This is a genomic window from Streptomyces sp. NPDC031554 (assembly GCF_055580685.1).
Map to the genome: position 1 here is coordinate 167,728 of NZ_JBVIKX010000014.1, position 45,735 is coordinate 213,462.

At 73.9% G+C, this 45,735-nt stretch carries 41 protein-coding genes, 1 other RNA gene and 2 pseudogenes (1 of these 44 only partly in view); 16 read left to right on the forward strand and 28 right to left on the reverse strand.

Going from position 1 to position 45,735, the window contains the following annotated elements; all coding sequences use genetic code 11:
• An RNA gene (gene rnpB, locus ACZ5FU_RS30190) (RNase P RNA component class A) lies at positions 1–350 on the forward strand; it begins 52 nt to the left of the window's first position.
• Positions 351–474: 124 nt separating this feature from the next.
• On the opposite strand, the gene ACZ5FU_RS30195 is transcribed toward rnpB, so the two are convergent.
• From ACZ5FU_RS30195 to ACZ5FU_RS30230, 8 genes are all read right to left on the reverse strand, one after another.
• Entirely contained in the window at positions 475–624 is a 150-nt protein-coding gene (locus ACZ5FU_RS30195) for a hypothetical protein (protein ID WP_451526526.1), read from the reverse strand.
• Positions 625–646: 22 nt separating this feature from the next.
• On the reverse strand, positions 647–2,923 hold the full coding sequence (locus ACZ5FU_RS30200) for a bifunctional serine/threonine-protein kinase/ABC transporter substrate-binding protein (protein ID WP_468837096.1): 2,277 nt from the start codon (positions 2,921–2,923) through the stop codon (positions 647–649).
• 13 nt (positions 2,924–2,936) lie between these two features.
• On the reverse strand, positions 2,937–5,153 hold the full coding sequence (locus tag ACZ5FU_RS30205; RefSeq protein ID WP_468837099.1) for a bifunctional serine/threonine-protein kinase/ABC transporter substrate-binding protein: 2,217 nt from the start codon (positions 5,151–5,153) through the stop codon (positions 2,937–2,939).
• The gene (locus ACZ5FU_RS30210) at positions 5,153–6,007 is read right to left on the reverse strand and encodes a hypothetical protein (RefSeq protein WP_469047460.1); all 855 of its coding nucleotides are present in this window, start codon (positions 6,005–6,007) and stop codon (positions 5,153–5,155) included. The genes ACZ5FU_RS30205 and ACZ5FU_RS30210 overlap by 1 nt, the downstream gene beginning before the upstream one ends.
• A gap of 105 nt (positions 6,008–6,112) precedes the next feature.
• A complete protein-coding gene (locus tag ACZ5FU_RS30215; RefSeq protein WP_469047461.1) occupies positions 6,113–6,496 on the reverse strand; it encodes a MazG-like family protein in 384 nt (127 codons plus the stop codon).
• A gap of 113 nt (positions 6,497–6,609) precedes the next feature.
• Positions 6,610–7,155 carry a DoxX family protein gene (locus tag ACZ5FU_RS30220; protein WP_468643553.1) on the reverse strand — a complete coding sequence of 182 codons (546 nt, stop codon included), beginning with the start codon at positions 7,153–7,155 and terminating at the stop codon, positions 6,610–6,612.
• A 196-nt stretch (positions 7,156–7,351) separates the two neighbouring features.
• Positions 7,352–8,044 carry an ABC transporter ATP-binding protein gene (locus ACZ5FU_RS30225; protein WP_468643555.1) on the reverse strand — a complete coding sequence of 231 codons (693 nt, stop codon included), beginning with the start codon at positions 8,042–8,044 and terminating at the stop codon, positions 7,352–7,354.
• 45 nt (positions 8,045–8,089) lie between these two features.
• Positions 8,090–9,550 carry an ABC transporter permease gene (locus ACZ5FU_RS30230; RefSeq protein ID WP_468643557.1) on the reverse strand — a complete coding sequence of 487 codons (1,461 nt, stop codon included), beginning with the start codon at positions 9,548–9,550 and terminating at the stop codon, positions 8,090–8,092.
• A 392-nt stretch (positions 9,551–9,942) separates the two neighbouring features.
• Between ACZ5FU_RS30230 and ACZ5FU_RS30235 the strand changes: the two are divergent.
• Positions 9,943–10,374 (forward strand): annotated as a pseudogene (locus ACZ5FU_RS30235) (alkaline phosphatase D family protein); the annotation flags it as partial.
• A gap of 16 nt (positions 10,375–10,390) precedes the next feature.
• Here the strand turns inward: ACZ5FU_RS30235 and ACZ5FU_RS30240 are convergent.
• The 3 genes from ACZ5FU_RS30240 to ACZ5FU_RS30250 form a co-directional block, all read right to left on the reverse strand.
• Entirely contained in the window at positions 10,391–11,362 is a 972-nt protein-coding gene (locus ACZ5FU_RS30240) for a small ribosomal subunit Rsm22 family protein (protein WP_468643559.1), read from the reverse strand.
• A 61-nt stretch (positions 11,363–11,423) separates the two neighbouring features.
• Positions 11,424–12,533 (reverse strand): serine hydrolase domain-containing protein, encoded by a 1,110-nt coding sequence (locus ACZ5FU_RS30245; protein WP_468643680.1) that lies wholly within the window; start codon positions 12,531–12,533, stop codon positions 11,424–11,426.
• An 11-nt stretch (positions 12,534–12,544) separates the two neighbouring features.
• Positions 12,545–13,882 (reverse strand): multidrug effflux MFS transporter, encoded by a 1,338-nt coding sequence (locus tag ACZ5FU_RS30250; RefSeq protein WP_468643561.1) that lies wholly within the window; start codon positions 13,880–13,882, stop codon positions 12,545–12,547.
• 80 nt (positions 13,883–13,962) lie between these two features.
• On the opposite strand from ACZ5FU_RS30250, the gene ACZ5FU_RS30255 reads away from it, so the two are divergent.
• From ACZ5FU_RS30255 to ACZ5FU_RS30265, 3 genes are all read left to right on the forward strand, one after another.
• Positions 13,963–14,958: a Gfo/Idh/MocA family protein gene (locus ACZ5FU_RS30255; protein WP_451526517.1), complete on the forward strand. Its 996-nt coding sequence runs from the start codon at positions 13,963–13,965 to the stop codon at positions 14,956–14,958.
• A gap of 61 nt (positions 14,959–15,019) precedes the next feature.
• Complete coding sequence (locus ACZ5FU_RS30260; protein ID WP_468643564.1) at positions 15,020–15,643, forward strand: TetR/AcrR family transcriptional regulator; 624 nt, start codon at positions 15,020–15,022, stop codon at positions 15,641–15,643.
• Positions 15,644–15,776: 133 nt separating this feature from the next.
• A complete protein-coding gene (locus tag ACZ5FU_RS30265; RefSeq protein ID WP_469047462.1) occupies positions 15,777–16,508 on the forward strand; it encodes a bifunctional DNA primase/polymerase in 732 nt (243 codons plus the stop codon).
• A 15-nt stretch (positions 16,509–16,523) separates the two neighbouring features.
• On the opposite strand, the gene ACZ5FU_RS30270 is transcribed toward ACZ5FU_RS30265, so the two are convergent.
• Genes ACZ5FU_RS30270 through efeO form a run of 4 tightly spaced genes read right to left on the reverse strand, consistent with a single transcriptional unit; the run spans position 16,524 to position 20,783 of the window.
• Positions 16,524–17,534, reverse strand: a complete 1,011-nt coding sequence (locus tag ACZ5FU_RS30270) for an SCO2278 family lipoprotein (protein WP_451526514.1) — start codon at positions 17,532–17,534, stop codon at positions 16,524–16,526.
• Complete coding sequence (efeU, locus tag ACZ5FU_RS30275; RefSeq protein WP_451526513.1) at positions 17,482–18,366, reverse strand: iron uptake transporter permease EfeU; 885 nt, start codon at positions 18,364–18,366, stop codon at positions 17,482–17,484. The genes ACZ5FU_RS30270 and efeU overlap by 53 nt, the downstream gene beginning before the upstream one ends.
• 3 nt (positions 18,367–18,369) lie before the next feature.
• On the reverse strand, positions 18,370–19,623 hold the full coding sequence (efeB, locus tag ACZ5FU_RS30280; RefSeq protein ID WP_469047464.1) for an iron uptake transporter deferrochelatase/peroxidase subunit: 1,254 nt from the start codon (positions 19,621–19,623) through the stop codon (positions 18,370–18,372).
• Between the two features lie 17 nt (positions 19,624–19,640).
• Positions 19,641–20,783, reverse strand: coding sequence for an iron uptake system protein EfeO (gene efeO, locus ACZ5FU_RS30285; protein WP_469047466.1), 1,143 nt, complete (start codon positions 20,781–20,783; stop codon positions 19,641–19,643).
• 351 nt (positions 20,784–21,134) lie between these two features.
• Here efeO and ACZ5FU_RS30290 point away from each other — a divergent pair, with 351 nt between their 5' ends.
• A complete protein-coding gene (locus ACZ5FU_RS30290) occupies positions 21,135–21,779 on the forward strand; it encodes a PhzF family phenazine biosynthesis protein (RefSeq protein WP_451526510.1) in 645 nt (214 codons plus the stop codon).
• Between the two features lie 267 nt (positions 21,780–22,046).
• Here ACZ5FU_RS30290 and ACZ5FU_RS30295 read toward each other — a convergent pair whose 3' ends face one another.
• The gene (locus ACZ5FU_RS30295; RefSeq protein WP_451526509.1) at positions 22,047–22,694 is read right to left on the reverse strand and encodes a biliverdin-producing heme oxygenase; all 648 of its coding nucleotides are present in this window, start codon (positions 22,692–22,694) and stop codon (positions 22,047–22,049) included.
• Positions 22,695–22,846: 152 nt separating this feature from the next.
• Positions 22,847–23,704: a type I methionyl aminopeptidase gene (gene map / locus ACZ5FU_RS30300; RefSeq protein ID WP_451526508.1), complete on the reverse strand. Its 858-nt coding sequence runs from the start codon at positions 23,702–23,704 to the stop codon at positions 22,847–22,849.
• Positions 23,705–23,761: 57 nt separating this feature from the next.
• Here map and ACZ5FU_RS30305 point away from each other — a divergent pair, with 57 nt between their 5' ends.
• Complete coding sequence (locus ACZ5FU_RS30305) at positions 23,762–23,992, forward strand: hypothetical protein (RefSeq protein WP_451776443.1); 231 nt, start codon at positions 23,762–23,764, stop codon at positions 23,990–23,992.
• Positions 23,993–24,047: 55 nt separating this feature from the next.
• Here the strand turns inward: ACZ5FU_RS30305 and ACZ5FU_RS30310 are convergent, their stop codons facing one another.
• Complete coding sequence (locus tag ACZ5FU_RS30310) at positions 24,048–24,647, reverse strand: hypothetical protein (RefSeq protein ID WP_451776446.1); 600 nt, start codon at positions 24,645–24,647, stop codon at positions 24,048–24,050.
• Positions 24,648–24,785: 138 nt separating this feature from the next.
• On the opposite strand from ACZ5FU_RS30310, the gene npdG reads away from it, so the two are divergent.
• Both npdG and ACZ5FU_RS30320 read left to right on the forward strand, forming a co-directional pair.
• On the forward strand, positions 24,786–25,502 hold the full coding sequence (npdG, locus tag ACZ5FU_RS30315) for an NADPH-dependent F420 reductase (protein WP_451776448.1): 717 nt from the start codon (positions 24,786–24,788) through the stop codon (positions 25,500–25,502).
• 98 nt (positions 25,503–25,600) lie between these two features.
• On the forward strand, positions 25,601–25,780 hold the full coding sequence (locus ACZ5FU_RS30320) for a hypothetical protein (RefSeq protein WP_451526504.1): 180 nt from the start codon (positions 25,601–25,603) through the stop codon (positions 25,778–25,780).
• Here ACZ5FU_RS30320 and ACZ5FU_RS30325 read toward each other — a convergent pair.
• Positions 25,770–26,570, reverse strand: a complete 801-nt coding sequence (locus tag ACZ5FU_RS30325; RefSeq protein ID WP_451526503.1) for a site-2 protease family protein — start codon at positions 26,568–26,570, stop codon at positions 25,770–25,772. The two genes, ACZ5FU_RS30320 and ACZ5FU_RS30325, sit on opposite strands and share 11 nt — an antisense overlap.
• A 182-nt stretch (positions 26,571–26,752) precedes the next feature.
• Here ACZ5FU_RS30325 and ACZ5FU_RS30330 point away from each other — a divergent pair, with 182 nt between their 5' ends.
• Complete coding sequence (locus ACZ5FU_RS30330) at positions 26,753–30,493, forward strand: BTAD domain-containing putative transcriptional regulator (RefSeq protein ID WP_469047468.1); 3,741 nt, start codon at positions 26,753–26,755, stop codon at positions 30,491–30,493.
• A gap of 8 nt (positions 30,494–30,501) precedes the next feature.
• Here ACZ5FU_RS30330 and ACZ5FU_RS30335 read toward each other — a convergent pair whose 3' ends face one another.
• The 3 genes from ACZ5FU_RS30335 to panB all read right to left on the reverse strand — a co-directional run bounded on the left by ACZ5FU_RS30335 (position 30,502) and on the right by panB (position 33,490).
• On the reverse strand, positions 30,502–31,329 hold the full coding sequence (locus tag ACZ5FU_RS30335) for an ABC transporter permease (RefSeq protein ID WP_451526501.1): 828 nt from the start codon (positions 31,327–31,329) through the stop codon (positions 30,502–30,504).
• On the reverse strand, positions 31,326–32,354 hold the full coding sequence (locus tag ACZ5FU_RS30340) for an ATP-binding cassette domain-containing protein (protein WP_451526500.1): 1,029 nt from the start codon (positions 32,352–32,354) through the stop codon (positions 31,326–31,328). The genes ACZ5FU_RS30335 and ACZ5FU_RS30340 overlap by 4 nt, the downstream gene beginning before the upstream one ends.
• Positions 32,355–32,623: 269 nt before the next feature.
• Complete coding sequence (gene panB, locus ACZ5FU_RS30345) at positions 32,624–33,490, reverse strand: 3-methyl-2-oxobutanoate hydroxymethyltransferase (protein ID WP_451526499.1); 867 nt, start codon at positions 33,488–33,490, stop codon at positions 32,624–32,626.
• 169 nt (positions 33,491–33,659) lie between these two features.
• On the opposite strand from panB, the gene ACZ5FU_RS30350 reads away from it, so the two are divergent.
• From ACZ5FU_RS30350 to ACZ5FU_RS30365, 4 genes and pseudogenes are all read left to right on the forward strand, one after another.
• The gene (locus tag ACZ5FU_RS30350) at positions 33,660–35,252 is read left to right on the forward strand and encodes an MFS transporter (RefSeq protein WP_451526498.1); all 1,593 of its coding nucleotides are present in this window, start codon (positions 33,660–33,662) and stop codon (positions 35,250–35,252) included.
• A gap of 184 nt (positions 35,253–35,436) precedes the next feature.
• Positions 35,437–36,039, forward strand: a pseudogene (locus tag ACZ5FU_RS30355) (TetR/AcrR family transcriptional regulator); the annotation flags it as partial.
• Positions 36,040–36,408: 369 nt separating this feature from the next.
• On the forward strand, positions 36,409–37,470 hold the full coding sequence (locus ACZ5FU_RS30360; protein ID WP_451526497.1) for an endonuclease/exonuclease/phosphatase family protein: 1,062 nt from the start codon (positions 36,409–36,411) through the stop codon (positions 37,468–37,470).
• A gap of 88 nt (positions 37,471–37,558) precedes the next feature.
• Entirely contained in the window at positions 37,559–38,773 is a 1,215-nt protein-coding gene (locus ACZ5FU_RS30365; RefSeq protein WP_468837125.1) for an MFS transporter, read from the forward strand.
• A gap of 31 nt (positions 38,774–38,804) precedes the next feature.
• Here ACZ5FU_RS30365 and ACZ5FU_RS30370 read toward each other — a convergent pair whose 3' ends face one another.
• The 3 genes from ACZ5FU_RS30370 to ACZ5FU_RS30380 form a co-directional block, all read right to left on the reverse strand.
• Positions 38,805–39,896, reverse strand: coding sequence for a DUF6215 domain-containing protein (locus ACZ5FU_RS30370; RefSeq protein ID WP_468837128.1), 1,092 nt, complete (start codon positions 39,894–39,896; stop codon positions 38,805–38,807).
• A gap of 98 nt (positions 39,897–39,994) precedes the next feature.
• On the reverse strand, positions 39,995–40,375 hold the full coding sequence (locus ACZ5FU_RS30375) for an ATP-binding protein (RefSeq protein WP_451526494.1): 381 nt from the start codon (positions 40,373–40,375) through the stop codon (positions 39,995–39,997).
• The gene (locus tag ACZ5FU_RS30380) at positions 40,372–40,596 is read right to left on the reverse strand and encodes a hypothetical protein (RefSeq protein ID WP_451526493.1); all 225 of its coding nucleotides are present in this window, start codon (positions 40,594–40,596) and stop codon (positions 40,372–40,374) included. The genes ACZ5FU_RS30375 and ACZ5FU_RS30380 overlap by 4 nt, the downstream gene beginning before the upstream one ends.
• Positions 40,597–40,707: 111 nt before the next feature.
• On the opposite strand from ACZ5FU_RS30380, the gene ACZ5FU_RS30385 reads away from it, so the two are divergent.
• Together ACZ5FU_RS30385 and ACZ5FU_RS30390 are read left to right on the forward strand one after the other, a co-directional pair.
• Entirely contained in the window at positions 40,708–41,571 is an 864-nt protein-coding gene (locus ACZ5FU_RS30385) for a helix-turn-helix domain-containing protein (protein WP_468837133.1), read from the forward strand.
• Positions 41,543–41,821, forward strand: a complete 279-nt coding sequence (locus ACZ5FU_RS30390) for a DUF397 domain-containing protein (protein ID WP_468837136.1) — start codon at positions 41,543–41,545, stop codon at positions 41,819–41,821. The genes ACZ5FU_RS30385 and ACZ5FU_RS30390 overlap by 29 nt, the downstream gene beginning before the upstream one ends.
• Positions 41,822–41,874: 53 nt before the next feature.
• Here ACZ5FU_RS30390 and ACZ5FU_RS30395 read toward each other — a convergent pair whose 3' ends face one another.
• The 3 genes from ACZ5FU_RS30395 to ACZ5FU_RS30405 form a co-directional block, all read right to left on the reverse strand.
• Positions 41,875–43,920, reverse strand: coding sequence for an NAD(+) synthase (locus tag ACZ5FU_RS30395; RefSeq protein WP_451776477.1), 2,046 nt, complete (start codon positions 43,918–43,920; stop codon positions 41,875–41,877).
• A 313-nt stretch (positions 43,921–44,233) separates the two neighbouring features.
• Entirely contained in the window at positions 44,234–44,848 is a 615-nt protein-coding gene (locus ACZ5FU_RS30400; RefSeq protein ID WP_451526489.1) for a DUF305 domain-containing protein, read from the reverse strand.
• The gene (locus ACZ5FU_RS30405) at positions 44,845–45,504 is read right to left on the reverse strand and encodes a DUF3105 domain-containing protein (RefSeq protein WP_451526488.1); all 660 of its coding nucleotides are present in this window, start codon (positions 45,502–45,504) and stop codon (positions 44,845–44,847) included. Before ACZ5FU_RS30405 ends, ACZ5FU_RS30400 begins: the two co-directional genes overlap by 4 nt.
• Between the last annotated feature and the right edge of the window lie 231 nt (positions 45,505–45,735).

Consider the following 45,735-nt stretch of genomic DNA (forward strand, 5'->3'; position numbering starts at 1 on the left):
CGGGCTCCACAGGGCAGGGTGATGGCTAACGGCCACCCGGGGTGACCCGCGGGACAGTGCCACAGAAAACAGACCGCCCGGCGCTTCGGCGCCGGGTAAGGGTGAAACGGTGGTGTAAGAGACCACCAGTGCCCAGGGCGACCTGGGCAGCTAGGTAAACCCCACCCGGAGCAAGGTCAAAAGGAGCGCCGTGAAAAGCGCTCTGCGCGGACGTTCGAGGGCTGCCCGCCCGAGTCCGCGGGTAGACCGCACGAGGCCGGCGGCAACGCCGGTCCTAGATGGATGGCCGTCTCCCCGGCCGCCGCGAGGCGACCGGGCGACAGAACCCGGCGTACAGCCCGACTCGTCTGCCGCTCCGCCCCAGGACGCCTGAGCCTCCTTCGGAGCCGGGCGGCGGGTGATCTCACGAGTCCGGCCGCCGACGGGTCGGGCGATCGCCGCGCTCGTTTCGGCCCGATGCCTGTCGGACGCCGGTCACCGCGTCCGCGCCGGGCAGGGGCGTTCGGTGAGCAGGACGAGGCGTGCCCGGATGATGTCCGCCTCCGCTGCCGCGAGCAGTCGACGGTCGGTGATGCCGAGCTTGTCGCGCAGCACGCCGTCGGGCAGGGAGCACGGATCGTTCACCCTGCCCGCCGCGGCCGTTCCCTCAGGAGACCGCCGCCTCCTGATACTGCCCCAGGTACCGGAACGCCCCGTCGGCCGCCCGGAACAGGAACATCGCGTCGTGGTTGTAGCCGTAGCCCTCCTCGTACCGGACGGTCCTGGTGATGCCCTCGTACGTGATCTCGGGCATCCGGCGGGCGATCGCGCCCCGTTCCCTCAGGACCGTGCCGTCCTTGACGCAGGCCCGGGCCAGGAACATCACGGCATCGTGGGCCTCCGCCGCGTACCGGCCGGGGGCGGTGCCGTAGCGGGCGCGGTAGGCCTCGGTGAAGGCCCGGCCGGCCGGGCGGGCCGCCGGGTCGGTGAAGGCGGTCGTGAGGACCCAGCCGTCGGCGGCGGAGCCGGCCGAGGTGAGGAACCGCGGGTCGAAGGCGCGTTCCGTCGCCATCCGGGTGCCGGTGAACCCGGCGGAGCCCAGCGCCGACGCGAGTCCGGCGGCCCGGACCGCGTCGCCGGTGAAGACGACCGCGTCCGCCCCGCTGGACATCGCCCGGGCGGCGAGCGACACGTGGTCGATCTTCCCGGCGGCGACGTGGGCCACCGTGGTGTCCCGGCCGGACTGCCGCAGCGCCAGCTCGGCCTGCTCGCACAGGGTCCAGGCGAAGTCGCCCTGCGCCCGGTCGTCCACGAGGAACGCGTTGCGGGCGTCGACGTGGTTGCCGAGGTAGCTGACGACGGGGGTGGCGAAGAAGTCCTCCGTGACACTCAGCGCCGCGTGGCAGTGGAAGAGGTTCGTGTCGATCGTCGTGGTCCGGGTGTCGGTGCCCACCGAGACGGACACGACGGGCATCACCGCCTTGGTGTACGTGACCTCGGACGCGACGAAGCAGGCGTCGGTGGTGGGACCCAGCACGGCGAGGACCCCGGTGTCCTTCGCCAGCCGGGCGGCCAGCTCGCCGGCCCGCTTGGGGTCGCCGCCGTCGTCGTACTCCCGCAGTGTCAGCCGGAAGGGGTGGCCGCTGCCGGAGTTGATCCGTTCGACGGCCAGCCGGGCCGCTCTGAGCTGGGTGTTCCCGGTCTCCTTCCGGGAGCCGGTCAGATCGCCGTGGAACGCCACCACCAGCTCGGGGCGCGGCCGGCCGGTCCCGGAGGGGGTTGCCGCGCCCGGCTCCGGCCGGGTGCTCCACCACCAGGCCCCGCCACCGCCCGCCGCGAGGACCCCCGCCGTCGAGCCGAGGCGCAGGAAGCCGCGGCGGCCGAGGGAACGGGGGGCGGGCCGGGGGGCCGTGACGGACGTCAGCGTCGCGGCCTCCGGCGACACCGGGCCGGCCGCGCCCGCCGTGTCCGCTGCGCCCGCCGTGTCCGCCGCGCCGGCCGTGTCCGTCGCGCTCGACGGCGCGGACACCTGGGTCGGCTCGATCGCGCCGAGGGTGAGCACGGCCGCGGACCGGTCGTTGATCAGCCGGGTGACCCGGGCGGGCAGCCAGTCCGGCCGTTCGGCGAGGCCGGCCGCGGCCCCTTCCGCGAGCGCCCCGCGCAGTCGCGCGAGGTCCGGGCGGCCGGCCGGATCCTTGTGCAGACAGGATCGCAGCAGGGGCGCCAGGCCGTCCGGGAGCGACGCCGGGTCCGGCTCCTCGTAGACCGTGCGCAGCAGCATGCCCGCCGCCCCGCCGTCGCCGAACGGCCGCACCCCGGTCCCGGCGAACGCCAGCACGCACCCCAGCGAGAACACGTCGCTGGGCGGCCCGATCCCACCGCTGCGCGCCCGCGCCTGCTCGGGCGACAGGAAGCCGGGCGAGCCGACGATCACGCCGCTGGAGGTGAGCGCGGTGGCCTCCGGGGCGCGGGCGATGCCGAAGTCGATGAGCCGGGGCCCGTCCGGCGCCAGCAGGACGTTGCCCGGCTTCACGTCCCGGTGCACGAGACCGGCCGCGTGCACCGCCTCGAGCGCCTCGGCGAGCCGCACGCCCAGCACCCGCACGGAGGCCGGCGGCAGCGGCCCGAAGGACTCCACCGCCTCGGCGAGCGAGGGCCCCGGCACGTACGAGGTCGCCAGCCACGGCGTCTCCGCGTCGGCGTCCGCGTCCAGCAACGGCACCACCCAGCGGCTGTCCACCTGCCGGGCGGCCTCCACCTCACGGCGGAAACGGGCCCGGAAGCCCGTCCCGTCGGCGTACGAGGACCGCACCGTCTTCACCGCGGCGATCGCCCCGCCCGGCGCGCGGGCCAGGAAGACCACGCCCATGCCGCCGGCACCCAGCCGCCGCAGCAGGCGGTAGCGGCCGATCCGGGACGGGTCGCCGGTCCGCAGCGGCTCCATCAGACGGGCTCCCTCACACGGTGAGCGGCGCGGGGCCGCCGTACACGAAGTCGCCCTGCTCGACCCGCCAGAGGAAGCCGCCGGTGCCGTCGATGACCATCGCGCCGGTCTTCTCGAAGGCGAACTTCTTCGTGACGCCCTCGTACGTCCCCGCCCGCACGGCCGCGAGCAGGTCCTCCCGGGTGCGCTGCTTCGCCGGCAGCGCGGCCAGCGCCTTCAGCAGCATCCCGGTCACGTCGTAGGCCTCCGCCGCGTACCGGGGCGGCCCCTCCCCGAAGCGCTCGCGGTAGGCGGCGGCGAACCCCTTCGCCTCGGGTTCGACGGTGGCGTCGACGACCGGAGCCACCATCACCCAGCCCTCGGCCGCCTCCCGGGCGTCGGTCAGGAACCGCCCGTCGAGCAGCGCCGGGCCGGACACGCACGCGCCCCGGAAGGCGCGTTCCCGCAGCGTCGCGGCGAGCGCCGCGCCCCGGTCGGGCAGACCGGCGAAGAACACCGAGTCCGCGCCCGCGGAGAGCACCGCGTCCACCGGGACGCCGAAGTCGCGGCGCATCGCGCTGACCACTTCGGGCACCGACGGCTGCCCCACGTTGCGGAGCGCGTTGCTGAGGGAACTGCCGAGATCCGTCCCGTAGTTGCCGGCCGGCCGGTCGACGACGATGCCGACCTTGCGGGAGCGCGCGGTGCCGCGCAGGTAGTTGCCGACGTAGACGGGCAGCACCGCGTCGGGCAGCCGTGCGTGCAGGAACGAACGGAACCCCTGGATGGTCAGCAGGGTCGTCCCCGGTGACACGGCGACGACCGGCAGCAGCCCTGCGTCGTACTTCGCGAGCGCCGTCTGCGCCGTGGCGTCGGTGGTCGGGCCGACCACGGCGAGGACCGCCGGATCGGCCGTCAGCTCCGCGGCCAGCCGGGCCGAGGCCGCCGGATCGCCCGCGTCGTCGACGGACCTGACCTTCACGCTGAACGGGGCGTCGCCGCGCGCGTTGAACTCCGCTACGGCCAGCCGCAGTCCGCGCTCCTGCGCCCTGCCCGTCTCCCGCTGCGCGCCGCTGAGGTCACCGTGCAGCGCGACGGTGTGCACCGGGCGGCGCGAGGGCATGGTGCCGGTCCCGCCGCCTCCCGGACCGTCGTCCCGTGCGGCCGCCCACCAGGCCCCGCCCCCGCCCGCCGCCAGCGCCGCGGCCCCGCCGGCGAGCAGCAGGAAGCGGCGCCGGCCGGCCGGGCGGGCGTCCCGCGGCTCCGGCGCCCCGGACGTCTCGCGCGTGTCGGGCTCCGCCGGGCCGGGAGCGACCCGCGCGTCGGCCGGCGCCAGCGTGTGCGCGATGTCCGGCAGCGCGAGTGCGGCGGCGGAGCGCTCGGCGATCAGCCCGGCGACCGGACCCGGCAGCCAGTCGGCCGCCTCGCCGTCCCGGGGCGCGTCGTCGGCCGCCAGCTCCCGCACCAGTTCCGCGGCGTCCGGCCGCCGGGCCGGATCCTTCTCCAGACAGCGGCCCAGCACCCCGAGCAGGCCCGCGGGCACCCCGTCGAGATCCGCCGGATCGTGCACGGCCCGGTACAGCAGGGCGTCGACCGCCCCACCGCCGAACGGCGCCCGGCCGGTCGCCGCGAACGCCAGGACGCACCCGAGGGAGAAGACGTCGCTCGCCGGGCCGATGCCGTCCCCGCCGCGCCCCTCGGCCTGCTCCGGCGACAGGTAGCCGGGCGTGCCGACGACCATCCCGGTCGCCGTGAGCGTCCCGTCCTCCGGGGCCCGGGCGATGCCGAAGTCGATGAGCCGCGGACCGTCGTGCGCGATCAGCACGTTGCCCGGCTTCAGGTCGCGGTGGACCAGCCCGGCCCGGTGCACCTCGCCCAGCGCCTCGGCCAGCCGGGCGCCGAGCAGCCGCAGCCCGTGCTCCGGCAGGGGGCCGTACGCGGTCACCGCCTCGCCCAGCGACGGGCCGGGCACGAACGCCGTCGCCAGCCACGGCGCCCCGGCGTCCGGATCGGCGTCCACCAAGGGGACGGCCCAGGGGCTGTCGACCCGCCGGGCGACCTCGATCTCGCGGCGGAACCGCTCCTTGAAGCCCGGCTCCTCGGCGTACTCGGCGAGCAGGACCTTCAGCGCCACCAGCGCGCCGCCGGGGGTGCGCGCCAGGTACACCACCCCCATGCCCCCGGCGCCGAGCCGCCCGAGCAGGCGGTGGTCCGCGATGCGCGCGGGATCGGACGAACGCAGCGGTTCCATCAGCTCTTCCCTCCGAGCGCGAACTCCACGCGGTTGAGCATCGTGACGTTGGCGTGCGCCGCGTACTGGTTCAGCTCGGTGGTCGAGTAGCCCTGGCCGCCCTTCATCGACACCGCGAGGGTCACCGTGCCGAGCCGGGTGACGTACCAGCGGTACGCCTGCTCGCTGTTCCCGGTGAGGTACGAACCCATTTCCACGACCTGGTCGTCGGCGTAGGTGTTGTTGCCCTGGCCGTACGGGGTGGCGGCCGAGATGAGCCCGGAGATCCGCTCGTCGGCGCGGACCTGCTGCTCCCGGCAGCGCAGCGGCTCCTCCAGCGTGGTGGCCAGCTGTTCGTCGGCGTCGAGCACCGTGGCGTGCACGGTGATCGCCGCGGTCACCTTGATCTCGCCCCTGCCCCCGGCGGCCGGGAGCTCGCTGTAGCGGGACAGCGAGGCCAGGACGCTCGCCGGGAGCGGCCGCCGCTCCCACCGGCACCGCTCGTCGAGCACGGCCACGGTGTCCGGGGCGCTCGCGGCCGGCCGCTGGGCCCGGAAGTCCGCGCCCCACGCCTCGGGCTCCAGCGCGACCGTCTCCGCCAGCGCCCGGGCCCGCGGTTTCGTCCGGGGGACCCGGGCGGGGTCCGCCTCGAACGGCGTCAGCGGCGTCGCCTCGCCACCCGAGGGGGACGGGGAGGCGCCGGCCGGGGCGGCGCCGGAGGAGGCCGTGGACCGGGAGGACGCCGAGGGACTCGGCCCGGCTCCCTCGTCGTCGGCCCCCGAACCGCAGCCGCCGAGCACGAGGGCGGCCCCGGTCATCGCCGCCCCGATCCGCCACGGCCAAGTGGCCCTGCGCGCCACGCAGTCGTCGTCCATCCCGCCCCCTCCGCCGGCCCCCGCCTCGCGTGCGGTGATCGTACAGAGGGACGCGCGGCCGGGGCGGGTGGTTCTGCGAACAGCGCGGGACGGGGAGGCGGCGGGTCAGCGCGCGGCGGACCCGCCGGCGCTTCCCGACGACCGCTGCGCCACCCGCGCCAGATGCCCCGCGAACACGGACTCCGCCCTCGGGGTCAGGGTCCGCAGCGCCACCAGGGCCGTGATGGCCACGTCGCACAGCTCGCCCTGCACGTCCTCCCACGTGTGGCTGACGCCCTTGCGGGGGTTCTGGCCGGTCGCGCCGATGACCGCCTGCGCGGCCTCGCCGACCTCCTCCGACAGCTTCAGGACGCGCAGGAGGACGGCCTCCCGGCCGGCGATCGGCTGGTGGGCGTCGAGCCAGGCCCACAGGGCGTCGACGGTGCCCCACAGGTCCGTCCCGGCGGGGGCGGGCGGGGGCGGCGGGGCGTCGGGGCGGCTGTCGTCCATGCGGGCAGCCTGCCCAGAGCGGTCCTCCCCCGAACGACGGTGCCGGACCGGGACCGTTCCCCCGGCACGGCGGCACGGCGGCACGGGCGGCGCGGCGGTGCCGCCCCTGGTGCTCACTCCTCGAACAGGGCCTCCTGCTCGCCCTCCTCGTGCCGTCGCAGCCGCTTGGCGCGCAGGCCCACGACGACCGCGGTGGCCGCCGCCGTCACGCCCAGGGCCGCCGGGACCATCCAGCCCCGGTTGACCGTGTGGCCGAGGGCGTGGTCCAGGGAGAGGCGGCCGGGGCCGGTGACGGCGAGGCCGGCCGCGGTCAGGCCGAGGAAGGCCGCGTACTCGTAGCCGCCGCTCTGCGCGAAGAAGCCGTTGGGCACGTGGACCGCGGAGGCGCCGGTCATCGCGCCGGCCGCCGAGGCTCCCGCCGCCGGGGTGGCCAGGCCCAGCGCGAGGAGCGCGCCGCCGCCGGTCTCCGCCAGGCCCGCCGCCGTGGCGCTCGCCTTGCCCGGGGCGTACCCGACGGACTCCATGAACTGGCCGGTGCCCTCCAGGCCGTGGCCGCCGAACCAGCCGAACAGCTTCTGCGCGCCGTGCGCCATCAGCACCCCGCCGGTTCCCAGCCGGAGCAGCAGCAGGCCCAGATCACGTCGGTCGTAGCAGGTCACGATGGCTCCCGGAGAGATGAGACGGACGAGGGGCGGGCGGACAGGCGGTGGACGGACGACGGGGCCGGCCCCTTCCGCGTATCCACCGTGGCACTCCCCACGTCCGGCCGCCCCGCCCCGACGGCCGTTCGGGTGGCGGGGCGGGGCGGCCGGTGCGGTGTCGCTCACCGGCCGGCGGTCGCGGACGCGGTGCCGCTCACCGGCCGGCGGTCGCCGCCCGTTCCGTCAGCGTGATCCGTCCCGCGTCGATCGTCGCCAGCCGCGGGGCCCGCCGGGCGATCGACGAGTCGTGCGTGACCATGACGAAGGTCAGCCCGTACTCGTGCCACAGCCCCTCCAGCAGGCCCATGATGTCGTCGCGGGTGCCCTCGTCGAGGTTGCCGGTGGGCTCGTCGGCGAGCAGCACCTTCGGCTTCTTGACCAGCGCGCGGGCGATCGCCACGCGCTGCTGCTGGCCGCCGGAGAGTTCGGCGGGGGCGTGGCCGAGGCGCTCGCCGAGCCCGACCGAGCGCAGTGCCTCCGCCGCCCGCTCGCGCCGCTCCGCGGGCCTGACCCCGAGCGGCACCAGGGCCGTCTCCACGTTCTCCTGCGCGGTCAGCGTGGGGATGAGGTTGAACGACTGGAAGATGATGCCGATCTTCTCGGCGCGCATCCGGGTCAGCTTCGCCTCGCTGATGCGGGCGAGGTCCACGCCGTCCAGTTCGACGCTGCCCTCGGTGGGCCGGTCGAGCGCGCCGATCATCTGGAGCAGCGTCGACTTGCCGCCGCCGGTGGGGCCCTGGATGACGAGCTGGTCGCCGTCCTCGATGGTCAGGTCGACGCCGCGCAGTGCCTCGACCGTCTCCTTGCCGCGCGTGTAGCGCTTGGTGACGCCGGTGAGCTGGTACATGGGGGTTTCTCCGTAAAAGAAGTCCGTGAGGAAGGTGACGGCGGGTCAGGAGACGCTGCGCAGGGCGTCCGCCGGGCGCATCCGGGAGGCGCGCCAGCCGCCCATGGCGCCGGCGATCAGTCCGCCGGCGACCGCGAGGCCCACCGCGAGGGCGACCGTGGTGAGGGAGACGGGTGCGGACAGCGCGATCTCCATCGTGTTGCCCGCGGCCTGCCCGCCGGGGCCGCCGCCACCGGGGCCGCCGCCCATGCCGCCCCCGCCGCCGCCGAGCTGCGCCGTCAGCGTCGGGCTGATCGCGGTCACCGTGTACGCCGCCGCGAGGCCGAGCGCGATGCCGAGGACGCCGCCCAGCAGGCCGTTGACCACGGACTCGCCGACCACCTGCCGGGTGACCCGGCGGCTCGGCCAGCCCAGTGCCTTCAGCGTGCCGAACTCCCGCACGCGCCGGGACACCGCGGAGGAGGTGAGCAGCGCCGCCACCAGGAACGCCGCGGCCAGCACCGCGACCGACAGCCACCTGCCGACGCCGGTCGCCAGGTCCGAGGCGGTGGACAGGGAGCCGGAGACGGTGTCGGCCAGGTCGGCGGAGGTCGTCACGGTCGTACCGGAGATGTTCTTCTGGATGGCCGCCTTGACGGAGTCGATCTGCTGCGAGTCGGTGGCCTCGACGTAGATCGTGGTGACCTGGCCGGCCGCGTCGGCGAGCGTCTGGGCCTGCTTCAGCGGCAGGTAGACGTCGGTCGCGGACTCGCTGCTCTCGGGGGTGGCGAGGCCGATGACCTTGTACTTCGTTCCGGAGATGGTCAGCGTCGAGCCGACCTTGTACGAGTTCTCCTCGGCGTACGACGTGCTGACGACCGCGACCTTCGCGTTGCTCTGCGCCGAGGTGAAGGTCACGCCGGAGCTGATCGCGGAGCCGGCCAGCGGGCCGAGGTCCTGGTCGCCCACGTCGACGCCGGCGACGGAGTAGGAGTTGACGTCGAAGGAGGCGCCGCCGCCCTGCACCCGGGGTGCGGCGGTGCTGCCGCCGCCCCCGCCGGGGCCGCCCTGCCCCTGGCTCTGGCCGCCGGACGAACTCTCCGCCTTGCCCTGGGTGAAGGAACCGTCGACCTTGGTGACGTTCAGGGTGAGGGCGCCGACCGCGCTCGCCACCCCCTTCTGTCCGGCGACCTCGGCCACCAGCGAGGACTTCAGGGCCTGGCCTCCCTGCGTCATCACCCGGTCCGAACTCTGCTCGGAGTCCTCGTCGTCGTCGGACTTCGCGTCGAACTCGAATCCGGGGCCGCCGGAGCTGTCCCCGGTGGGCGCCGTGCGGGCCTTGGTGACGGTCATGTCGGTGCCCAGGCCGTACAGCGACCGCAGGACCTTGTCCTGTGCCTGCGTCATGCCGGCCGACACCGAGTTGACGGTGATGACCAGGGCGATACCGAGCGCCAGACCCAGGGCGACGACCAGGGCGGCCTTCTTGCGCCGGCCCAGCTCGCGCTTGAGATAGATGCCAAACATCCCGTTCCTCGGAGGTTCTTGGCGCCCGCTGTGGGCGCGGCCTCAAACTAGGGAGGAACCTTTGAGCAGCCCTGGGTGAGGGATGTGGGGAAGCTGGGAAAACGCTTCCGAGACCGAATCTTCATCCGGGAACTTCACCCGGGCGGACCGCGGTGACGGGCACCACCGTGACGGGGACCGTTGTGACGAGGCCTGTCGCGACGGGGACCGTCGTGGTGTGGCAGCCGTTCCGCGGTCCGGTGCGCACCCCGCGCGTGTCGCGCGAGGTCCACCCCCATTCCGGTGCCGCGGAACGGCTGCCGTCCCCCCTCGGTGTGGTCCACAGAAGTCAGGCTCTCCACCTGTGAAGCTCTTGTGGAGGAGATGCCGAGCATAGTTCTCCGACCGGCGCTTATGGTGCGGAACGTTCAAGTTCGTTTGTGCAGGTTGAGAGTTCACCCATACCCCGGGGGTCACGTCCGCCGGCGGACCGGGAGAACCGGCCGCTGCGCCGTCCCCAGCTCCCCGGCGGGTCCGGCACGTGGCTGTACCGCCGCCTGCACGGGGGCGACCTCGCGCGGTTCGACGTCCTCGACACCCGCCAGTACCGCTCCGACCAGGCCTACGGCGACGGCGCGCAGCTCCCCTGGGCCACCTGCACCACCGCCAACCCGCACATGAGGTTCTACGACGGCCGGCGCGGCTACGTGACCGTCGCCCTCGGCCGCGACCTCGCCCGCGCCGACTTCAGGACCGTCCCCCACGTCACCCGGCCCGGCGCCCCCGTCACCACCGCCGCCTCCTTCGTCACCGAGGTCGGCGACCAGGGGCTCAAGCCGGCCTGAGCCGGACCCGTCCGGGTCAGGCCGGCGGCCAGGCGTCGCCCCAGTCGGCGTCCCGCGCCGCCCTGTACAGGTCGCCGTGCCGCTTCGTCACCGTCGTCCGCGTCAGCCGCTCCTCGGCCTCGCACAGGTCGAGGAGCACCTGGCCCTTGCGGATCTGCGGCCGCCGCACCACACGGGACGGGGCCGGGGCGACGGGGAAGCGCGCGGTCGCCACATAGGCGAACTTCTCGTCCTCGTACGGCAGCGAGCCGCCCTTGACCTGCCGGTGCAGGGAGGAACGGCTCACCCGCGCCGAGAAGTGGCACCAGTCCTCGCCGGGCACGATCGGGCAGGCGGCGCTGTGCGGGCAGGGGGCGGCGACCGCGAAGCCGGCCGCGATCAGCCGGTCCCGGGCCTCGATGATCCTGGCGTAACCGTCCGGCGTGCCCGGCTCGACGATCACCACCGCCCGCGCGGCCGCGGCGGCGGCGTCCACCAGGGTGGCGCGGTCGGCGGCGGGCAGCTCGTTGAGCACGTACGAGACGGTGACCAGGTCGGTCGCCTCCAGAGCCGGTGCCGAGCCGATCCGGGCCCGCTCCCAGCGCACCTGCTCCAGGGCCGGGTTCGACGCCGCGAGTTCGCGGCCGACGGCCAGGGCGGGCTCCGCCCAGTCCAGCACCGTCACCGGACGCCGGCCCGGCCAGGTCGCGGCGGCCGCCCAGATCGCCGCGCCCGTCCCGCCGCCCACGTCGACGTGGCTGCCGGGCGTCCAGTCCGGCACGGCGTCCGCGAACGCCCCGAGCGCGGAGCGGACCGCCTCGAAGGTGGCCGGCATGCGGTACGCGGCGTACGCGGCGACGTCCGCGCGGTCGCGGAGGATGGGGGCGTCGGTCGGGGTCGCCCCGCGGTAGTTGGCGATCAGCCGCTCCACGGCCTGACCGGCCTGCCGGGCCGGAAGCCCGTCGAGCAGCTCACGGAGGGCTTCCGCCGGGGATACGGGGTCGTTCACCCGTAGATTGTAAGTGCGCCCCGCCGGCCCGGACGCCCGCCCGGAGCCCTCCGCGGCACCCTCACCGCACCGCCCGCCGCAGACGCGTGGCCGCCGCCGCGCGGGGTGCGCTGTCCGCCCCCCGGCGCCGCGGGTGCACCGTGTTGGCCAGCAGCACCAGGAACGTGTCCGTCGCCGGGTCGAGCACCAGCGACGTCCCGGTGAACCCCGTGTGCCCCGCCGCTCCCCGCCCCGCCAGCTCCCCCATGAACCACGGCCGGTCCACCGCGAAGCCCAGGCCGGGCGGCGTCAGCAGCAGCTCCACGAAGTCGGGCCCGAGGATCCGCGCGGGCCCGTACGCGCCGCCCGCCAGCAGCGCCCGGCAGAACACCGCGAGGTCGGGCCCGGTCGAGAACAGCCCCGCGTGACCCGCCACCCCGCCCAGCGCCCACGCGTTCTCGTCGTGCACCTCGCCCCGCAGCGGCCCCCGGTCGGCCTTTCCCCACGGCCGCCGCTGGTCCTCCGTGGCGGCCGCGCCGGGGCACGGCCCGAAGCCGGTGGACGCCATGCCCAGCGGACGGGTGATCCCGTCGCGGACCAGGACGTCGAGCGCGCGGCCGGTGAGCCGTTCGAGGAGCTGCTGGAGGAGCAGCATGTTCACGTCCGAGTAGACGTACGCGCCGGGCTCGCCCACCGGAGCCTCCTCCCGCAGCAGCTCCAGCCGCCCGGCGTCGTCGGCGCAGTCGTACAGGGGCAGCTCGGGCCGCAGCCCCGAGGTGTGGGTGAGGAGCCGACGCACGGTGATGTCGTGGGCGGCGGCCGCCCGGAAGTCGGGCAGGTACGCCCCCACGCGCGCGTCGATGCCCAGCGTGCCGCGCTCGATCTGCTGCACCGCCGCCACGGCCGTGAACAGCTTGGTGAGGGACGCGAGGTCGAAGGGCGTGTCGACGGTCATCGGCACGCGGGCGGCGGGCGGCAGTTCCACACCGGCGTCGGCCACGGGGTCGTAGCGGGCGTAGCGGACCGCCCAGCCCGCCGCCTCCTGCACGGCGATGACGGGCCCGCGCCCCGCGACCACGACGGCACCGGCCGCCCAGGGCCGCTCCCCGGTGGTCAGCGCCCGGACCTCGCGCACGAGGCGACGCAGCTCCTCGGGGTCGAGCCCGGCCCGCTCCGGGGTGTCGACCCGCAGTCTCGGTGCGCTCAGCTGTCCTCTCCCACTTCCGACCCCGCACGAGCGGAAAGCCCCTCGCCCGACGCTTTGTCCCCCACCCCCGTGCCCTTTCGGGGGCGGCACATTCCCACGAAGCAGGCCGACGCCGCCACCGCGGCCACCAGCTGCACCACGGCCATCGGGACCGCGGTGTCCTCGCCGGCGACACCGACGAGCGGGGAGGCGACCGCGCCGATCGCGAAGGAGGTGGTCCCCAGGAGCGCGGAGGCGGACCCGGCGGAGTGCCGGACCCGCAGCAGCGCGAGGGTCTGCGCGTTGGGCAGGACGACGCCCATCGCGGACATCAGCACGAACAGGGCGACCGCCACCGGCACCAGCCCCGCCTCGCCGAACACGCCCGTCGCCATCAGCAGCAGCGCGGCCGCGGCCAGCACGACGACCCCGAGCCCGGCCGCCAGCACCCGCTCCAGTCGGACCCGCCCGACCAGCAGCCTGCCGTTGACCTGCCCGACCACGACCAGCCCGACCGAGTTCACGCCGAACAGCAGGCTGAACGTCTGCGGCGAGGCGCCGTAGATCTCCTGGATCACGAACGGCGACGCCGAGATGTAGGCGAACAGCGCGGCGAACGCGAAGCCGCCGGTCAGCAGGGAGCCGACGAAGGGCGGATCGGCGAGCAGCCCGCGCATCGACCGCAGGGCCTCCCCGACACCGCCGGAGTGACGCGCGGCGCGCGGGAGCGTCTCGGGCAGCCTCGCCGCCACGACGGCGGCCAGCAGGATCCCGACGGCGGTGAGGACCACGAAGACCCCCCGCCAGTCCGTCACGCGCAGGATCTGCCCGCCGATCAGCGGCGCCACCACCGGGGCGACGCCCGAGATCAGCATCAGGGTGGAGAAGAAGCGGGCCATGGCCACGCCGTCGTACAGGTCGCGCACCATGGCCCGCGCGATCACGATCCCGGCCGCGCCCGCCAGCCCCTGCGCCAGCCGGAAGGCGACCAGCAGCTCCACGGTCGGCGCCAGCGCGCACAGCGCCGTCGCCACGACGTACACGGCGAGCCCCGCCAGCAGCGGGCGGCGGCGGCCCCAGCGGTCGCTCATCGGGCCGGCCACCAGCTGCCCCAGCGCCATCCCGGCCAGGCACGCGGTCAGCGTGAGCTGCACGGTCGCGGCGGGCGCGCGCAGCGCGTCGGTGACCTCCGGCAGCGACGGCAGGTACATGTCCATGGCCAGCGGGGGAGTGGCGGTCAGCCCGCCCAGCACCAGGGTGACCAGCAGCCCAGCCCGGCGCCGCGCCGGCGGCGGTGCCCCCCGCCCGGTCCCGGACGCCCTCGACACGTCCGGTATCGCCCCACCCTCGGGCATGTGGCCCCTCCCTCCGCGACGTCTGCGCCACCTATGCTCTCAGCTCGTACGGACTGCTGGGACGGCACGAGGGTGGGCGAATGACGACGGAAACGGTGCGGTGGGGGATTCTGGCGACCGGCGGGATAGCCGCCGCGTTCACCGCGGACCTGATCGATCTGCCGGACGCGGAGGTGGTCGCGGTCGCGTCCCGCACCGAGGACTCGGCGCGGGCGTTCGCCGAGCGCTTCGGGATACCCCGGGCGTACGGCGACTGGGAGACCCTGGCCAAGGACGCGGACATCGATGTCGTCTACGTGGCCACCCCGCACTCCGCGCACCGCGCCGCCGCCGGCCTGTGCCTGGAGGCCGGCCGCGACGTGCTGTGCGAGAAGCCGTTCACGCTGAACCTGCGCGAGGCCGCCGAACTCGTCGCCCTGGCCCGCGACAACGGGCGCTTCCTGATGGAAGCCATGTGGATGTACTGCAACCCCGCGATCCGACGCCTGAAGGCGCTCGTCGACGACGGCGCGATCGGCGAGGTGCGGACCGTGCAGGCCGACTTCGGCCTGGAGGGCCCCTTCCCGCCCGCGCACCGGCTGCGCGACCCCGCCCAGGGCGGCGGCGCCCTCCTCGACCTGGGCGTCTACCCGGTCTCCTTCGCCCACCTGCTGCTGGGCGAGCCCACGGGCGTCTCCGCGCAGGCCGTGCTCTCCCCCGAGGGCGTCGACCTCCAGACGGCGGCCGCCCTGTCCTGGGACTCCGGCGCGCTCGCCGCCCTGCACTGCTCCCTGTCCGGCGGCACCGGCACCACCGCCTCGGTCACCGGCTCGCGGGGCCGCATCGACATCCCCGCGGGCTTCTTCCACCCCGACCGCTTCGTCCTGCACCGGACCGGCCGCGACCCCGAGGAGTTCACCGCCGACCCGGCCGACGGGCCCCGGACGACGATGCAGCACGAGGCCCGCGAGGTGATGCGGGCGCTGCGGGCGGGGGAGACCGAGTCCCCGCTCGTCCCGCTCGACGGCACCCTCGCCGTGATGCGGACGCTGGACGCCGTCCGCGAGCGGATCGGCGTGCGCTACCCGGGGGAGTAGCCCCCACGGCCGCAGAGAGCGGGCGAGACGGCCCGTCTCACGCTCTTGGTACGGTCGTCCCATGGTCACCCAGCCCGGAAAGCCGACCCCCGACACCACCCGCCGCAGCGAGCGGTCCCGGCGCGCGATCTACGACGCCGCGCTCGCCCTGGTGGCGGAGGTCGGCTATCCGAGGACCACCGTCGAGGGCATCGCCGCCCGCGCCGGCGTCGGCAAGCAGACCATCTACCGCTGGTGGGACTCGAAGGCCGACGTCCTGCTGGAGGCGTTCCTCGACCTCAGCTCCCAGGCCTCCCGGGACGCCGGCGGGGAACCGTACGCCATCCCCGACACCGGCGACCTCGCCGCCGACATCAAGGCCGTGCTGCGGGCCACCGTCGACCAGCTGACGGACCCCCGCTTCGAGGCGCCCTCCCGGGCCCTCGCCGCCGAGGGCGTGGTCGACGAGGAGGTCGGCCGCCGCTTCACGGCCCAGCTCATGGAGCCGAACCTCCGGCTCTACGTCGACCGGCTGCGCGCCGCCCAGCGGGCCGGCCAGGTCCGCCCCGAGATCGACCCGCGCATCGCCCTGGAGTTCTTCATCTCGCCGCTGACCCAGCGCTGGCTCCAGTACACGGGCCCGATCTCCTACGAGTACACCGACACCCTCGTCGACTACGCGCTGTACGGCCTCGCGCCCCGCTGACCCCGTCCGTGCCCACGGACCGTATCGGCACCGATCGTCCCACCTGCCCCTTTTGGGGCTCCGGACCCCCGATGCGCCGGATGGTGGGACCATAGGGCATGCTGTCCGCACCACAGCGAGGCGAAGGGGATAGATGAGCGCGGAGTTCGGCGGCCGGACCGGCCGGCAGAGCAGGATCTCCCGGTGGCTGCGGGGCCGCCGCCCCCAGGAGGCCTCCGACGACGGCGGCCGTGAGGACCTGCTGCTCGCCGCCGCCGCGGCGGGCCTGCCGCTCGCGCCCGCCGCCCACCCCGTCTCGGGCTACCGCTGCTCCTGCGACCGCGTGGGCTGTCCGACGCCCGGCCGGCACCCCGTCTCCTTCGCCTGGCACACGCAGTCCACCACCGACCGCGCCCAGGTCGAGCGCTGGGCCCGGCACCAGCCCGAGGCCAACTTCGTCACCGCCACCGGCACCACCCACGACGTCCTCGACGTCCCCCTGGAGGCCGGCCGCGAGGCACTGGAGCGCCTGCTCGGCGCCGGCGTGGAGGTCGGCCCGGTCGCCGAGAGCGACGACGGCCGCATGCTGTTCTTCACCCTCACCCGCGGCACCCCCGAGGACGAGGACGAGTGGTGGCCCTGCGAGCTGGACTGCCACCCCGAGACGATGGACGAGCACCCCGGCCTGCGCTGGCACTGCCGGGGCTCCTACGTCCTGGTCCCCCCGTCCCGCCTCCCCGGCGACGACGGCCAGTCCGTGCACTGGCTCCGCGGTCCCGAACACCCCCTGCCGGAGCCGCTGACCCTCCTGGAACCGCTGACCGACGCCTGCGCCAGGTTCGTCGGCGAGGACCGGGCGACGGAGACCTGGCCCACCCGGCACTGAGCGGGGCCCGCGCCCCTACTCGCCCTTCGCGCCCGTGAGCCCCTCCACCCGGCTCACCAGCGTCACCTTCCCGCCGCCGGAGGCGCCCGGCACCACGGCCATCTCGTTGGCCACGAACTCCATCGTCAGCGCCTGCTCGATCTTCCCGGTGGTCAGCGCCCGGACGTCCTCGTTGGGCGCGGGCACCGCCGCCCCCGCCGCCGCCGTCTGCTTCACGAAGTGGTGCGTGGCGAAGAACACCACCGCCCCGCCGTCCGCCGTGCGCAGCGCCAGCGGCGCGAAGTCGCCGTTCGTCAGCGGCTCGTCGATGTACTGCGTGGCCAGACCCGGCCTGCTGGAGTTCTTCGCCCGCGTGGAGCGCAGCTCACTGGTGTACGGGCCGTCGGCGAACGTGTCCCCGCCGTCCTTCAGGTACGTCGCGTAGTCACCGCTCAGCCCGGCGGGCGGGCGCGCCGGCCCGGTGCCGTCCACCGGCACGGCCTCGGCCCAGCCGTCCTCGTCCGCGGGGAACTCCGGCAGCGCCTCCGGCGCCACCAGCGTGAGGTACGCCGCCTGCCACGGCTCGGACCGGCCGCCGCGGGTGAACACCAGCACCCAGCGCGCGTCGCCGCCCTTGTTGGCGCGGGCGTCGGCGACGAACCAGCGGGGCCAGCCGGGCTTCTTGGGGATGGTGTAGCGGACGTCGGTCAGCGCCAGCGGCTTGTGCCGCGGGTTGCCGTCCGGGTGGTTGACGCGCCCCGCCTTCAGCCGGGCCGCGTCGATCGCGCCGAGCGCCCCGGTGGTGTACGCGGCGTCGAGGGAGGGGTCGTAGGCCGCGTCGGCCTTGTTGTAGGCGGTCGTGAACTGCTCGACCGCCCTGGCCGCCTCGGCCTTCGTGGCCGCGGGGAGCACCTCGCGCTCCCCGTGCACCACGACACATCCGCTCGCCGTCAGCGTGACGGCGGTGAGCGAGACGGCGATCAGTGCGTTGCGGTCACGCCCGCGGCGCCGTGGACGGCCGGTCGTCAGGCTGCGTTCCCTGCTCATCAGGTGCGTTCACCCTCCCCTTCCCGGAGGCGAACCCTACCGGGGCGAGGAAGAGCGCGAGTGCCGGGACGAGGTACAGCAGCCACACCGTGACCTGGAGGACCGTCGGGTCGGGCTGGAAGTTGAACACGCCCTTCAGCAGCGTGCCGTACCAGCTGTCCGGCGGGATCGTGCCGCTGATGTCGAACGCCTTGTCCGTCAGGCCCGGAACCCAGTCGGCCTCCTGGAGGTCGTGCACGCCGTACGCCAGCACGCCCGCCGCGACGACGACCAGCATGCCGCCCGTCCAGGTGAAGAACTTCGCCAGGTTGATGCGCAGGGCGCCGCGGTAGAACAGCCAGCCCAGCAGGACCGCCGTGGCCAGGCCGAGCGCCACGCCGATCAGCGGACGCGGGGTGCCGTCACCGGCGGCGTGCACGGACGCCCACACGAACAGGGCCGTCTCCAGCCCCTCGCGGCCCACCGCGAGGAACGCGGTCGCCACCAGCGCGCCGGTGCCCATCGCGAGGGCCGCGTCCAGCTTGCCGTGCAGCTCCGACTTCAGGTGCCGCGCGGTGCGCCGCATCCAGAACACCATCCACGTCACCAGGACGACGGCGAGGATCGACAGCGAGCCGCCCAGCGCCTCCTGCGCCTCGAACGTCAGCTCCTGGGAGCCGAACTCGAGGGCGGAGCCGAAGCCCAGCGCGAGCAGCACCGCGACGGCGATGCCCGTCCAGACCGGCTTCAGGGCGTCGCGGCGCCCGGTCTTGACCAGGTAGGCGATGAGGATGCAGACGACGAGACTGGCCTCCAGGCCCTCGCGCAGTCCGATCAGGTAGTTCGAGAACACGGGCTAGGCCTCCTTGGCGAACAGGGTGCGGCCCCACCAGTCGTCCGCGTCCCGGAGGCCGGGCGGGATCGCGAAGACGGCCGAACCCACGTGCTGGATGTACTCGTTGAGCGCGTCCGTGGCGAGGTTGCGCTGGACGGGGATGAACCCCTCGCGCACGTCGCGCTGGTAGGCGAGGAAGAACAGGCCGGCGTCCAGCCGGCCCAGGCCGTCGGTGCCGTCGGTGAAGGAGTAGCCGCGGCGCAGCAGCGTCGCCCCGTGGTTGGAGTCGGGGTGGGCGAGCCGCACGTGCGCGTCGGGCTTCATGGCCTTCAGGAACGGCTCGTCGCGCTCTTTGGCTTTGCCGACCGGGGCGCCCTCGCCCTTGTCGCGGCCGAAGACGTCCTCCTGCTCTTGCAGCGAGGTGCGGTCCCAGGTCTCGATGTGCATGCGGATGCGGCGGGCGACGAGGTAGGAGCCGCCCGTCATCCAGGCGGGGCCGTCCTTCTCGCCGACCCAGACGAACTTCTCCAGGCGGTCCTTCTCGGTGCCCGCGATGTTGCGCGTGCCGTCCTTGAAGCCCATCAGGTTGCGCGGGGTCTGCGCGTCGGGCGTGGTGGAGGAGGTCTTGCCGAAGCCGAGCTGCGACCAGCGGATGACGGCCCTGCCCATGCCGATGCGGGCCAGGTTGCGGATCGCGTGCACCGCGACCTGCGGGTCGTCCGCGCAGGCCTGCACGCACAGGTCGCCGCCGCTGCGGTTGGCGTCCAGGTTGTCCCCCGCGAACTTCGGCAGGTCCACCAGAGCCTCGGGCCGCTGCCCCTCGAGCCCGAACTTCGCGAACAGGGACGGTCCGAAGCCGATCGTCAGCGTCAGCCGGGACGGCTTGAGCCCCAGCGCCTCGCCGGTGTCGTCCGGCGGCGCCTCGGCGAGCCCGCCGTAGGCGCCCTCACCGACCGGCTCGCCCCCGGCCATCTGCCGGGCGGCCCGCGTCCAGTCCTTCAGGAGCTGGACGAAAGCGGCCCGGTCGGTGGTCCTCACGTCGAACGCGGCGAAGTGCAGCCGGTCCTGCACGGGCGTGGCGATGCCCGCCTGGTGGGTGCCGTGGAAGGCGATCGCGGCACCCGTCGCGGCACCGGCCGGGTCCACGTCGTTCCCGGCGCGGGTCATCGCGGCCGCGCCGCCGGCCGCGGCGGCGCCGAGCGCGAGACCCGCTCCGCCCCAGCCGATCAGGGTCCGGCGGGTGGGCGCGGCCGGGGTGCTGTCCGTGTCCGTCATGTCGGTGGGCCCTTCGGCTACTTGGCCACTGCGGCGGCGAGCTGGGAGAGCGGCTCCGCGAGCGCGTTCACCGCGTCCGACAGCTCCTTGCGGCCGGCGGCGCCGACCTTGTCGTACGAGGTGAACGCGTAGGAGGACGCGTTCGGGCGGTACTTGTCGAGCAGCGCGTTCAGCGCCGCGAACTGCTTGTCCAGCTCGGTGACCAGCGCCGCGTCGTTCTCCTTCGCGACCGGCTCGAGCAGCTCGAACGCCTTCTCGGCGCCCTCGACGTTGGCCTTGAAGTCGACCAGGTCGGTGTGCGAGTAGCGCTCCTCCTCGCCGGTGACCTTGCCGGTGGCGACCTCGTCGAGGAGCTCCTTGGCACCGTTGGCCATGGAGGTCGGGGTGATCTCGGCCTTGCCGACCCGGTTCTGCCAGTCGGTCAGGTCGGTGACGAGCCGGCCGGCGAGGGTCTTCTCCGCGGCGGTGATCTTCCCGTCCTGCCAGAGGGCCTTCTCCAGGCGGTGCCAGCCGGTGAACTCCTGCCCGTCCTCCAGGCCGTCCTCGCGGACGTCGACCTTCGGGTCGATGTCGCCGAAGGACTCCGCGACCGGCTCCGTGCGCTCCCAGCCGACGCGGGAGAGCGCGTACGCCTCCTTCGCACCCTCCAGGTCGCCGGCCTCGACCGCCTTCACGAAGGCCTGGACCTTGGGCAGCGTCTCGTCGGCCTGCTGCTGCGTGTAGGCCCGGTAGGCGGCGACGGCCTTGTCCAGGCGGGGGTCGCGCGCGGCGGTCTTGCCGCCGCCGGTGACCTTGAGGTCCTGGCGGATGCCGTCGCCCTTCATGCCCGGCTTGCAGGCGATCAGGTAGTCGCCGGCCTTCACCTCCGCGGTGACCCGCTGCTTGGTGCCGGGGCCGATGTTCTCGCGCTCGGTCACCACCCGGTCGTCCGGGAACAGCAGGTAGACCTCGGTGACCTTGGAGCCCTTGTTCTCGATGGCGAGCTCGACGTGTCCGGCGGTCATCTCCTTGACGGAGGTCTCGCACTTGTCGTCGGTCGCGGTCACGCCGATCATCCGGTCGCCGGCGGCGGCGTCGCTCTTCTGGGTGCAGCCCGTGACGGCGGTCAGGGCCGCGGCGACGGCGGCGGCTGTGGCGACGGAGAGTCTGGCGGCGCGCATGAGGGCTCCCAGCGTGGCTGAAAATCGCGTGACGGGATCACCGGTGTTGGTGAGGCTTGCCTAACTTATCGAAGGCTTACCTGCGTCATACCCGTCCGGACCGTGATTCACCTCTCATGGACGCTGTATGGGCACGGTCCGATCACGGTGGCTCAAAGTGCACCCCAAGGGACGGTCAAATCCGTCCACAGGAAACCCGAAGCGCGCTCACAGGTCACGATCGCGCGGCCGGGTCGCCCGCCCCCGCTGCTCCCGCCCGACGCCCCCGGTGCTCCCGCCCGCCCCCCGGCGTTCCCGCCCGTCGTCCGGCCGGGGCCGACGCCGTGACCAGGACGGTGCTTCAATTCCCCGGTGACTGATTACGACGTGCTCCGCGTGTTCTGCGCACCGAACGGCGGATACGGCAACGAACTGGGCGTCATCCGTGAGGGATCGGTGCTGCCCGACCGGGAGGACCGGCAGGCCCTCGCGGCGAAGCTCGGCTTCAGCGAGACCGTGTTCGTGGACGACCCCGAGCGCGGCGTCATCGACATCTACACGCCGACCCTGCGGCTGCCGTTCGCCGGATACCCCTGCGTGGGCGCGGCCTGGCTGCTCGACGTGCCCGAACTCGTCACCCCCGCCGGAACGGTGGGCGTCCGCCTGGACGGGGAGTTCAGCTGGATCGAGGCACGGACCGAATGGGTGCCGCCGCGCACGCTCCGGCAGTACCCCGCCGCCGCGGAGGTCGACGACCTGCCGGTGCCGCCGCCGGGCGAGTGGATCTACGCCTGGGCCTGGGAGGACGAGCCCGCCGGACGCGTCCGGGCCCGCGCCTTCCCCGGCCGCGGCGACGGCATCGACGAGGACGAGGCGACCGGCGCGGCGGCCCTGCTCCTCACCGACCTCCTCGGCCGGGCCCTGAACATCACCCAGGGGGCGGGATCGCAGATCCTGACCGCCCCGCAGCCCCACGGCTGGGTGGAGATCGGCGGCCGCGTCCTCCTGGAGCGCTGAGCCCGCGGCACCCGCGGCGCGCCGCGGGCCGGCACGGCCCGCGGGCCCGCGGCGGTGACTGTGCTCGGCCGCGGTCCCTCACGGTGACTGCCCGTTCAAGGCGGGAGGGGTGTCGTGCGCACCTGTTCCGCCCCGGCCGCGGCCGTCCCGGGCGGTGCCCGGCACCCGCGGCGCGCCGCCGGCCGCGACGGCCGGCACGGCCCGTGGGCCCGCCGCCCCCTCGGTCGCGAGGGCGGCGGGCCCGCGGGCCGCGCGCGGGGCCGGGGCTCACGCCGACAGCGGGAACTCCTCGCCCAGCGCCCTGAACACGGCAGTGTTCAGGGCGAACGCCTTCTTGCACTCCGCCACGATCCGCTGCTTCTCCAGGTCGTCCGCGCGCACCGCGTCCAGCAGCTCCCGGTACTCCCGCTTGAAGGCGGCCGGGTTGCCGACCTCCTCGAAGACGTAGAAGCGGACGCCGTCGCCCTTCCTCTCGAAGCCCCACGCCTTCTCGGCCCGGTCGCGGATGATCTGCCCGCCGGAGAGGTCGCCGAGGTAGCGCGTGTAGTGGTGGGCGACGTACCCGCCCGGCCAGGACCGCGCGCACTCGCGCACCCGCTCCGCGTACGCCAGCGTGGCCGGCAGCGCGGACAGCCCCGCCCGCCATCCGGCGCCCCGCAGGTGCGCCAGGTCCCGCTCCAGCGCGTCCCGCCGGAACAGCTCCGGCCGTATGAAGGGCCCCGCCACCGGATCCGACGCCAGTCGCCCGGCCTCGTCCTCCAGCGCCCCGTACACGAACCACAGCTGTTCGGTGTAGCGCGCGTACGCGTCGACGCCGAGCCCGCCGCCGAGGAGGTCGCTCATGAAGGTGGAGGTCTCCGCCTCCACGTGCTGCTCGTGGGACGCGGTCCGGATGAGTGTCGAGAAGGAGTCCATGCGGCGAGTCTCATGGTGAGGCATGCCTGAGTCAATGTTTTGCCGACCTCCTGTCGGCAAGTTTTCCGACAGTTCGTCGGCATCACGCCTCCCGGACCGCGAAGAGCCCGCCCTCGGGGGAGGACGGGCTCGGTGCGGGGCGGGCGGCGGACTCAGGGCAGCGTGAGGATCTCCGCCCCGGTCTCCGTCACCACCAGCGTGTGCTCGAACTGGGCCGTCCGCCTGCGGTCCTTCGTCACGACCGTCCAGCCGTCGTCCCACATGTCGTACTCGTGCGTCCCGAGCGTGAGCATCGGCTCGATCGTGAACGTCATGCCGGGCTGGATCACGGTCGTCGCGTGCGGGCTGTCGTAGTGGGGGACGATCAGTCCGGAGTGGAACGACGAGTTGATGCCGTGCCCCGTGAAGTCCCGCACGACGCCGTACCCGAACCGCTTGGCGTACGACTCGATGACCCGGCCGATGATGTTGATCTGCCGGCCCGGCCGGACCGCCCTGATCGCCCGGTCCAGCGACTCCCGGGTCCGCTCCACCAGCAGCCGGCTCTCCTCGTCGACGTCACCCACCAGGTACGTCGCGTTGTTGTCGCCGTGCACCCCGCCGATGTACGCCGTCACGTCCAGGTTGACGATGTCGCCGTCCCGCAGCACCGTCGAGTCCGGGATGCCGTGGCAGATCACCTCGTTGACGGACGTGCACAGGGACTTGGGGAAACCGCGGTAGCCCAGCGTCGAGGGGTAGGCGCCGTGGTCGCACATGTACTCGTGCGCCACCTTGTCCAGTTCGTCGGTGGTGACGCCCGGCGCGATCCGCTTCGCGGCCTCCGCCATCGCCCGCGCGGCGATCCGGCCGGCGCGGCGCATCGCCTCCACCGTCTCGGGGGTCTGCACCTCGGGCCCGGTGTACGGGGTCGGCGCGGGCTTGCCGACGTACTCGGGGCGGCGGATGTTTCCGGGCACGGAACGGGTGGGGGACAGCTCCCCGGGCGCGAGCAGCGACTGGCCAGACATGCGGCGAGTCTAACCAGCGGCCGTGGGGGAACATGACGATGGCGAGAGGAGCTGGTCATGGCCCTGTTCAAGAAGCGCACGGTCGGCAAGCCGGGCGAGTGGTACTACTGCCTGGAACACCAGAAGGTCGAGGAAGGGCCCGAGTGCCCGGCCAAGGACCGGTTCGGTCCCTACGCCTCCCGCACGGAGGCCGAGCACGCCATGCAGACGGCCCGGGACCGCAACCTGGAGTGGGAGAACGACCCCAAGTGGCACGACGCCCCGGCGGGCGCCGCGGACGACGACTGACCCGCCCCGCCCGCGCCCACCGGGCACGACGGCACCCCGCCCCCGGCCCCCGGCCTCACCAGGGAGCCGGGGGCGGCGCCGTGAGGGACTCCGCCAGCCGGGACAGCCGGTCCCGCAGCCGGCGGGGGCCCCTCGGGGAGGACACCGTCCGCTCGCCCGCCGCCGCGCTCACCAGGTGCTGCACCGTGTCCAGGTCCAGCTCCGAGCCCTCCGGCACGGCCAGCGTCTCGTGGGCCAGGCCCGTCAGCTCGCCCCCGTCCGGCCCCAGGGCCAGCACGGTCACCCCGGCCCGCCGGGCGTCCGACACCCGCTCCAGCAGGGGCGCGTCCCCCTCCGGCGCCGCCACCAGCAGGGTCTCGCCCCGCCGGGCCGCCTCGATGCGGCCGAGGCCCACCGCGAGGTGCGCCGGGTCCGAGGGGCGGGCGCCGTGCCGCACCAGCGTGGGGGCCAGCTCCGGCGTACCGGACCAGGCGGCCTCGTCGACCAGATGGGCGGCCAGGTGCCACGGCTCGTACGCGGCGGTGCCCACCAGCAGCAGCCCGCCCCCGTGCGACACCACCGACCCCCGCAGCACCCCGGCGAACCTGCGGGTGGCCCCGAGCCACTCGGTCCCGGCGAGCACGTCGCGCAGCAGCGCGACCCGTACGGCGTCCATGCGACCGCATCCTGCCCCAACCGCATCCCCGCGGCAGGGCGTTCGCCGCCGATTCCCCCGACCCGGGGACGCGCCCGGCGGCCGTGACGGCCGCCACTCCGCCCGGTGGGGCGGCCCTCGCGCACGTAAAGTCGGTCCATGACCTCCAGTGACAGCGCACACGACGCCCCCGCGAAAGCACCCGCCAAGGACCCGTGGGACCTCCCCGACGTCTCGGGGCTGGTCGTCGGCGTCCTCGGCGGCACCGGGCCCCAGGGCAAGGGCCTCGCGTACCGGCTCGCCAAGGCCGGCCAGAAGGTGATCATCGGCTCGCGCGCCGCCGACCGCGCGCGGGCCGCCGCGGAGGAGCTCGGGCACGGCGTCGAGGGCGCCGACAACGCCGAGACCGCCCGCCGCAGCGACGTCGTCATCGTCGCCGTGCCGTGGGAGGGCCACGGCACGACCCTGGAGTCGCTGCGCGAGGAACTGACGGGCAAGCTCGTCGTCGACTGCGTCAACCCGCTCGGCTTCGACAAGAAGGGCGCCTACGCGCTGAAGCCGGAGGAGGGCAGCGCCGCCGAGCAGGCCGCCGCCCTGCTGCCCGGCTCGCGCGTCACGGCCGCCTTCCACCACCTGTCGGCGGTCCTCCTCCAGGACCCGGACATCGGCGAGATCGACACCGACGTGATGGTGCTGGGCGAGGAGCGCGCCGACGTGGAGATCGTGCAGGCCCTGGCCGGCCGCATCTCCGGCATGCGGGGCGTCTTCGCCGGGCGGCTGCGCAACGCCCACCAGGTCGAGTCCCTGGTCGCCAACCTGATCTCCGTCAACCGCCGCTACAAGGCGCACGCCGGGCTCCGCGTCACCGACGTCTGAGCGGATGGGGGACACTGGACGGCACCGGCCGTACGACCAGACCCGGCGACCGGACGTACCCGCAGTGCAGCAGTGTCCCCCCGACAGGAGCCAGTCCCATGCCCCGTCTCGCCGTCTACACCCTGATCGTCTGCGTCCTCGCGGTCGCGGCGGCGGTCGTCTCCTTCGTCCAGGGCAGCTTCCTGGGCGTCGTGTGGGTGCTGCTGGCCGGGCTGTCGTCCAACATGACCTGGTACTACGTCAAGCGCGAGAAGATCCGCCGGTCCCTCACGGGCTGACGGAGCAGATCTCCGGGGTGCCCTGCCAGAAGCGGTACAGCGCCTGGCCGCAGTAGGTCTCGAAGTCGCCGATGCCCAGACCGCGCAGCACCGCGTCGACCGCGTCGAAGAACACGCCGTTGACCGCCGGCACCCACAGCAGCGCGAACACGAACAGCAGCCCGAACGGCGCGAACGGCTCCACCTGCCGCTTCACGCCGTACGACAGCCAGGGCTCGACGACGCCGTAGCCGTCCAGGCCCGGCACCGGCAGGAAGTTCAGGATCGCCGCCGTGACCTGGAGGAGGGCGAGGAACGCGAGCGCGAAGCGGAAGTCGGCCGGCACGCCGTCCAGCGCGTCCAGCCAGAACGGGGCGGTGCACACGACGGCGAACAGCACGTTCGTCAGCGGGCCCGCCGCCGAGATCAGGCTGTGCCGCCAGCGCCCCCGGATCCGGCCGCGCTCGATGAAGACGGCGCCGCCCGGCAGACCGATCCCGCCCATGATCACGAACAGCACCGGCAGCACGATGCTCAGCAACGCGTGCGTGTACTTGAGGGGATTGAGCGTCAGGTACCCCTTGGCGCCGACCGAGATGTCGCCGCTGTGCAGGGCGGTGCGCGCGTGCGCGTACTCGTGCAGGCACAGCGAGACGATCCAGGCTCCGGTCACGAAGAGGAACACGGCCACGCCGGGCTGCGCGGCGAAACCGGTCCAGGTGGCCCAGCCCGTGACGGCCGTGACGGCCAGTATCCCGAGGAAGACGGGGCTGATCCGCCGGTCGCTGCGGCGGGAGAGGGCGGTGGTCATCGGCGGACGCTCCTGGGGTGCGATGTCGGAACCGGGTGTCCGGCTGCCCGACCGTACCGGGCGCAAGGGGGGAACGTCTCGCGACCGGTCGCCGGTTCCGGACGGGGCGGGGCGATCGCCGCGGGCCCGCCGTCGGCCCGGGCGCCGTGACCCGGGCCGCCCCCGCCGGGGAGAATGACCCCGTGCGCTACCGCATCCTCGGCACCACCCAGGCGTTCCGGACCGACGGCACCCCCGTCGCCGTCGGCGGGGCGCGGCTGCGCGCCCTGCTGACCGTGCTGGCGCTGCGCGCCGGCCGCAGCGTGCCCGCGGGGCTGCTGGTGGAGGAGGTCTGGACCGGCGAGCCGCCCGCCGACGCGCCCGCCGCGCTGCAGGCGCTGGTCGGCCGGCTGCGCCGGACCCTCGGCGCCGACGCCGTCGCCTCGGCGGACGGCGGCTACCGCCTCACCGCCCCGCCCGACGCCGTCGACCTGCACCGCTTCGAGCGGCTGACCGCCGACGGCCTGCGCGCCCTCGCCGACGGCGACCCCGCCGGGGCGGCCGCGCTGCTCGACGACGCCCTCGCCCTCTGGCAGGGTCCGGCCCTCGCCGACCTGCCCGACCGCGCCGCCGAGGCGGCCCGCCGGGAGGCCCGCCGCCTGGACGCGATACGCGCCCGTCACACCGCGGCCCTCGCCCTCGGCCACGCCGGGCAGTCCCTGCCCGAACTGACCGCCCTGTGCGAGGCCCACCCCCTGGACGAGCCCCTCCAGGCCCTGCGCCTGCGCGCCCTGCGCGACGCGGGCCGCACCGCCGAGGCCCTGGCCGCCTACGAGTCCGTGCGCCGCCTGCTCGCCACCCGCCTCGGCTCCGACCCCGGCCCCGGACTGCGCGCCCTGCACACGGAACTCCTCACCCCGGCGGACCCCCCGCCCCCGGCGCCCCGGCCGGCACCGGCCTCCGGCGCTCCGGGCCCGGCCTCCGGGTCTCCGGGCCCGGTCTCCGGTGATTCCGGTCGGGCCTTCGCGCGTCGCGGTCAGGGTTCCGGCGAGGCCGGCCGGGCTTCCGGGTACTCCGGCCAGGTGCCCGCTCACCCCGGCCCGGTCTCCACGTATCCCGGCCCGGCCTCCTTCGATCCCGGTCGGGCCGCCGGGCGTCCCGGCCCGGCTTCCGGTGGTCCCGGCCCGGCCTCCGGACACCCCGGCCCGGCCTCCGGACACCCCGGCCAGAGCTCCGTCCACCCCGACTCGGGCCCCGTCCACCCCGACTCGGGCCCCGCCGATCCCGGTCCGGTCTCCGCGTATCCCGGTCCGGCCTCCGCCGTTTCCGACCGGGCCTCCACCGACCCCGGTCAGGCCTCCGCCCGCCCCGCCCCGCCCCCCGGCAACCTCCGCGCCCGGCTCACCTCCTTCGTCGGGCGGGAGGGCGACATCGCGGCCCTCCACGGGGACCTGGGCGCCGCCCGGCTGGTCACGCTGCTCGGCCCCGGCGGGGCCGGCAAGACGCGGCTGTCGCAGGAGGCCGCCGAGACCGCGGGGGAGGCCGCCCGGGACGGGGTGTGGCTCGCCGAACTGGCGCCGGTCGCCGACCCCGACGCCGTGCCGCAGGCCGTCCTCACCGCCGTCGGAGCCCGCGAGACCGTGCTCTACGGCGCCGGCGCGGAGGAGCTGCGGGTGGCGGCCGCCGAACGCCACGACGACCCCCTGGAACGCCTCGTCGAGCACTGCGCCCGCCGCCGCATGCTGATCGTCCTCGACAACTGCGAGCACGTCGTCGAGAGCGCCGCCCGCCTGGTCGAGCACCTGCTCGAGCGCTGCCCGGAGCTGACGGTCCTGGCCACCAGCCGCGAACCCCTCGGCGTGCCCGGCGAGTTGCTGCGGCCCGTGGAGCCGCTGCCCGAACCGGCCGCGCTGCGGCTGCTCGCCGAGCGCGGAGCGGCCGCCCGTCCCGGCTTCCGCGTCGACGACGACCCCGAGGCCTGCGCCGAGATCTGCCGCCGCCTGGACGGCCTGCCGCTCGCCATCGAACTGGCCGCCGCCCGGCTGCGCATGCTGTCGCCGCGCCAGATCGCGGACCGGCTCGACGACCGCTTCCGGCTGCTGACCTCCGGCAGCCGTACCGTCCTGCCCCGTCAGCAGACCCTGCGGGCCGTCGTCGACTGGTCCTGGGACCTGCTCGACGAGGAGGAGCGCGAGGTCCTCGGCCGGCTGTCGGTCTTCGCCCGCGGCTGCGACCTCGCCGCCGCCGAGGCCGTCTGCGGCCCGTCCGCCCTCGGCGCGCTCGGCTCCCTGGTCGACAAGTCCCTCGTCGTGGCCGCCCCCGCCCCCGACGGCGCCATGCGCTACCGGCTCCTGGAGACCGTCGCCGAGTACGCCGCCGCCCGCCTCGACGAGTCCGGCGCCCGTCCCCACGCCGAGCGCGCCCACCTGACGTACTACCGCGAACTCGCCCGCACCACCGAGCCGTCGCTGCGCGGCCGGGGGCAGCGCGCCGCCATCGACCGGTTCCAGCTCGAGTACGAGAACCTGCGCACCGCGCTGCGCCGGGCCGTCGCCGCGCGCGACGAGCAGGAGGCGCTCTGCCTCGTCCTGTCCCTCGTCACCTACTGGCAGATGCGCGACCTGCGCATCGAGGCCCGCACCTGGTGCCGCGAGGTGATGCCCCTGGGACCCGACCCCTTCGCCGCTCCCGTGCGCCCGGCGGCCCCCGTCTGGACGCCCTGCACCGCCGCCCCGCCGCCGATGACCGGCGAGGTCCTCGCGGAGGCCCGGCGCGGTGTCCACCTCGCCCATCTCGCCTGCATGGACACCGAGCTGGACGCCTGGCAGAACCCGGCGGCCCAGGCCAAACTCCGGGCGATCGTCGACGCCTACGAACCCGGCCTCCCGCAGACCTGCCGCACCCCCGGCCTGCTCTGGTTCTACGCCGTCATGCTCACCGGCGACATGGAACGCATCCGCGTCATCGTCGACGCCAACGTCCGCACCGCCCGCGAGACGCCCGGCTACGAGTGGGAGCTGGCCGTCTGCCTCCAGATGCGCGCCAACGTGCTGGCCAACCGCTCCCACTGGGCGGGCGACGCGACCCGGGACGCCGACGAGTCGCTGGAGATCTTCCGGCGCCTCGGCGACGCCTGGGGCACCGCCGAGGCGCTCTCCGCGCGCGCCGAGGCCCACGAGCGGATGGGCGCCCACCTCCTGGCCGCCGCCGACTACGAGGCGGCCATGGTCCACGCCGAGGAACTCGACGCCCGCAGCCAGTCGGCGGTCCTGGCGGCCCGGCTGGGCAGCGCGCTGCTGGAGGCCGGCGAGGAGGAGCGCGGGGAACGCATCCTGCGGGACGTCCTCGACCGCGTCGACGGCACCGTCAACGAGGCCATGCCCGCCGCCCGGCTCTTCCTCTCCGGCCACCTCGCCCTGACCGGCCGCACCCCCGAGGCCCGCGAGCAGATGCGCCTGCTGCGCAAGGAGTTCGGCCTCGCGCACTTCGTCGTCTTCGACGCCCTGATCCTCGGCGCCGAGGCCTGGCTGGACACGGTGGACGAGCGGTACGAGGAGGCCCTGGTCACCGTCCGCGACGCCCTGGCCCGGGCGGACGACCCGCTGTCCGCGGCCATCGCCCCCCACCTGCGCTCCTCCTTCCTGACCATCGCCGCGATCGCCCTCACCGGCACCGGCACCGGCACCGGCACCGACCGCACCGCCGACGCCGACGCCGACGCCGACGCCGATGCAGATGCCGTCGCCCGCGCCGGGGCCGCCGCCCGCTGCCTCGGCGCCGCCGACGCCCTGCTGCCGCCCGGGCACGTCGCGCAGCGCCTGGAGGCCGTGTGCCGGGAGCGGGCCGAGGCCCGGGTCCGTGCCGCGCTCGGCGAGGAGGCGTACACCGCCGCCTACGCCGAGGGCGGCGGCCTCTCCTACGAGGAGGCCGCCGCCCTGGTGTGAGCCACCGGTCAGCTCTTGGTGCGGAACTTGTGGATCGCGACCGGCGCCATCACCGCGGTGAGCCCCGCCGACCAGGCCAGCGTCACCCACAGACCGTGCGCGACCGGACCGCCGATCATCAGCCCGCGCGCGGCGTCCGCGAGGCCCGACAGGGGGTTGAACTCGGTGAAGTTGCGCAGCCAGCCCGGCATCGAGGCGGTCGGCGCGAAGATCGACGAGCCGAACTGCAGGGGCATCAGCACCAGGAAGCCCATCGCCTGCACGGACTGCGCGTTCTTCATCACCACGCCGAGCGTGAGGAACACCCACATCAGCGCGAACCCGAAGGCCGCGGACAGTGCCACGGAGGCCAGCAGCCCGGGCCAGCTGGTGATCTCGAAGCCGACCAGCACCGCCACGACCATCAGCACCACCGTCGCGAACAGCATCCGCATCAGCTCGACCGCGATCTTCGCGAACAGCACCGAGCCGCGCCCGATCGGCAGGGACCGGAAGCGGTCCATGACACCGGAGTTGAAGTCCTGGTTGAACCCGGTGCCCACGCCCTGCGCCATGTTCATCCCCATCATGGCCAGCAGGCCGGGGATGACGTACTGGACGTACTCCTCCTGCCCGCCGCCCAGCGACTGGCCGATGGAGCCGCCGAAGACGTAGACGAACAGCAGGGTGAAGACGACCGGGAACAGGACCGCGTCGAACATCGACTCCGGGTCCTGCCGGATCCACAGCAGGTTGCGGCGCACCAGCGCGCCGGTGTGCCGCAGGTGGGCCCGCAGCGGGACGGGGGCGTCGGCGGCCTGGTGAGCGGCCGGGGCGAGGGTGGTGGCGGTGCTCATACGGCGACCTTCTCGAGAGGGCTGTCGGCGGGGACGGTGTCCTGCGGCGCGCCGGCACGGTGACCGGTGAGGGACAGGAACACCTCGTCCAGGCTGGGCAGTTCGGTGGTGATGGAGGAGAGCGTGAGACCGCGCGCGGTGACCGCGCCGACCACGGCGGTGAGCTGTTCGTCGCTCAGCACCGGCACCAGGACCGAGCCGCGCTCGGTGTCCACGACGGTCGAGGCGAGGCCGGTGATGCCCATCTCGTCCAGCGCGCGGGCCAGCGGACGCAGGTGCGCCGGGTCGGCCGGGCGCACCCGCAGGGTCCGCCCGCCCACGCGGGCCTTCAGCTCCTCGATGCGGCCGCCCGCGATGACCTTGCCCCGGTCGACGACGGTCAGCTCGGAGGCGAGCTGCTCGGCCTCCTCCATGTACTGGGTGGTCAGCAGCACGGTCACCCCCTCGTCGACCATCGACTTCACCTCGGTCCACACCTCGTTGCGGGTGCGGGGGTCGAGGCCGGTGGTGGGCTCGTCGAGGAAGAGGACGGCGGGCCGGCCGATCATCGACGCGGCGAGGTCGAGCCGCCGTCGCATGCCGCCGGAGTACGTCCCCGCCGGGCGCCGGGCCGCCTCCGTGAGCGAGAACCGCTCCAGCAGTTCGTCGGCGCGGGACCGGGCCTCCTTGCGGGACAGGTCGAGCAGCCGGCCGATGAGGTACAGGTTCTCCCAGCCGGCGAGCTTCTCGTCCACGGAGGCGTACTGGCCGGTCAGCCCGATGACGCGGCGGAGCCGGCGGGGCTGGCGGACGACGTCGTGGCCGGCGACGGTCGCCCGGCCGGCGTCGGGGGCGAGCAGCGTGGACAGGATCCGCACGAGGGTGGTCTTGCCGGCGCCGTTCGGTCCGAGCACCCCCATGACGGTGCCCTCCCGCACGTCGAGGTCGACCCCGTCCAGTGCCTTGGTCTCCCCGTAGTGCTTGACCAGCCCCCGCACGGTGACGGCGTGGTCCGAACCGCCGGGGTTCATGTCGATGCGTGTCATGCCACCGAAGGTGTCAGCCCCCACCGACAGACCGCCGACACCCGACCGACAGCCGCCTGCACGCCACCGACATCACCGACAGGAAATCCCCTGACGACCACGGTGACCCTCGATCGAGCCACCACGACGGCGAGCAACCACGTCCGCGAGAGCGGCGCCGGTTCAGGCGCAAAAAGGGGGCAGCCCGCCGACGGGGGACGATCGGCGGGCTGCCCGTGGTGCGGCGATGGCTCAGTGGGGCCGGGCGGCTCAGTGGGGCTGGGGACGGCTCAGTGGACGGAGTGCTCCTCCAGCGGGAACGTCCCGCCGACGACGTCCTCCGCGAACGCCTTCGCCGCGTCGCCCATGACCCGGCGCAGGTCGGCGTACTGCTTCACGAACTTCGGCACGCGGCCGCCGGTCAGCCCCATCATGTCCGTCCAGACCAGCACCTGGGCGTCCGTCGCCGCCCCGGCCCCGATCCCGACCGTGGGGATGTGCAGCACGCGCGTGACCTCGGCCGCCAGCTCCGCCGGCACCAGCTCCAGCACGACGGCGAAGGCTCCCGCGTCCTGGACGGCCTTCGCGTCCCGCAGCAGCTGCGCGGCGGCCTCCTCGCCCCGCCCCTGGACGCGGTACCCCATGGCGTTCACGGACTGCGGGGTGAGCCCGATGTGGGCCATGACCGGGATGCCGGACTCCACGAGCAGCTCGATCTGCCGGTGCGACCGCTCGCCGCCCTCCAGCTTCACGGCGCCGACCCCGGCCTCCTTGACCAGCCGGGTCGCGCTGCGCAGCGCCTGCACGGGACCCTCCTGGTACGACCCGAAGGGCAGGTCGCCGACGATGAGGGCGCGCCGGGTGCCCCGGACGACGGCCGCCGACAGCACGCTCATCTCGTCGAGGGTGACGGGCACGGTGCTCTCGTACCCGAGGTGGCAGTTGCCCGCCGAGTCGCCGACGAGCATCACGGGGATCCCGGCCTCGTCGAAGACGGACGCGGTCATCGCGTCGTACGCGGTGAGCATGGGCCACTTCTCGCCCCGCTCCTTGGCGGCGGCGATGTCGCGGACGGTGATGCGGCGTGTGCCCTTGCCCCCGTACAGCGCCTTGCCGCCGTCGGAAGGCTTCGTCTGGGCAGCCGAAAGCTGCGTCATGGAAACGGCTCCTCATGTCATCTCGAGGCGCCCTCACGGCGTCCCCGGACCACCTCCCATGGTGGCACCTCCCCCCGGGGAGGGCCAGAGCGCCCCCGGTGGGTAAATCCTCAGTAAGAGAATCCGATACGAGACGGTCTCGTATCGGAATGGGCCTACCCTCGAGTGCATGACCACTCCCACCGTCCCCGCGACCCCCCGCATACCGGAAGCGGTGCACCGGCGTCGCTGGGCCATCCTCGGCGTGCTGATGCTGAGCCTGCTGATCGTGGTGCTCGACAACTCGATCCTGAACGTCGCGATCAAGACCATCTCCACCCCGGCCCCGGTCGGCCTCGGCGCCACCCAGAGCGAGCTGGAGTGGGCCATCAACTCCTACACGCTCGTCTTCGCGGGCCTGCTGTTCTCCGCGGGGCTGCTGGGTGACCGGCTGGGCCGCAAGAAGGTCCTGCTCGGCGGTCTCGTGGTCTTCGGCATCGGCTCCGCGCTCGCCGCCGAGTCCGGCTCGCCCGCCCAGCTCATCGCCTTCCGCGCCCTGATGGCCCTCGGCGCCGCCTTCGTGATGCCGGCGACCCTCGCCGTCCTGATGAACGTCTTCGAGCGCGACGAGCAGCCCAAGGCGATCGGGATCTGGGCCGGCGGCGTCGGCCTCGCCATCGCCATCGGGCCCATCACCGGCGGCCTCCTCCTCGACCACTTCTGGTGGGGGTCGGTCTTCCTCGTCAACGTGCCGATCGTGATCGTCGCCGTCGCGCTGATGGTGTGGCTGGTGCCGGACTCGCGCGACCCCGCCCCCGGCCGGATCGACCCCGTCGGCGTCGTCCTGTCCGTCGTCGGCCTGGTCCTGCTGGTCTACGGCATCATCAAGGGCGGCGAGCTGGCCGACTTCACCGACCCGACGGTGCTGGCGACGATCGCCGCCGGACTCGTGGTCCTCGCCGCGTTCGTGGTGTTCGAGAAGCGCAGCGACCACCCGTCCATCGACGTCGACCACTTCCGCAACAAGGTGTTCTCGGCCGCGATCGGCGTCATCGCGCTGGTCTTCTTCGCGCTGATGGGCGTGACGTTCTTCTCCGTCTTCTACACGCAGAGCGTGCGCGGCTACTCCCCGCTCGAGACCGGCCTGCTGATGCTGCCGCTGGCCGTCGCCCAGCTGGTCTTCGCGCCGCGGGCCCGGCTGGTCGTGGACCGCTTCGGCAACAAGGCCACCACCACCGGCGGCATGCTCCTCATCACGGCGACCCTGGCCGCGTTCGCCACGCTGGACCGGGACACGCCGATCTGGCTCCTGGAGGTCGTCTTCTTCCTCATGGGCGCCGGAATGGCCCACATCATGACCCCGACCAGCGTCGTGATCATGCAGGCGCTGCCCCGCGAGAAGGCCGGGTCCGCGTCCGCGCTGAGCAACACCTTCCGCCAGGTCGGCGGCGCCCTCGGCATCGCCGTCCTCGGCTCCGTGCTGTCGACGGCGTACCGCACCGGCATCGAGGACGACCTCGCCGCGGTGCCGGCCGGACTGCGCGACACGGCGGGGGAGTCCATCGAGGCGACCCTGGGCGTCGCGGCGAAGCTCGGCCCGCGCGGCGAGGCCCTGGTCGGTCCGGCCCACGACGCGTTCCTGCACGCCATGCACGTCACCGCGCTGTGCGGGGCCGGGATCGCGCTCGTCGGCGCGGTCGTCGTGGCGGTCTACCTGCCGGGCCGGCCGAAGGAGTCCGAGGCGGCGGCGGACGAGGGCGAGCTGGTGCGCACCGACTCGTAGGCCGCGGGCGGCCGTGCGGGGCGCGGCCGCCCCCGGGACCTCCTCGGGACCCCCTCTCGGGCGAGAATGCTGCGAGCGTGACGAAAGGACGGTCGTGAGTTCTGCCGAGACCTCCGCGGAGCCTTCCGCGGAGCCCCCTGCCGGGACCTCCGCCGACGACGGGGCCGCCGCGCGGCGCCCCGAGCTGCCGGAGCGGTCCGGGCGGCCCGCCCGGGGGCGGCCCCGCAGCGAGGCCGTCGAACGGGCCATCCTCGAGGGCACGATGAGGCTGCTGGAGGAGGGGGTGCCGCTCGGCGAACTGTCCATCGAGCGGATCGCCCGCACCGCCGGGGTCGGCAAGGCGGCCATCTACCGCCGGTGGAGCGGCAAGGAGGAGCTGTTCGTCGACGCGCTGCGCACCATCGAGCCGGACGCGCCCGAACTCCCCGGCACCTCCCTGCGCGACGACCTGGTGGCGCTGCTGGAGTGGCTGCGCCGGCGCGGGCTGGCCAACCGCTCCTCGGCGGTCCTGCGCGCCGCCCAGGCCCAGATGAAGAGCAGCCCCCGGATCTGGGAGGCGTACCACAACGTGGTCGTCGCGCCCCGGCGCCGGCTGGGCATCGAGGTGCTGCGGCGCGGTCAGCGCGCCGGGGAACTCCGCGCCGACCTCGACGTCGATCTGGCCAACGACCTGTTCATGGGGCCCATGCTGGTCCGTTCCGTCCTGCGGCCCGACGCCGACCTCACCGAGGGACTCGCGGAACGCATCGTCGACACGCTCCTCGAAGGCCTGCGCCCCGCGGACGCCCCCGCGGGTCCGGCCGCCGGCGTCCCCGCGGGTCCGGCCGCCGGCGTCCCCGCGGGTCCGGCCGCCGGCGTCCCCGCGGGTCCGGCCGCCGGCGCCCCCGCCGGTCCGCCCGCCGGCGCCTCCGCCCCTCCGCCGTCCGGCGGCCCGGACGCCGGCGCACGGCACGTCAGTTCCCCGTCGGACCCGCCCGAATGTGCGCGTTCCGTCACAGACCACACCTGACGGGCCGCGATCGGAACCCGTGACGGCGCTCCGTTCGTCCTCGTGCCCGTCGGGCCGTCACGGGACGGCGGGAACTGAGCCGTTCATCCCCTAGGGTCGTACGCACGGGGGAGAGACGGTGTGCACGGCAGGCAGTGAGGCAACGGTATGGCGCAGCAGGCGTATGCGACGGAGACCGACAACGGCGGTTCGGGTCCCGAACGTCGGGGAGCCCGGCTCCGACGCCTGTTCGTCCGGCTGACCGGACGCCTGTCGTCCGGCTGGCGCGGTGATCCGCGGATCTGGCGCCGCGGCCTCGTCGTCGCCGCGCTCGCGCTGCTGCTCGCCCTCGTGATGCTGGTGCACGCGCGCATCCCCAACCGGTTCGGCAACCTCGGCAGCCTCACCGAGACGTTCCTGCCGTGGCTCGGCGTCCTCGTCCCGCTGCTGTTGCTGCTGGCGGTCGTGCGCAGGTCGGCGACCGCGCTGATCGCCCTGGTGCTGCCGGCCGTGGTCTGGCTGAACCTCTTCGGCGGGCTGCTCGGCGACAAGACCGCCGGCGGCGGCGGCGACCTCACCGTCGCCACGCACAACGTCAACGCCGACAACGTCGACCCCTCCGGCACCGCGCACGACGTGGCCGCCTCCGGCGCGGACGTGGTGGCCCTGGAGGAGCTGACCGAGGCGGCGGCGCCGGTGTACGAGAAGGCGCTCGCGGCGACGTACCGCTACCACTCCGTGCAGGGCACGGTCGGACTGTGGAGCAAGTACCCGATGAGCGGCGTGGCGGCCGTCGACATCAAGCTGGGCTGGGTCCGCGCGATGCGCGCCACGGTGAGCACGCCCGAGGGGCCGGTCGGCTTCTACGTCGCCCACCTCCCCTCGGTCCGCGTGAAGCTCCAGGCCGGGTTCACCGCCCGGCAGCGCGACAAGAGCGCGGACGCGCTGGGCGAGGCGATCGCGGCCGACCCGCTGAGCCGCAAGATCCTGCTCGGCGACCTCAACGGCACGATGAACGACCGCTCGCTCAACGCCGTGACGTCCCAGATGCGCTCCGCGCAGGGCGCCGCGGGCAGCGGGTTCGGCTTCAGCTGGCCCGCGTCGTTCCCCATGGCGCGGATCGACCAGATCATGGTGACGGGCGTGGACCCGGTCACCTCGTGGACGCTGCCGCGGACGAGCAGCGACCACCTGCCGGTCGCGGCTCGTGTGAAGGTCACCACTCCGTAACCTGCCGGAATACCGGGCGGGAGAGACTTTGTTCCGTACTTGAACATACGATGGACGGAACCCTCTCCTGAAAGGCACAGGCTCTCCCATGCCCCTGGCCCTGCTCGCCCTCGCCGTGGGTGCCTTCGGCATCGGCACCACCGAGTTCGTGATGATGGGCCTGCTGCCCGACGTCGCCGACGACCTCGGCATCTCCCTCCCGGCCGCCGGGCACCTGGTCTCCGCCTACGCGCTCGGCGTCGTCGTCGGCGCCCCGCTGCTCGCGGCGGCCACGGCGCGGATGCCCCGGCGCACGGTCCTGATCTCCCTCATGGTGCTGTTCGTGGCCGGCAACGCGCTGTCCGCGTTCGCGCCCGGCGAGGGCTCCCTGCTCGCCGCCCGTTTCCTCAGCGGCCTCCCGCACGGCGCCTTCTTCGGCGTGGGCGCCGTGGTCGCCACGAACATGGTGGCGCCCGAGCGCAAGGCGCGCGCGGTGTCGCTGATGTTCCTCGGCCTGACGGTGGCCAACATCGCGGGCGTCCCGGTCGCCACCCTCATGGGCCAGCGCCTCGGCTGGCGGGCGACCTTCCTCGGGGTGAGCGCGATCGGCGTGGCGGCGATGGCGGCGCTGGCCCTGCTGATCCCGCGCGACCGGGCCGCCGCCCCCACGGCCGGCCTGCGCGGCGAGCTGGCCGCCCTGCGGTCGCTGCCGGTGTGGCTGGCGCTCGGCACGACGGTCGCCGGGTTCGGCGCGCTGTTCTCCGCCTACAGCTACGTCACGCCGATGCTGACGGACGCCGCCGGGTACGCCGACTCCAGCGTGACCCTGCTGCTGGCGCTGTTCGGCGTCGGCGCGACGATCGGCAACCTGGTGGGCGGGCGGCTCGCCGACCACGCGATGCGCCCGACCCTGGTCGGCGGCCTGACGTCCCTGGTGGCCGTCCTGGCCCTGTTCCCGCTGCTGATGACGACGGCGTGGGGCGGGGCGCTGGCCGTGCTCCTGCTGGGCGTCGCCGCGTTCGTGACGGGTTCGCCGCTCACCATGATGGTGATGGAGAAGGCGGCGGCGGGCCCGTCGCTGGCCTCCTCCGCCAACCAGGCCGCGTTCAACCTGGCCAACGCCGGCGGCGCCTGGATCGGCGGCCTGGCCCTCACGGCGGGCTTCGGCGTGACGTCGCCCGCCCTGGCGGGCGCGGTGCTGGCGGTCCTGGGCCTCGGGGTGGCCGCGACGGCGTACGCGGTGGACCGGCGGCGGGAGTCCGCCCGCGCGGGCCGCGTGGTCGCCGCCCACACGCCCGAGCGGCCGGGCGTCCTGCACCACTGAACCTCTTCGAGCCGGCCACCGGCCGGACGTCTCAGCGGGCGTCTCGGTGGGTTCCCCGTTCGAGGACCGTCGGCAGGACCTTCTCGGCGATGTCGAGGAGGGCCTGGTCGGTGGGGAGGGCTCCGGATTCGCTCCAGACGGTGATGTCGTAGTAGCCGCCCCGGTCCTTGCCGTCGAGCGCCACGGACAGCGTCCTGGCCAGGGGACCCTGTTGCATCGGCGCGCTGGACCCCTCACCCCCGAGACTGAACTCGAACTTCATGGTGTGCTCAGAGGAGAGGAACGCGGGGCGGCCGAGGACCGTGAGCGTTCTGAGGTTCTTCTCGTCCTCGTCCCCCGCGATCTTCACCAGCTTCACGTACTGGGCGGTCGACAGGTCGTTGTACGTCGCCGAGAGGTTCACGGTGTACGTGTCGAACCTGACCTCGGCCTCCGGCTCGGCGACCTTCCCGTCGGTCAGGGCGGCGGTGCCGTTGGTGCCGGAGGTCGAGGTCGCGATCTCCGCGGGCGTTCCGAGGAGCCGCGCCAGGTCGGGCCGGTTGAGCGCCTCGCACAGCTCGTCACCGGTCACGGGCCGGGGCTTCTTCGCGTAGACCGCCGGCAGCTTCTCGTCCTCCGTGTCCGAACACGAGGCGGGCCGCGGTGTGTCGTCGTCGGCCGGCAGCATGTCGGGGCCCAGCCACAGTGCGGCCGCGATCGCCGCGAACACGGCCACGGCCGCGACGGCCTGGCCCCACGCGTTGGGCTCCTTCTCGGCGGCGGCCGGACCGGGACGCGGGCCGGCCGCGGCTTGAGCCGACGCCGACGCCGGTGCTGATGCCTGAGCGGCTGCCGGTGCCGGGGCCACCTGTGCCTGGGCCCAGGCCCGAGCGACGGCGTCGACCGGCGGCGCCGCGTCCGCGGAGGCCGCCGGGGCCGGGTTCCGGCGCGCGCGCAGCGCCCGGACCACCACGTGGACGCGTACCGCGGTGAACACGAGGAACACCGCGCCGATACCGGCCGCGACCCGGTCCTGGTCGTGGACGGCGAGGTACATGATGCGTACGCCGAAGACGGACCCGACGACGATGAGCAGGGGTTCGCGGACCCAGAAGGGCAGAACGCGCAGGAGTAGACCGACCATCCGGCGATCTCACCAGGTCAAGACCGCGTCCGCCATGGTGGAAGCCACAATTCCGGGAGCCGTCGCGCCCCTGCCGAAGTCGCTTTCCCCGCAGGCCCCTACCGGACCGGTGCCTCCGACTGGCTTGCCGGTAAGGCCAGTTCGCACCAGACCGTCTTGTGGTCCGCTCCCTGGTCCACGCCCCAGCGCCGGGCGAGCGCGTCGATCAGGGCCAGGCCGCGGCCGGACTCGGCGGTGCCGGCGGCCGACAGCAGGACGGGCAGGGCGCGCGCGTCGGGGTCGGTGACCTCGACGCGGGTGTGCCCGTGGGGCGTGCCGGTGACGCGGACCGTCACCGGGGTGCCCTCGCCGAGGTGGTCGATGACGTTCGTCAGCAGCTCCGTCGCGCACAGCAGGACGTCGAAGTCGAGCGCCCGCAGGTGGTGGCGCAGTTCGGGCACCGACTTCGGGGTGGCGAGCAGGGCGAGTTCGAAGGTCATCGCCCGCTCGCCGTCCCGCGCAGCGCGGTCGCGAGCGCCCGGGCCGTGGCGGTGTTGCAGTTCCCGAGCGCGACGAGGCCGGCGGGCGGCCCGTACGCGCCGGCGAGGCTCGGCAGGTCCGCGCGCAGGGACGGCAGGGTGATGCCGTGCAGGGCGAGGGCGGTGCGGAGGTTCTCGACGCAGAGGGTGACGTCGGGGGCGGTGGGGGAGCGGTCGGTCATGGGGGCGGCCACCTTCTGTGCGGTGTGTGACGAACTCCTCACAGAATGTCGCCGTGCTGGCTACGGTGGAAGGGTTTTCGCGTTCGCGACCGGTACGGCGGAAGGTGTGCAGTGGCACGGCGCAAGGACATCGACGGCTCGATGAGCGTTCCGACGTTCTACGGCAAGGAGCTGAGGTGGAAGCGGGAGGCCGCGGGACTCTCGCTGGAGGGGATGCTCCAGGGCAGCTTCTACGGCAAGACCTACCTCAGCGACATCGAACGCGGCGAGCGCCGGATGCCGTTGGACCTGGCGCGGCACGTGGACCGGGCGCTGGCGACCGACGGGTTCTTCGAACGGCACTGTGAGGACGTGCGGAAGGCGCGGAGGGCCGGGCACGCGGAGTACTTCGAGAAGGTCCTGGAGGCGGAGAAGCACGCCAGGACCATCGAGGAGTGGTGCCCCACCGTGTTTCCGGGACTGCTTCAAACGCCGGCGTACGCACGGGCCGTGGTGCGGGCCACGCATCCTCTGTCGTTGGACGACGAGGTGGAGGAGAAGGTCAGCGCGCGAATGGCGCGAGCCGTCCTCTTCGAGAAGGACCATCACGTCCCGTCGTACTGGGTGATCCTGAACGAGCTGCTGCTCACCGACGCGATCCTGCCGCCGCCCGAGATGGCCGAGCAACTCGCGCGCATCCTGGAACTGGTCGAACGCCGCCGCATCGTTACGCAGATCGTCCTGCGGACGTGCAGCCCGCATCCGTTCATGCTCGGCAACGCCCTCCTCATGACGTTCCCGGACGCCCCGCCCCTCTTTTACACAGAGTCGCTGCACAGCGGTGACACCATTGACGATCCGGCTCTCGTGGAGGAGTACCGCAGGTCGTACGATCTCCTCAGGGCCGTCGCACTGTCACCGGACAGGTCCCTCGCCATGATCAAGGCAGCCGCAGAGGATTACCGAAATGGCAAGCAACCGGATCGACTTGAGTGACGCGCTCTGGCTCAGGAGCAGTTACAGCAACGGCAGTGGTGGTAACTGCGTCGAAGTAGCCACCGACTTCCCCGGCGCCGCCCTCTGGCGCAAGTCCAGCTACAGCAACGGCGACGGAGGCGAATGCGTCGAGGTCGCCGACAACATCCCCGGCCTCGTCCCCGTCCGGGACTCCAAGGTCCCCCACGGCCCCGCCCTGCTCCTCGGTGCCGCCGCCTGGGCGCCCTTCGTCGCCTCGCTCAAGGGCTGAACCGGGCGCCGGGGGAGTACCCTGCGCCCGGTCCCTCACTCACCGAGGGACGGTCAGCCCTCCGCCACCGCCTCGTCGACGCGGGCGAGGTCGCGCAGCCAGGCCTCGGCCGAGCTGTCGGAAGGCGCCCGCCAGTCGCCGCGCGGGGAGAGCGAACCGCCGGCCGACACCTTCGGCCCGTTGGGCATCGCCGACCGCTTGAACTGCGCGAACGCGAAGAAGCGGCGGCAGAACACCTCCAGCCAGCGCCGGATCTCCGGCAGGTCGTACGCCACCCGCTTGGCCTCCGGGAAGTTCGGCGGCCAGGCGCCGCTCTCCGGGTCGTGCCAGGCGTGCCAGGCCAGGAAGGCGATCTTCGACGGCCGGAAGCCGTAGCGCAGCACCTGGAAGAGGGTGAAGTCGTGCAGCGCGTACGGGCCGATCCTGGACTCGGTGGACTGCATCTCCTCGCCCGGCACCAGCTCGGGGCTGATCTCGGTGTCGAGGATCGCGGTCAGCACCTCGCCGGTCTCCTCGTCGAACTGCCCGCTGCTGACGACCCAGCGGATCAGGTGCTGCATCAGCGTCTTCGGCACGCCCGAGTTGACGTTGTAGTGGCTCATCTGGTCGCCCACGCCGTACGTGGACCAGCCGAGCGCCAGCTCCGACAGGTCGCCGGTGCCCAGCACGATACCGCCGCGCTGGTTGGCCAGCCGGAACAGGTAGTCGGTGCGCAGACCCGCCTGCACGTTCTCGAAGGTGACGTCGTACACCGGCTCGCCGGAGGCGAACGGGTGGCCCATCTCCTTCAGCATCAGCCGCGCGGTCGGCGTGATGTCCAGCTCGGCCGCCGTGACGCCGAGGGCCCGCATCAGCTTGTGGGCGTTGCCCCTGGTGTGGTCGCTGGTGGCGAAGCCGGGCAGGGTCCAGGCCAGGATGTCGCTGCGCGGCCGGCCCGCGCGGTCCATCGCGCGGGCGGCGACGATCAGCGCGTGCGTGGAGTCGAGGCCGCCGGACACCCCGATGACGACCTTGGGGCCGCCGATCGAGGCCAGCCGCTGCTGGAGGCCGGCGACCTGGATGTTGTACGCCTCGTAGCAGTCCAGGGCGAGCCGCTCGGCGTCGGCGGGCACGAACGGGAACCGCTCGACGCGCCGGCGCAGCCCCAGGTCGGCGGCGGGCGGGGCGAGCGTGAAGGACACCGTCCTGAAGTCGCCGGTCCGCGCGGCGTGCGTACGCCGGTTCTCGTCGAACGTGCCCATCCGCATCCGCTCCTGCCGCAGCAGGTCGAGGTCGACGTCGGCCACCGCGTGGCTCTCGTCGAGCGCGAAGCGGTCGGACTCCGCCAGCAGCATCCCGTTCTCGTAGATCAGGGTCTGCCCGTCCCAGGACAGGTCGGTGGTCGACTCGCCGAGCCCGGCCGCCGCGTAGACGTACGCGGCGAGGCAGCGGGAGGACGCCGAACGGCACAGCAGCTTGCGGTCCTCGGCCCTGCCGACCGTGATCGGGCTGCCCGAGAGGTTGACGAGGACGGTCGCGCCCGCGAGGGCGGCCTCGGCGCTCGGCGGCACCGGCACCCACATGTCCTCGCAGACCTCGGCGTGCAGCACCAGACCGGGGACGTCCGCCGCCTCGAACAGCAGGTCCACGCCGAACGGCACGGCCTGGCCGTCGACCCGGATCGTCCCGCCGCGCTCGTCGTCGCCTCCGGCGATCTGCCGGCGCTCGTAGAACTCGCGGTAGTTCGGCGGGTACGACTTGGGCACGACGCCGAGCACCCGGCCGCGGTGCACGACCACCGCGCAGTTGTAGACCCGGTTGCGGTGGCGCAGCGGGGCGCCGACGACCAGGACCGGCAGCAGGTCCGCCGACCCCGCCACCACCTCCCGGAGCGCCTCCTCGACCTGGTCGAGCAGCGCGTCCTGGAGCAGCAGGTCCTCGATGGAGTAGCCGCACAGCACCATCTCGGGGAACACGGTGACGGCGACGCCCTCGTCCGCGCACCGGCGGGCCTGGCGCAGCACCGCCCCGGCGTTGGCGTGCGGGTCCGCGATGACGGTGTGGCCCGTGCACGCGGCGACGCGCGCGAAGCCGTGCTGATAGATCGACCAGAAGTTCAACGGAGCTTCCTCGGGTGAAGGGGGCGGGCACGGCGGGCGGGCGCGCGGGACCCCGCCGGGACAGGGCGGATTCCGGACACACGGGCAGTGTAATCGTCAGAGCGACGCGATGGGGGGTGCGGGGCGTGGGACCGCCCCACGCGCGGCGCGGGGGGCGTGGGACCGGTGCCCCGCGCCCCCCTGGGAGCCGTGTCTCGACGTCCGTGCCGCACGCACCACGCGTCCCCCGGCTCCCCGCTGTGAAACACCCCGGCAGGCCGCCCGGACGGCCTCCCGGCGGACGGCCTCCCGGGCGTGCGGGCGGCCGCGTGCCCTACGGGCGCGGTGCGGCCCCGCGTGCCGTGAGCATGTCGTCCATCAGCTCGATCTCCGACCGCTGCGCCTCGACCATGCCCCGCGCGAGCCGCTTCTCCACGCCCACCGTGCACTTGTCGGCACAGCCCTCGGCCATGTGGACGCCGCCCCGGTGGTGGTCCGTCATCAGCTGGAGGTAGAGGACCTCGGCCTGCCGGCCGTTCAGCGTGCCGAGCTTCTTCATCTCGGCGTCGGTGGCCATGCCCGGCATCAGCGCGCCGTCCTCGCCGGAGGCCATGCCGGCCATGTCCATCCAGGCCATCGGCTCGTCCGAGGACACCTTGGGCAGCTTCCACAGGTCGAGCCAGCCGATCAGCATGCCGCGCTGGTTGGCCTGCGTCTGCGCGATGTCGTAGGCGAGCCGCCGCACCTCCTCGTCCTTCGTGCGGTCGCGCACGATGTACGACATCTCGACGGCCTGCTGGTGGTGCACCGCCATGTCCCGGGCGAAACCGGCGTCCGCGGACGCGGCGGAGGGCACCTCGGAGCCGTCGTCCCCGGCGACGGAGCAACTGACCGCCCCGGCCGCGACCAGCACCCCGGCGGCGGCCACGGCGACTCCCGCGTACCTCACTTCGACAGGCCGCCCGTGCACGCGGCGCCCGGCTCCGGCGTCTGCTCGCCCTGCACGTACTTCTCGAAGAACGTGTTCACGTTCGGGTCGCTCGCCCCGGTCACCGTCCGCTGGTGCCCCCACGCGGTCAGCACGATCGGATCGGCCTGCTTGTCGTCCGGGCTCATCAGCGTGTACGGCGTCTTCTTCACCTTCGCCGCCAGCGCGTCCACGTCGGCCTTCGGCGCCTTGCTGTTGTACGTCACCCAGACCGCGCCGTGCTCCAGGGAGTGCACCGCGTTCATGTTGTTCAGGGCCTCGGTGTAGACGTCCCCGTCGCAGTTCATCCACACCTGGTTGTGGTCGCCGCCGACCGGCGGCTCCATCGGGTAGGCGACCGACTTGGTGACGTGGTTGCGGCCCAGCGTGCCCTTCCACGTCTTCACGCCGTCCGAGCCGGTGACGAAGCTGCCCGAGGTCTTGGCGTCGGCGGAGGGGGTGTCGTCCGACTGCGACCGCACGAGGAACACGGTGCCGACGACGAGGGCGGCCACCGCGACGGTGGCGCCCGTGATCGTCAGGATCCGGTTGCGCCGCTCGCGCGACTGCTCGGCACGGCGCATCTCCTCTATGCGCGCCTTGCGCGCCGCGCTGATGTTCTTCTTGGCGGAACCCATGGGACCTGTCCTTCGGGGGAAAGGGGGCGGAACGGTCGGGGCGTACGGTGCGCACGGGGCCCGCGGGCGGTCGCGGTGTCCGGGCGTTGTTCGAGTCGTTCGGTTCCCCTGATCGTAGTGTGACGACCGGGTGAACCCCTAGGTTCTGTCTTCAAATGTCACGCCCACATCAGGAGCGATGCGAGGGTGACGGCTGCCTGGTAGGACTCGGCGGTCTTGTCGTAGCGGGTG

Coding starts and splice junctions, on each gene's coding strand:
- ACZ5FU_RS30335 (WP_451526501.1), bottom strand. CDS start 31,329: ATGAGCACCGCCACCACCCTCGCCCCGGCCGCTCACCAGGCCGCCGAC.
- ACZ5FU_RS30225 (WP_468643555.1), bottom strand. CDS start 8,044: ATGTACCAGCTCACCGGCGTCACCAAGCGCTACACGCGCGGCAAGGAG.
- panB (WP_451526499.1), bottom strand. CDS start 33,490: ATGACGCAGCTTTCGGCTGCCCAGACGAAGCCTTCCGACGGCGGCAAG.
- ACZ5FU_RS30250 (WP_468643561.1), bottom strand. CDS start 13,882: ATGCCCGAGGGTGGGGCGATACCGGACGTGTCGAGGGCGTCCGGGACC.
- ACZ5FU_RS30310 (WP_451776446.1), bottom strand. CDS start 24,647: ATGGACGCCGTACGGGTCGCGCTGCTGCGCGACGTGCTCGCCGGGACC.
- ACZ5FU_RS30255 (WP_451526517.1), top strand. CDS start 13,963: ATGACGACGGAAACGGTGCGGTGGGGGATTCTGGCGACCGGCGGGATA.
- ACZ5FU_RS30320 (WP_451526504.1), top strand. CDS start 25,601: ATGCCCCGTCTCGCCGTCTACACCCTGATCGTCTGCGTCCTCGCGGTC.
- ACZ5FU_RS30205 (WP_468837099.1), bottom strand. CDS start 5,153: ATGGAACCGCTGCGTTCGTCCGATCCCGCGCGCATCGCGGACCACCGC.
- ACZ5FU_RS30365 (WP_468837125.1), top strand. CDS start 37,559: ATGCCCCTGGCCCTGCTCGCCCTCGCCGTGGGTGCCTTCGGCATCGGC.
- npdG (WP_451776448.1), top strand. CDS start 24,786: ATGACCTCCAGTGACAGCGCACACGACGCCCCCGCGAAAGCACCCGCC.
- ACZ5FU_RS30270 (WP_451526514.1), bottom strand. CDS start 17,534: ATGAGCAGGGAACGCAGCCTGACGACCGGCCGTCCACGGCGCCGCGGG.
- ACZ5FU_RS30350 (WP_451526498.1), top strand. CDS start 33,660: ATGACCACTCCCACCGTCCCCGCGACCCCCCGCATACCGGAAGCGGTG.
- efeO (WP_469047466.1), bottom strand. CDS start 20,783: ATGCGCGCCGCCAGACTCTCCGTCGCCACAGCCGCCGCCGTCGCCGCG.
- ACZ5FU_RS30215 (WP_469047461.1), bottom strand. CDS start 6,496: ATGGACGACAGCCGCCCCGACGCCCCGCCGCCCCCGCCCGCCCCCGCC.
- ACZ5FU_RS30380 (WP_451526493.1), bottom strand. CDS start 40,596: ATGACCGACCGCTCCCCCACCGCCCCCGACGTCACCCTCTGCGTCGAG.
- map (WP_451526508.1), bottom strand. CDS start 23,704: ATGTCTGGCCAGTCGCTGCTCGCGCCCGGGGAGCTGTCCCCCACCCGT.
- ACZ5FU_RS30340 (WP_451526500.1), bottom strand. CDS start 32,354: ATGACACGCATCGACATGAACCCCGGCGGTTCGGACCACGCCGTCACC.
- ACZ5FU_RS30325 (WP_451526503.1), bottom strand. CDS start 26,570: ATGACCACCGCCCTCTCCCGCCGCAGCGACCGGCGGATCAGCCCCGTC.
- ACZ5FU_RS30200 (WP_468837096.1), bottom strand. CDS start 2,923: ATGGAGCCGCTGCGGACCGGCGACCCGTCCCGGATCGGCCGCTACCGC.
- ACZ5FU_RS30230 (WP_468643557.1), bottom strand. CDS start 9,550: ATGTTTGGCATCTATCTCAAGCGCGAGCTGGGCCGGCGCAAGAAGGCC.
- ACZ5FU_RS30405 (WP_451526488.1), bottom strand. CDS start 45,504: ATGGGTTCCGCCAAGAAGAACATCAGCGCGGCGCGCAAGGCGCGCATA.
- ACZ5FU_RS30370 (WP_468837128.1), bottom strand. CDS start 39,896: ATGGTCGGTCTACTCCTGCGCGTTCTGCCCTTCTGGGTCCGCGAACCC.
- ACZ5FU_RS30360 (WP_451526497.1), top strand. CDS start 36,409: ATGGCGCAGCAGGCGTATGCGACGGAGACCGACAACGGCGGTTCGGGT.
- ACZ5FU_RS30390 (WP_468837136.1), top strand. CDS start 41,543: ATGGCAAGCAACCGGATCGACTTGAGTGACGCGCTCTGGCTCAGGAGC.
- ACZ5FU_RS30260 (WP_468643564.1), top strand. CDS start 15,020: ATGGTCACCCAGCCCGGAAAGCCGACCCCCGACACCACCCGCCGCAGC.
- ACZ5FU_RS30305 (WP_451776443.1), top strand. CDS start 23,762: ATGGCCCTGTTCAAGAAGCGCACGGTCGGCAAGCCGGGCGAGTGGTAC.
- ACZ5FU_RS30295 (WP_451526509.1), bottom strand. CDS start 22,694: ATGGACTCCTTCTCGACACTCATCCGGACCGCGTCCCACGAGCAGCAC.
- ACZ5FU_RS30210 (WP_469047460.1), bottom strand. CDS start 6,007: ATGGACGACGACTGCGTGGCGCGCAGGGCCACTTGGCCGTGGCGGATC.
- ACZ5FU_RS30265 (WP_469047462.1), top strand. CDS start 15,777: ATGAGCGCGGAGTTCGGCGGCCGGACCGGCCGGCAGAGCAGGATCTCC.
- efeB (WP_469047464.1), bottom strand. CDS start 19,623: ATGACGGACACGGACAGCACCCCGGCCGCGCCCACCCGCCGGACCCTG.
- ACZ5FU_RS30375 (WP_451526494.1), bottom strand. CDS start 40,375: ATGACCTTCGAACTCGCCCTGCTCGCCACCCCGAAGTCGGTGCCCGAA.